At 69.5% G+C, this 55,868-nt stretch carries 58 protein-coding genes (2 of these 58 running past the window's edge); 11 read left to right on the top strand and 47 right to left on the bottom strand.

Features of this window, described 5'->3' with window-relative positions; all coding sequences use genetic code 11:
• Both MMF96_RS00570 and MMF96_RS00565 read right to left on the bottom strand, forming a co-directional pair.
• Positions 1-896, bottom strand: partial view of an FMN-binding glutamate synthase family protein gene (locus tag MMF96_RS00570; protein ID WP_176616304.1) — the 5' portion only. It extends 691 nt beyond the left edge of the window; the window shows 896 of its 1,587 coding nt (coding positions 1-896); its start codon is at positions 894-896; the stop codon falls past the left edge of the window.
• Between the two features lie 91 nt (positions 897-987).
• Positions 988-1,923, bottom strand: coding sequence for a cation diffusion facilitator family transporter (locus MMF96_RS00565; protein ID WP_176616303.1), 936 nt, complete (start codon positions 1,921-1,923; stop codon positions 988-990).
• A gap of 53 nt (positions 1,924-1,976) precedes the next feature.
• On the opposite strand from MMF96_RS00565, the gene MMF96_RS00560 reads away from it, so the two are divergent.
• Both MMF96_RS00560 and MMF96_RS00555 read left to right on the top strand, forming a co-directional pair.
• The gene (locus MMF96_RS00560; protein WP_113716468.1) at positions 1,977-2,288 is read left to right on the top strand and encodes a helix-turn-helix transcriptional regulator; all 312 of its coding nucleotides are present in this window, start codon (positions 1,977-1,979) and stop codon (positions 2,286-2,288) included.
• A 551-nt stretch (positions 2,289-2,839) separates the two neighbouring features.
• Positions 2,840-4,141: a uracil-xanthine permease family protein gene (locus MMF96_RS00555; protein ID WP_176616339.1), complete on the top strand. Its 1,302-nt coding sequence runs from the start codon at positions 2,840-2,842 to the stop codon at positions 4,139-4,141.
• Between the two features lie 94 nt (positions 4,142-4,235).
• Here MMF96_RS00555 and MMF96_RS00550 read toward each other — a convergent pair whose 3' ends face one another.
• From MMF96_RS00550 to MMF96_RS00530, 5 genes are all read right to left on the bottom strand, one after another.
• Complete coding sequence (locus tag MMF96_RS00550) at positions 4,236-5,351, bottom strand: glycerate kinase (RefSeq protein WP_176616302.1); 1,116 nt, start codon at positions 5,349-5,351, stop codon at positions 4,236-4,238.
• Between the two features lie 29 nt (positions 5,352-5,380).
• Entirely contained in the window at positions 5,381-6,205 is an 825-nt protein-coding gene (locus tag MMF96_RS00545) for a glycerophosphodiester phosphodiesterase (RefSeq protein WP_256882219.1), read from the bottom strand.
• Between the two features lie 9 nt (positions 6,206-6,214).
• Positions 6,215-7,024, bottom strand: a complete 810-nt coding sequence (locus MMF96_RS00540; protein ID WP_256882218.1) for an HAD family hydrolase — start codon at positions 7,022-7,024, stop codon at positions 6,215-6,217.
• Between the two features lie 168 nt (positions 7,025-7,192).
• Positions 7,193-7,708 carry a YbhB/YbcL family Raf kinase inhibitor-like protein gene (locus MMF96_RS00535; RefSeq protein ID WP_176616300.1) on the bottom strand — a complete coding sequence of 172 codons (516 nt, stop codon included), beginning with the start codon at positions 7,706-7,708 and terminating at the stop codon, positions 7,193-7,195.
• Positions 7,701-8,651, bottom strand: coding sequence for a carbohydrate kinase (locus MMF96_RS00530; protein WP_176616299.1), 951 nt, complete (start codon positions 8,649-8,651; stop codon positions 7,701-7,703). Before MMF96_RS00530 ends, MMF96_RS00535 begins: the two co-directional genes overlap by 8 nt.
• A 101-nt stretch (positions 8,652-8,752) precedes the next feature.
• On the opposite strand from MMF96_RS00530, the gene MMF96_RS00525 reads away from it, so the two are divergent.
• A complete protein-coding gene (locus MMF96_RS00525; protein ID WP_256882217.1) occupies positions 8,753-9,859 on the top strand; it encodes a GTP pyrophosphokinase family protein in 1,107 nt (368 codons plus the stop codon).
• Here MMF96_RS00525 and MMF96_RS00520 read toward each other — a convergent pair.
• Positions 9,856-10,461, bottom strand: a complete 606-nt coding sequence (locus MMF96_RS00520; RefSeq protein WP_176616297.1) for a TetR family transcriptional regulator — start codon at positions 10,459-10,461, stop codon at positions 9,856-9,858. The genes MMF96_RS00525 and MMF96_RS00520 overlap by 4 nt on opposite strands.
• Before the next feature lie 128 nt (positions 10,462-10,589).
• Between MMF96_RS00520 and MMF96_RS00515 the strand changes: the two genes are divergently transcribed.
• Both MMF96_RS00515 and MMF96_RS00510 read left to right on the top strand, forming a co-directional pair.
• The gene (locus MMF96_RS00515) at positions 10,590-11,324 is read left to right on the top strand and encodes a DUF981 family protein (protein ID WP_256882216.1); all 735 of its coding nucleotides are present in this window, start codon (positions 10,590-10,592) and stop codon (positions 11,322-11,324) included.
• Positions 11,325-11,502: 178 nt separating this feature from the next.
• On the top strand, positions 11,503-12,477 hold the full coding sequence (locus tag MMF96_RS00510; protein ID WP_256882215.1) for a bile acid:sodium symporter family protein: 975 nt from the start codon (positions 11,503-11,505) through the stop codon (positions 12,475-12,477).
• Positions 12,478-12,758: 281 nt separating this feature from the next.
• On the opposite strand, the gene MMF96_RS00505 is transcribed toward MMF96_RS00510, so the two are convergent.
• The 16 genes from MMF96_RS00505 to MMF96_RS00425 form a co-directional block, all read right to left on the bottom strand.
• The gene (locus MMF96_RS00505; RefSeq protein WP_256882214.1) at positions 12,759-14,213 is read right to left on the bottom strand and encodes an aldehyde dehydrogenase family protein; all 1,455 of its coding nucleotides are present in this window, start codon (positions 14,211-14,213) and stop codon (positions 12,759-12,761) included.
• Positions 14,210-15,739, bottom strand: a complete 1,530-nt coding sequence (locus tag MMF96_RS19515) for an NAD(P)/FAD-dependent oxidoreductase (RefSeq protein WP_306295612.1) — start codon at positions 15,737-15,739, stop codon at positions 14,210-14,212. Before MMF96_RS19515 ends, MMF96_RS00505 begins: the two co-directional genes overlap by 4 nt.
• Positions 15,732-16,007: a (2Fe-2S)-binding protein gene (locus tag MMF96_RS00490; RefSeq protein WP_176616292.1), complete on the bottom strand. Its 276-nt coding sequence runs from the start codon at positions 16,005-16,007 to the stop codon at positions 15,732-15,734. Before MMF96_RS00490 ends, MMF96_RS19515 begins: the two co-directional genes overlap by 8 nt.
• Positions 16,000-17,184 carry an FAD-binding oxidoreductase gene (locus MMF96_RS00485; protein WP_256882213.1) on the bottom strand — a complete coding sequence of 395 codons (1,185 nt, stop codon included), beginning with the start codon at positions 17,182-17,184 and terminating at the stop codon, positions 16,000-16,002. The genes MMF96_RS00490 and MMF96_RS00485 overlap by 8 nt, the downstream gene beginning before the upstream one ends.
• An 85-nt stretch (positions 17,185-17,269) precedes the next feature.
• Positions 17,270-17,941 carry a GntR family transcriptional regulator gene (locus MMF96_RS00480; RefSeq protein WP_256882212.1) on the bottom strand — a complete coding sequence of 224 codons (672 nt, stop codon included), beginning with the start codon at positions 17,939-17,941 and terminating at the stop codon, positions 17,270-17,272.
• A gap of 63 nt (positions 17,942-18,004) precedes the next feature.
• Positions 18,005-18,955 carry an ornithine cyclodeaminase family protein gene (locus MMF96_RS00475; protein WP_256882211.1) on the bottom strand — a complete coding sequence of 317 codons (951 nt, stop codon included), beginning with the start codon at positions 18,953-18,955 and terminating at the stop codon, positions 18,005-18,007.
• A complete protein-coding gene (locus tag MMF96_RS00470; protein ID WP_256882210.1) occupies positions 18,952-19,455 on the bottom strand; it encodes an aconitase X swivel domain-containing protein in 504 nt (167 codons plus the stop codon). Before MMF96_RS00470 ends, MMF96_RS00475 begins: the two co-directional genes overlap by 4 nt.
• Entirely contained in the window at positions 19,436-20,701 is a 1,266-nt protein-coding gene (locus tag MMF96_RS00465) for an aconitase X catalytic domain-containing protein (RefSeq protein WP_256882209.1), read from the bottom strand. The genes MMF96_RS00470 and MMF96_RS00465 overlap by 20 nt, the downstream gene beginning before the upstream one ends.
• Entirely contained in the window at positions 20,698-21,699 is a 1,002-nt protein-coding gene (locus MMF96_RS00460; protein WP_256882208.1) for a proline racemase family protein, read from the bottom strand. The genes MMF96_RS00465 and MMF96_RS00460 overlap by 4 nt, the downstream gene beginning before the upstream one ends.
• A 10-nt stretch (positions 21,700-21,709) precedes the next feature.
• Positions 21,710-22,615, bottom strand: a complete 906-nt coding sequence (locus tag MMF96_RS00455; RefSeq protein ID WP_256882207.1) for a dihydrodipicolinate synthase family protein — start codon at positions 22,613-22,615, stop codon at positions 21,710-21,712.
• Between the two features lie 107 nt (positions 22,616-22,722).
• Entirely contained in the window at positions 22,723-23,748 is a 1,026-nt protein-coding gene (locus tag MMF96_RS00450; protein ID WP_256882206.1) for a proline racemase family protein, read from the bottom strand.
• 29 nt (positions 23,749-23,777) lie between these two features.
• Complete coding sequence (locus MMF96_RS00445; protein ID WP_371130894.1) at positions 23,778-24,482, bottom strand: ABC transporter ATP-binding protein; 705 nt, start codon at positions 24,480-24,482, stop codon at positions 23,778-23,780.
• A gap of 5 nt (positions 24,483-24,487) precedes the next feature.
• On the bottom strand, positions 24,488-25,351 hold the full coding sequence (locus MMF96_RS00440) for an ABC transporter ATP-binding protein (protein WP_256882205.1): 864 nt from the start codon (positions 25,349-25,351) through the stop codon (positions 24,488-24,490).
• Positions 25,348-26,412 carry a branched-chain amino acid ABC transporter permease gene (locus MMF96_RS00435; RefSeq protein WP_176616284.1) on the bottom strand — a complete coding sequence of 355 codons (1,065 nt, stop codon included), beginning with the start codon at positions 26,410-26,412 and terminating at the stop codon, positions 25,348-25,350. The genes MMF96_RS00440 and MMF96_RS00435 overlap by 4 nt, the downstream gene beginning before the upstream one ends.
• Before the next feature lie 2 nt (positions 26,413-26,414).
• Positions 26,415-27,308: a branched-chain amino acid ABC transporter permease gene (locus tag MMF96_RS00430; RefSeq protein WP_176616283.1), complete on the bottom strand. Its 894-nt coding sequence runs from the start codon at positions 27,306-27,308 to the stop codon at positions 26,415-26,417.
• 93 nt (positions 27,309-27,401) lie between these two features.
• Positions 27,402-28,568, bottom strand: a complete 1,167-nt coding sequence (locus MMF96_RS00425) for a branched-chain amino acid ABC transporter substrate-binding protein (protein WP_176616282.1) — start codon at positions 28,566-28,568, stop codon at positions 27,402-27,404.
• 449 nt (positions 28,569-29,017) lie between these two features.
• On the opposite strand from MMF96_RS00425, the gene MMF96_RS00420 reads away from it, so the two are divergent.
• A complete protein-coding gene (locus MMF96_RS00420; RefSeq protein ID WP_256882204.1) occupies positions 29,018-30,022 on the top strand; it encodes an NADPH:quinone reductase in 1,005 nt (334 codons plus the stop codon).
• Between the two features lie 85 nt (positions 30,023-30,107).
• On the opposite strand, the gene MMF96_RS00415 is transcribed toward MMF96_RS00420, so the two are convergent.
• Positions 30,108-30,887, bottom strand: a complete 780-nt coding sequence (locus MMF96_RS00415; RefSeq protein ID WP_256882203.1) for a LysR family transcriptional regulator substrate-binding protein — start codon at positions 30,885-30,887, stop codon at positions 30,108-30,110.
• Between the two features lie 115 nt (positions 30,888-31,002).
• Between MMF96_RS00415 and MMF96_RS00410 the strand changes: the two genes are divergently transcribed.
• Positions 31,003-31,365: a DUF5997 family protein gene (locus MMF96_RS00410; protein WP_176616332.1), complete on the top strand. Its 363-nt coding sequence runs from the start codon at positions 31,003-31,005 to the stop codon at positions 31,363-31,365.
• Positions 31,366-31,454: 89 nt separating this feature from the next.
• On the opposite strand, the gene MMF96_RS00405 is transcribed toward MMF96_RS00410, so the two are convergent.
• Both MMF96_RS00405 and MMF96_RS00400 read right to left on the bottom strand, forming a co-directional pair.
• Complete coding sequence (locus MMF96_RS00405) at positions 31,455-33,011, bottom strand: APC family permease (protein WP_256882202.1); 1,557 nt, start codon at positions 33,009-33,011, stop codon at positions 31,455-31,457.
• A gap of 110 nt (positions 33,012-33,121) precedes the next feature.
• Positions 33,122-34,498 carry an NAD(P)/FAD-dependent oxidoreductase gene (locus tag MMF96_RS00400; RefSeq protein WP_256882201.1) on the bottom strand — a complete coding sequence of 459 codons (1,377 nt, stop codon included), beginning with the start codon at positions 34,496-34,498 and terminating at the stop codon, positions 33,122-33,124.
• Between the two features lie 128 nt (positions 34,499-34,626).
• Between MMF96_RS00400 and MMF96_RS00395 the strand changes: the two genes are divergently transcribed.
• The 4 genes from MMF96_RS00395 to MMF96_RS00380 all read left to right on the top strand — a co-directional run bounded on the left by MMF96_RS00395 (position 34,627) and on the right by MMF96_RS00380 (position 39,010).
• Positions 34,627-35,361, top strand: coding sequence for a TetR/AcrR family transcriptional regulator (locus MMF96_RS00395; RefSeq protein ID WP_306295611.1), 735 nt, complete (start codon positions 34,627-34,629; stop codon positions 35,359-35,361).
• Positions 35,362-35,485: 124 nt separating this feature from the next.
• Entirely contained in the window at positions 35,486-35,896 is a 411-nt protein-coding gene (locus MMF96_RS00390; RefSeq protein WP_176616278.1) for a DoxX family membrane protein, read from the top strand.
• 99 nt (positions 35,897-35,995) lie between these two features.
• The gene (locus MMF96_RS00385) at positions 35,996-37,381 is read left to right on the top strand and encodes an FAD-binding oxidoreductase (RefSeq protein WP_256882199.1); all 1,386 of its coding nucleotides are present in this window, start codon (positions 35,996-35,998) and stop codon (positions 37,379-37,381) included.
• Positions 37,382-37,516: 135 nt separating this feature from the next.
• Positions 37,517-39,010: a stealth conserved region 3 domain-containing protein gene (locus MMF96_RS00380; protein ID WP_306295635.1), complete on the top strand. Its 1,494-nt coding sequence runs from the start codon at positions 37,517-37,519 to the stop codon at positions 39,008-39,010.
• On the opposite strand, the gene csrA is transcribed toward MMF96_RS00380, so the two are convergent.
• The 20 genes from csrA to fliG form a co-directional block, all read right to left on the bottom strand.
• A complete protein-coding gene (gene csrA / locus MMF96_RS00375; protein ID WP_256882197.1) occupies positions 38,988-39,272 on the bottom strand; it encodes a carbon storage regulator CsrA in 285 nt (94 codons plus the stop codon). The genes MMF96_RS00380 and csrA overlap by 23 nt on opposite strands.
• A 40-nt stretch (positions 39,273-39,312) precedes the next feature.
• Positions 39,313-40,242 (bottom strand): hypothetical protein, encoded by a 930-nt coding sequence (locus tag MMF96_RS00370; RefSeq protein WP_256882196.1) that lies wholly within the window; start codon positions 40,240-40,242, stop codon positions 39,313-39,315.
• Entirely contained in the window at positions 40,220-42,229 is a 2,010-nt protein-coding gene (locus tag MMF96_RS00365; protein ID WP_306295634.1) for a flagellar biosynthesis protein FlhA, read from the bottom strand. The genes MMF96_RS00370 and MMF96_RS00365 overlap by 23 nt, the downstream gene beginning before the upstream one ends.
• Before the next feature lie 29 nt (positions 42,230-42,258).
• A complete protein-coding gene (locus MMF96_RS00360; RefSeq protein WP_256882194.1) occupies positions 42,259-43,413 on the bottom strand; it encodes an EscU/YscU/HrcU family type III secretion system export apparatus switch protein in 1,155 nt (384 codons plus the stop codon).
• Complete coding sequence (locus MMF96_RS00355) at positions 43,406-44,173, bottom strand: flagellar biosynthetic protein FliR (protein WP_256882193.1); 768 nt, start codon at positions 44,171-44,173, stop codon at positions 43,406-43,408. The genes MMF96_RS00360 and MMF96_RS00355 overlap by 8 nt, the downstream gene beginning before the upstream one ends.
• Positions 44,174-44,176: 3 nt before the next feature.
• Positions 44,177-44,449 carry a flagellar biosynthesis protein FliQ gene (fliQ, locus tag MMF96_RS00350; RefSeq protein ID WP_256882192.1) on the bottom strand — a complete coding sequence of 91 codons (273 nt, stop codon included), beginning with the start codon at positions 44,447-44,449 and terminating at the stop codon, positions 44,177-44,179.
• On the bottom strand, positions 44,446-45,255 hold the full coding sequence (gene fliP / locus MMF96_RS00345) for a flagellar type III secretion system pore protein FliP (RefSeq protein ID WP_375141391.1): 810 nt from the start codon (positions 45,253-45,255) through the stop codon (positions 44,446-44,448). Before fliP ends, fliQ begins: the two co-directional genes overlap by 4 nt.
• 44 nt (positions 45,256-45,299) lie before the next feature.
• Entirely contained in the window at positions 45,300-45,749 is a 450-nt protein-coding gene (gene fliO, locus MMF96_RS00340; protein WP_256882191.1) for a flagellar biosynthetic protein FliO, read from the bottom strand.
• Positions 45,750-46,460, bottom strand: coding sequence for a flagellar motor switch protein FliN (fliN, locus tag MMF96_RS00335; RefSeq protein ID WP_256882190.1), 711 nt, complete (start codon positions 46,458-46,460; stop codon positions 45,750-45,752). It abuts the gene before it with no gap.
• The gene (locus MMF96_RS00330) at positions 46,457-47,365 is read right to left on the bottom strand and encodes a flagellar motor switch protein FliM (RefSeq protein ID WP_256882189.1); all 909 of its coding nucleotides are present in this window, start codon (positions 47,363-47,365) and stop codon (positions 46,457-46,459) included. Before MMF96_RS00330 ends, fliN begins: the two co-directional genes overlap by 4 nt.
• 32 nt (positions 47,366-47,397) lie before the next feature.
• Positions 47,398-48,210 (bottom strand): flagellar motor protein MotB, encoded by an 813-nt coding sequence (locus MMF96_RS19715; protein ID WP_256882188.1) that lies wholly within the window; start codon positions 48,208-48,210, stop codon positions 47,398-47,400.
• Complete coding sequence (locus tag MMF96_RS00320; protein WP_256882187.1) at positions 48,207-49,016, bottom strand: motility protein A; 810 nt, start codon at positions 49,014-49,016, stop codon at positions 48,207-48,209. The genes MMF96_RS19715 and MMF96_RS00320 overlap by 4 nt, the downstream gene beginning before the upstream one ends.
• 3 nt (positions 49,017-49,019) lie before the next feature.
• The gene (locus MMF96_RS00315) at positions 49,020-49,316 is read right to left on the bottom strand and encodes a flagellar FlbD family protein (protein ID WP_256882186.1); all 297 of its coding nucleotides are present in this window, start codon (positions 49,314-49,316) and stop codon (positions 49,020-49,022) included.
• Positions 49,317-49,424: 108 nt separating this feature from the next.
• Positions 49,425-50,597, bottom strand: coding sequence for a flagellar hook protein FlgE (locus MMF96_RS00310; protein WP_256882185.1), 1,173 nt, complete (start codon positions 50,595-50,597; stop codon positions 49,425-49,427).
• Positions 50,598-50,626: 29 nt separating this feature from the next.
• The gene (locus MMF96_RS00305; protein ID WP_256882184.1) at positions 50,627-50,965 is read right to left on the bottom strand and encodes a flagellar hook assembly protein FlgD; all 339 of its coding nucleotides are present in this window, start codon (positions 50,963-50,965) and stop codon (positions 50,627-50,629) included.
• 95 nt (positions 50,966-51,060) lie between these two features.
• Positions 51,061-52,098 carry a flagellar hook-length control protein FliK gene (locus MMF96_RS00300; protein WP_256882183.1) on the bottom strand — a complete coding sequence of 346 codons (1,038 nt, stop codon included), beginning with the start codon at positions 52,096-52,098 and terminating at the stop codon, positions 51,061-51,063.
• Positions 52,099-52,538: 440 nt separating this feature from the next.
• Entirely contained in the window at positions 52,539-52,958 is a 420-nt protein-coding gene (locus MMF96_RS00295; RefSeq protein ID WP_256882182.1) for a flagellar export protein FliJ, read from the bottom strand.
• Complete coding sequence (locus tag MMF96_RS00290; protein WP_306295626.1) at positions 52,955-54,295, bottom strand: FliI/YscN family ATPase; 1,341 nt, start codon at positions 54,293-54,295, stop codon at positions 52,955-52,957. Before MMF96_RS00290 ends, MMF96_RS00295 begins: the two co-directional genes overlap by 4 nt.
• 5 nt (positions 54,296-54,300) lie before the next feature.
• On the bottom strand, positions 54,301-54,960 hold the full coding sequence (locus tag MMF96_RS00285) for a FliH/SctL family protein (protein WP_256882180.1): 660 nt from the start codon (positions 54,958-54,960) through the stop codon (positions 54,301-54,303).
• Positions 54,950-55,868, bottom strand: the 3' portion of a protein-coding gene (gene fliG / locus MMF96_RS00280; RefSeq protein ID WP_256882179.1) for a flagellar motor switch protein FliG. Its footprint extends 122 nt past the window's final position; 919 of the gene's 1,041 nt are visible here — the last part of the coding sequence; its start codon lies off the right edge, out of view — the gene reads right to left on this strand; the stop codon is at positions 54,950-54,952. The genes MMF96_RS00285 and fliG overlap by 11 nt, the downstream gene beginning before the upstream one ends.

Raw genomic sequence — 55,868 nt, 5'->3', positions numbered from 1 at the left:
AGGGTGCGCATCCTGGCCATGAACAGGACCAGCTCCCGCGGCGTGGAGAACACCTTGTGGGAGGCGGGGCTGACACATTTTTCGCCTTGGGGGACGCCGCGGGCCTGCGCAATTTCGGCGGTGACCTTCCCGGCCGGAAGCACCCCGCCGATGCCGGGCTTCGCGCCCTGGCTCAGCTTCAGGCTCAGGCACCGCACGGACGGGTGGGCCGCCTTGTCCGCATACATGTCCGGATCGAAGTCGCCCTGCCTGGTCCGTGCCCCAAAGTAGCCGCTGCCGATTTCCCACACCAGGTGCCCGCCGTGGCGCAGGTGGTAGTCGGTGAGGCCGCCTTCCCCGGTGTCGTGGGCGAAGCCGCCCATCGCGGCGCCCTTGTTCAAGGCCAGCAGCGCGTTGGCGGACAGCGCGCCAAAGCTCATGGCGGAAACGTTCAGCAGCGCCATGTCGTAGGGCTGCGTGCAGTCGGGCCCGCCGATCCGGACCCGGGGCTGGTGCTCCGGAGGCTCCAGCGGCGCCGTGCTGTGCACCAGATATTCATAGCCGACGGCGTTGACGTCCCGTTCCGTGCCGAACGCCTTCTCCTGGTTGGTGCCCTTGGCCCGCTCATAGATCAGGGAGCGGGTGTCCCTGTCATAAGGTCGGCCGTCAAAGTTGCGCTCGATGAAGTACTGCTGCATCTCGGGCCGGATGTATTCGAGCATGAAGCGCATGTGTCCCAGGACGGGGTAGTTGCGCAACACCGAATGCCGCTTCTGCACCACGTCGTGGATTGCCACCAGCAGCAGGAACAGCAGGACGGCCACCGCCACCCACCACCCCGCTCCCGTGAACCAGGCCAGCGCCACGGCGGCAAGCGTGAGGAAAGCCAGTGCACACAACATTGTGATCCGCAACATGGGGCCATGCTACTCCCCGGTTGCTCCCCCGCCTCGTACGTCGGCCGGGGACCCCTGCACCGTGGGCCCACCCGGCAACACCTTCCCTGCGTCAGTGGTGCGTGCCGGGCTCGTGTTCGGCGTGTCCCAGGGGCTCCAGCTGGAACGTGGAGTGCTCCACGCTGACGTCAAAGTGGCCGGCGACGCAGTGCTGGAGGGAATCGAGCATGGCGGCGGCGTGCCCGTCGTGGAAGCATTCGGGATCCACCACCACGTGGGCGGAGAGCACCGGCAGGCCCGTGGCGATCTGGCTGGCATGCAGGTCGTGGACCTCACGGACATGGTCCAGTTCCAGGATGTGTTCGCGCACCTTGGCCAGGTCCAGCCCGGCGGGGGTGGACTCGAGCAGGACGCCGATGGTTTCCAGCAGCAGCTTCACGGCGCGCGGCAGGATCAGCACGCCGATGAGCATGGCCACGACGGCGTCGGCCTGCATCCAGCCGGTGGCCGCGATGACAGCCGCCGCCACGATGACCGCCACCGAACCCAGTGCGTCGTTGAGCACCTCCAGGAACGCCGCCCGCATGTTGAAGTTCCGGCTGCGCCCGCCCAGCAGCACAAACAGCGAAATCAGGTTTCCCACCAGGCCGATCGCACCGAAAACCAGCATTTCCCGGGAGGCGATGTCCGCCGGATGGAACAGCCGCTGCACCCCTTCCACCAGCACCACCAGGCCGACGGCGAGCAACACCGCGGCCTGTGCCGTTGCGGCCAGCACTTCGGCACGGGCAAAGCCCCAGGTGCGCCGGTTCGTGGACGGCCTGGCCATCAGGCGGGCAGCCAGCAGCGCCATGGCCAGCCCGCCGGCGTCGGTCAGCACGTGGGCGGAGTCGAACAGCAGGGCCAGCGAACCCGTCAGCAGCGCACCGATGAGCTGCAAGGCAAAGACGGCCAAGGTCACGCCCAGCGCAACGGCGATGCGGCCCTGGTGGGTTTCCCCGGGGGCCCCGCCGTGGCTGTGTCCATGCGAATGGCTGTGTCCTGACATGCCACCATAGTACATCTTCCAATGAATCCATCAAAGGGTGTACCATAATGAGAATGAAGCCCATTAGCAACGCTGCCGTGCTGGCCAGGTTTGGCTATGCCATTTCCGACCCCACCAGGGCGCAGATCCTCATGGAGCTGGCCCACGCACCGAACTATCCGGCGGCCCTCGCGGACAAGCTGGAGGTCTCGCGCCAAAGCATGTCCAACCACCTCTCCTGCCTGCGCGACTGCGGCCTGGCCGTGGCCGTCCAGGAGGGGCGCCGGTCCCGCTACGAACTGGCCCACCCGGCGCTCGCCCATGCACTCAACGACCTGCTCGGCGTCGTGCTCCAAGCCAGCGAGGGCCACCTGCCCCACCCGTAGTTGCGGCGCCCGCTTCCGGGCCCGTGGTAGATCGGTACGGGCATGCACGCTCAGAGGATCAAGCCGCACGGGACGTCGTTGCCCCGGATGCAACCAGTCCCCGCAAGGGGAGGCTAAACACGACACTCAAAACCATGACCGGACTCTCCCAGTGGATACGCCCGAGCATCCACCCGTGACCAAGACCTCACAACTCAAAAGAAGGCCCTGACCGCCCCCGGGGTGCCACCGGAGGTGACTTTCACCGGCCATGGCCTCACCGGTGCGGGGATGCCCTGGCCGTCACCAAGCCCGACCGCCTGGCCCGGTCGTTGCGCAATGCAAAGGGCATCGTCGATGGGCCCACCCGCCGCGAGGCCAGGATCCGCATCGGCGGCCCTGTCAACGACCCCACCGTTCCCGTGGGCCTCCTCCTTTTCAACGTCCTTGGCGTCAATTTCCGCACCGATCCTGCCCGGACCCCATTTCCGGCAGGGGCGCCGGGGCCGATATCCTTGTCCGTGGCCGCGCACCTGTTCTGCGCACACACCACACACTGGGAAGGCACTGCCATGAGCCTATTGGGCACCAAATGGACCATCCACGGGGACGGCAGGACCGTCAAGCCGGGCCAGGTGGTGGCACCCCAGGAGCGGTTGGCCTGGCCGCTGACCATCGGGATCGGCCTGCAGCATGTGGTGGCCATGTTCGGCGCCACGTTCCTGGTGCCCATCCTTACAGGAATGCCGCCGGCCACGACCCTGTTTTTCTCCGGGATCGGCACCTTCTTCTTCCTGCTCCTCACCCGCGGCCGCGTCCCCAGCTACCTCGGTTCCAGCTTTGCCTTCATCGCCCCGATCATGGCGTCCCAAAAGGAGTTCGGCGTGGGAGGGGCGCTGGGCGGGGTGGTGATGGCCGGCGTCGTGCTGGCCCTGATCGGCGCGCTGGTGCAGAAGTTCGGCGCCACCTGGATCAACCGGCTCATGCCCGCGCCCGTGACAGGCACCATTGTGGCGCTGATCGGGCTGAACCTGGCGCCGTCCGCGAAAGACAACTTCCTCAAGGCCCCCGTCACCGCGTTCACCACACTGCTGGTGATCATCCTGGTCAGCGTGCTCTTCCGCGGCATCCTGGGCCGGCTGTCCATCCTGGTGGGCGTGGTGGTTGGCTACGTCGTGGCCGTGCTGCGCGGCGAGGTCGACTTCTCCGGCATCGACGGCGCTGCCTGGATCGGGCTGCCGCCGTTCCAGGCGCCCACGTTCCACGTCGCCGTGATCGGCCTGTTTGTGCCCGTGGTGCTGGTGCTGGTGGCGGAGAACATCGGCCACGTGAAGTCGGTGGCGCTGATGACCGGGGAGGACCTGGATCCCTACGCCGGGCGCGCCATCATGGCCGACGGCGTCGCCACCACCCTGGCCGGTCTCGGCGGCGGCTCCGGCACCACCACCTACGCGGAAAACATTGGCGTCATGGCGGCCACGAAGGTCTACTCCACGGCGGCCTACTATGTGGCGGCCTGCACGGCGCTGCTGCTGAGCTTCTTCCCGAAGTTCGGCGCCCTGATCGCCACCGTGCCCGTGGGCGTGCTGGGCGGCGCGGCCACACTGCTGTACGGCATGATCGGTGTGCTGGGAGTGCGGATCTGGGTGCAGAACAAGGTGGACTTTTCCAACACCATCAACCTGACCACCGCTGCCGTGGCGCTCATCGTGGGCGTGGCCGACTACACCTGGGCCGTGGGCGGCCTGCAGTTCGCCGGCATTGCGCTCGGCACGGCCGCGGCCCTGGTGGTCTACCACGGCATGCACGCGCTGGCGACGTGGCGCGGCACGGCGGCAGACCCCCTGGAGCCGGAAAAGGAACCCGCCCTCTGACCGAGGCCCGGTGACCCACCGCCCCGGGTGACCGGGCGTGTCGGGATCCGGGTTTCGACAGGCTCAACCGGCGGCAGGCTCAACCGGCGGCAGCTTAGATGCCGTTAAGGGCCTCCGAGGTGGCCCGCGTTGTGTGCCGGGCTGCGTCGGCCAGGGCGGCCTCCGGCGATCCGGCCACATCGGTGGCGCTCACTGCCGCCACCACGCCGTGCGCCGCCAACTCCTGGGGCGCCACGGCAATCCGGCCGGCCACCACGACGACGGGAATCCCCCTCGCGTGGGCGGCGTCGGCCACGCCGATGGGCGCCTTCCCCGACAGGGACTGCGCGTCCATGGAGCCCTCGCCCGTAATGACCAGGTCCGCGTCCGCCAGCGCCGCGTCCAGCCCCACCAGCTCCGCAACCAGGTCAAAACCACGCTCAATCGAGGCGTTGGCGTACGCCACAAACAGCGACGGAAAGCCGCCCGCCGCCCCGGCACCCGGAATGTCAATGTCCACGCCGGTGCTCTCCCGGACCAGCGACGCCAGGTGGCGCAGCCCGGCGTCGAGTTTCTCCACGGCGTCGTCGTCGGCACCCTTTTGCGGGCCGAAGATGTGGGCGGCGCCGTTGTAGCCGTACAGCGGGTTGTCCACGTCCACGGCCATGCGGATCCTGGCCGTGGCCAGGCGCGGGTCCAGCCCGGACGCGTCGACGGCGGCCACGTCCAGCAGCGAGCCGCCGCCCAGCGGCACCAGGTTGCCGTGGGCGTCCAGCAGCTTCAGGCCCAGCGCGCGCAGGGCGCCGGAACCGGCGTCGGTCATGGCCGAGCCGCCCAGGCCGATGATGATCTCGGTGGCACCGGCCTCCAGGGCGGCGGCAATGAGCTGCCCGGAACCGTAGGAATGGGCCCGCAAGGCGTTCTCCACGGTGGGCTCGGAAAGCAGGTAGCCACTGGCCTGGGCGGTTTCAATGACGGCCACATGGGTGTCCGGGTGGATGGCCCAGGCTGCGCCCACCGGCTTGATGATGGGGCCCACCACGGGGTTGAGGTGCTCCTCGAAGCCGGCTGCGACGGCCGCCTCAAGGGTGCCCTCGCCGCCGTCGGCCACGGGCAGGGTGGTCACCACGGCGTCGGGGTAGACCCGGAGGGCGCCTTCGCTCATGGCGGCGGCCGCTTCGACGCCGGTCAGGGTGCCCTTGAACTTGTCGGGCGCAATCAGGATTCGCATGGCTCCATCCTGCCAGCCCGGCCGGCATGTTACGCAGTCGGGGCGGGCGCCGTGGAGCCCGGCGCCGCGGGGTTCCCCTCCGCGGGCCAGTACCCCCGCTCCCGCATGACGCCGGCCAGCAGCTCCGCACGGTCCGTCATGATGCCGTCCACGCCCAGGTCCAGCAGCCGGTGCATCTGCGCAGGGTCGTTGATGGTCCACACGTGCACCTTCAGCCCCAGCCGGTGGGCCTTCGCGACGGACCGCCGCGTCACGAGCCTCATGGACTTGTAGTGCGTCGGGACCTGCAGCACGTCCACGGTGCGCATCATGGCCGCCAGGACCGGCACGGGCATCCATGACTGCAGCGCAAAATAGGCGGCCAGCAGCGTCTTGCCGGGTGAACAGGCCACCGGCCGGCCCAGCCGCGCGAGCACGTCCTTCCGCCGCCGGTCTGAAAACGACGCCACGCAGACCCGGTCATGCAGGCCGAATTCCCCAATGAGCGCGGCGAGGTTGGCCGCGGACCGGCCATCCTTGACGTCGATGTTGAAATTGGCGTCCGGCAAGGAGGCAAAGAGTTCCCGCAGCGTTGGGAGGGGTTCCCGCCCGGCCACGCGTGCCTGCCGGACGACGGCGTAGGGCAGTTCCGCGATGGCCCCGCCCTTGTCGGTGACGCGGTCCAGGGTGGGGTCGTGGAAGACCATGGTGACGCCGTCACTGGTGGTGTTGATGTCGGTTTCCAGGTAGAGGTAGCCCAGGTCCAGGGCTGCCCGGAAGGCGGGAAGCGTGTTTTCGCCTCCGGCGGGGGCGAATCCGCGGTGGGCGATGGCCAGCGGGACGGGCGATGCCAGGTAGGGCTTGGCGCGCTTCACGTCCGCCGCCTACGTCCGGTGCAGTGCGGCGAGGCGCTGCTCGATGATTTGGGCCACGCCGTCGTCCACCATGCGTGGGGCCTGCATGGCCGCGGCGGCGAGCGCATCCGGGTGGCCGCTGGCCATGGCGTAGCCGGCGCCGGCCCAGCCGAGCATTTCGATGTCGTTGGGCATGTCGCCAAACGCCAGTACGTCCGCGGCCTCGATGCCCTTGGAGGCGGCGTACTCGGCGAGGGTGACGGCCTTGTTGACGCCCAGCGGCCCCATTTCCAGCAGGGCCATATCCGGCGCGGAGTGCGTGACGGCGATCAGCCTGCCAATGCTCGGGCGGACCAGCTCCAGAAATTCATCCGCCGTGCCGGAGTGGAGGATGGAGAGCATCTTGATGATGCCGCCGTCCTCCATCGACGGGGCCAAGGGCGCGGGCACCACGTCCCTGACATTGGCCGGGCGGTCCCTGGCAAGGAAGCCGGGTTCCACGTGGAAGCCGTCGAGGCTTTCCAAGGCAAAATACGGCTCCGGGACCAGGTCCGTGATCCTGGCGCGGACCTCGGCCAGCGTCTCCCACGAAAGCAGGTGCGAGGCCACCACCGACTCGCTTTCCAGGCTGTAGGTGACGGCGCCGTTGGAGCAGATCACGGTTCCGGTGTGGCCGATTTGTTCCCGGATGGGGTCCAGCCAGCGCGGCGGGCGGCCGGTGACGAACACGATGTCGATCCCGGCGTCGGCGGCATCGCGGAAGGCGGCCACGGTGCGGGGGCTGATCCGTCCGTCGTGCCCCAGAATGGTTCCGTCGATGTCACTGGCAATTAAGCGCATACCCAAGGCTATCCAACTTCACGGGAAAGGGTGCACGGGGCCGCCCAGCATGCCTTATCGCCGATGAAGGGGCCAACCCGCGAGGAAGGTGTCAGTTGACACCTCTTTGGCGGGTTGGCCCCTTCATCGATGTGCGACGGCGAAAAGCGTGCGGGTTGGGGGCAGCCCTTACTGCACCTCGAAAATTCCCGTGATCCGGGCGCGGGCCAGGGTGTGGAAGGCCAGGTTGAAGCCCAGCACGGCCGGGGTGGCGTTCGGGTCCACGTCCAGCGCGGGGACGTCGACGGCGTGGACCACCACCATGTAGCGGTGCGGGCCGTGCCCGGCGGGAGGTGCGGCGCCCATGTAGCCGGGGAACCCGCCGTCGTTCTTCAGGGCCAGGGCGCCGTCGGGCAAAGGGGCACCCTCCGCCAGGGACGCCACGGACGCCGGGATGTTGGCCACGGCCCAGTGCCAGAAGCCGCTGGCCGTGGGCGCGTCGGGGTCGTACATGGTGACGGCGAAGCTGCGCGTGCCCTCCGGGAACCCGGACCAGGACAGCTGCGGGGACAGGTCCTGCCCGTCCGGGTGGCCGCCGGGATTGACTTGGCGCAGCGGCAGGGTGGCCCCGTCGGCAAAGGAAGTGCTGGTGAGCGTGAAGTCCGGGACGGGGGCAAGGAATGAGTAAGGGTCGAAATCATACATGGGGCTGGCCTTCCTGCAGTTCTTTTCGGGTGGGAGGGTTGGCGCCCGCGCGGGACACCGTGATGGCCGCGGCACGGGAGGCGTAACGGAGGATTTCCTCCAGTTGTTCACGGGTCATGGCACGCAGGGCGTCGCGGCGCTGGGCGCCGTCGAGTTCGCGGTCCACGAGGGCCCCCAGCAGCGCGGCCATGAAGGAATCCCCGGCGCCCACCGTGTCCACCACGGCCGTGGGCGGGACGGCGCACGCGGCCTCGCCGGCGGCGCACACGGCCCAGGGGCCGGCCGCGCCCTGCGTGACCACCACGACGGCGGGCCCTTCCGTGCCGCCCATGGCGAGCCAGCGGCGGGCCGAATCCTTCGGACGCGTGCCGGGGTAGAGCCACAGCAGGTCCTCGTCGGAGGCCTTGACGACGTCCGCGAGCGCCACGAACTTTTCGGCCTGCGCCCTCGCGTAGCCGGCGTCCGTGATGATGCTGGGGCGGGCGTTGGGGTCGTAGGAAATGGTGGCGGAGGGGTGGGCGGCAACGACGGCGTCGAAGACCTGCCCGGCTCCCGGGGCCAGCATGGCGGCGATGGAACCGGTGTGGAGCAGCGTGGTGGCGGCCGGCATGAAGCTGGGGACGCCCTGGCCGTCCGCGGACGGCAGTTCCCAGTCCAGCGCGAACTCGTATTCGGCGGCGCCGTCCGCACCGACGACGGCACGGGCAACGGAGGTGGGGAGCCCGTCCGGGGCCACGGGCACCAGGACGTCGTTGTCTTTGAGATGCCCGGCGATCATGTCACCGTAGGCGTCCCTGCCGAAGCGGCCCAGGAACTGCGCGGGGTGGCCCAGCCGGGCCAGCCCCACGGCCACGTTCAGGGGGCTGCCGCCCACGTGCGGCACCGGTTTCCGCCCCGGGCGCACCACTTCGTCGATCAGGGCTTCACCGATTACCGTCAGCATGCCACCAGCCTACGGCCATGGCCGGAAAAGGGTGGAACGCGGCGAAATTTCCCCCGCGGCATGTTCGCCTTCCACCGGCCGCTGCACATAGGCTCGAAGGCATGAGCAGCCATTGGGAACGCCTTGACGAATCACTGCGTCCCTCCGTCGCCGCCTCCGTCGCCACCTATGAACGTGCCCGCCCGCAGCTGCTGGCCGTGACGGCGGAAATGGAGGCGCTGGTGCGCGAGGTCATGGAAGACGCGGACGAGCGGCCGTTGTTTGTCACCAGCCGCACCAAGACGGTGGAGTCGTTCCGGGAAAAGGCATCGCGGATGGTGGCCGCCGAACCCGGCGCCGCCCCCGTGCTGGCATTTCCGGAGCCGCTGCGCAATCTTACCGACATGGTGGGGGTGCGGGTCATCACCACGCTCCCCGGGGAAAATGCCAACGTGGCGAACCTGAACAAGCGGCGCCGGAACATCTTTGACTGCCGCGGGGACCGGGAGAAGGACATTGGCTCCATCGAATCCGGCACCTACGGCTATTCCAGCCGGCACCTGATCCTGCGCAGCATCCACAATGACGTGGTGCGGGCGTACCAGGAGGTGCTGGATCCGGAGGCCAAGGCCAACGGCAGCTACTTTTTTGAGTGCCAGATCCGCACCATTTTTGCCCATGCCTGGAGCGAGATTGAGCACGACATCCGTTTCAAGGCTCAGGACCCGCGTGCCTGGAGCCCGTACTTTGACCGCCAGTTCACGGCCACGGCGGCCATGTTGGAGACCGTGGAATCGGCCTTCTCGGAGCTGCACGAACGCTACGAGACCGTGACGAGCTTTTGGGACGCGGAAGGCGAAGGTGCGGAGTCGCTGACCCCGAACCGGATCAAGGCCGTGTGGCAGACCCTGCTCCCGCATGTGGACCGGAAGGCCGACGACGACTGGGGCTGGGCCGCCGAGCTGGTCGCCGCGCACGGGCTCACCAGGACCATCGACCTGGCCGCGCTGCTACAGCCGGAAATCATCTCCAACGTCCGCAAGGCCCTGGACCACCGCTACTCCCCGGGCCCGGACAGGCTGCTGGACGACCTGCTGCTGTGGCAGTTTGGCCAGAGCCACATCGACTTGACGGCCGAGGACGCCGACGCCGGGCAGACGCCGCGGCGCGACAGCCTGCAGCGCCGCCACCAGCAGATGCAGCGCTACCGCAAGGCCATGGGCTTTTAGACGGCCGGAATCCGTATGCCCAGCAGTTCCAGCAGCCTCGCCGTCGAGCGGGTGGAATAGGACAGCGGGTCCTCCTCCCCGAGGGCAAAGCCGTACAGCAGCGACGCCGCGATGTTCTGCACCAGCATCTCCATGTCGCCGTCCGCCAGCATCCGGCCCGTCATGCGTTCCAGCCCGAGGTTCAGGGCCTGCGCCAACAGCGGCCGGTGGCTGCGGATGATCTCCTGCAGTTCCGGGTCGTGGCCGGCCTCCAGGATCGGGTTGAGCCGCATGGTGACCACGTCCGGGCCCAGCCTGGGGGCAAAATAGATGCCCGTCAGCCGCAGTGCCACCGACACGAGGCTGGATTCACCGCGCCGGCAGTCCAGGGCGGCCTTAAGGGCGCTTTCGGCGCGCAGGTCCTCGGCCCCTGCAACGGCAGTCCGGAACAGGTCCTTCTTGGACGGAAAATAGTAGTTCCCGGAGCCGGCGGCCAGCCCGGCGGCCTCGGCCACGCGTCGGTGCGTGACGGCGGAGGGGCCCTCGTCAATGAGCAATTGCGCGGCTGCCACGGCCATCAGCTCCCGTTTGGCCTGGCTACGACGTTGCTTGACTGTTCCCACCCCCGCTCGACTGGACTGCCGGAATATTTCCACCGCTTCCGGCGCTACACCAAAAGCCATACAACAGTATGGGTTTTGGGATGGGCCAGACCGGCCCACGCAACAGGGAAAGCGATTGCATCATGAGCATGGCAGCGGAAGCTCTCAAGATTGACTGGGCGACTATGCCTACGTACAACACCATCATGTCACTGGCCGCGGGGGCCGGGTTGCTGGCAGTGGTCATTTTTGGCCGTGACCTCCTCCGGCTCCGCCGCAACAAGGACGCCGCCGTCAGCACCGACGGCTGGTCCATGGCCTTTGGCGTGCTGGGCCTGATCCTCACCGCCACCGGCCTGCACATGACCTTGACGTGGCCGATGGCCGCAGGCGGCTTCCCGTTTGACAACATCATTTTCGGTGAGACCAGCCTGGGCTTTGGCGTGCTGTTGCTTGGCGCGGCCTTCTACCTGTGGCGCCGCGGCGGGGCCCTCACCTCGGCCCCCGACCCGGTTGCCTTCGCGGCCACGACGGCCCGCCCGCTGTCCCTCTTCATTGGCGGACTGGGCCTGAGCCTGTTCGCGATCGCCGCAGCCGGCATCAGCTACCAGCTTTTTGCCGCGCCGGCCGAGGAGCCTATTTCCGGAACCTTCGCCGCCTACCCCATGATTGAGGCCACGTTCATGTCCGGGCTGTTCGCCCTCGTCGGCGTCGGCGCAGTGCTGTTCCCCGTCGCCGTTGCCAAGCTCCGCACGTCCGGCGCTGCCGCGGCCGGGCTGGTCAAGGTGATCGGCGTGGTGTGGTTCCTGACCGGGCTGGCGTTCCTGCTCTTCGGTGCCATGAACTACTTCACGCACATCGGCCTCATCGTCCACACCATGTAGCTCGCGGGCCCGGCCTGGGTGCCGGGCCGGGTGCCGGGCCGGGGGCGGCCCCGGGCGGTCCCCGGGCCGCCGGGGCCGCCGGGGCCGCCGGGGCCGCCGGGGCCGTTGCACCCCATCCCATCACGTCCACATAATGGGATGACTTGTTCACGGGCTGGACCCGGCGGAAAATATAAAGGTGCCCCAGTCAACCAAATCCAGCCCGACATCCACCACGCCCGCCCAGGCGGACCGCACCGCGAGGATCGCCGTGACGGTCTTTCCGCTGCTCGTCGTCGTGGCCGGCGTCCTCGGCTTCCTGCTCCCCGGCTCCTTCAAGCCGATGGCCCCGTCCGTGCCGTACCTGCTGGGCATCATCATGTTCTGCATGGGCCTGACGCTGACGCTGCCCGACTTCGCCGCCGTCGCCAAGCGCCCGTGGGCCGTGGCACTGGGGCTCGCCGCCCACTACGTCATCATGCCCGGCGCGGGCTGGCTCATTGCAATGGGCCTGCACCTGAGCCCGGAGCTGGCGGCCGGCGTGATCCTGGTGGGCTGCGCACCCAGCGGGACGTCGTCGAACGTCATGGCCTTTCTGGCCAAGGGCGATGTTGCCCTGTCCGTGGCCGTTGCCACCGTCTCCACGCTCGTGGCCCCCATCGTCATGCCCGCCCTGACGCTCTTTTTGGCCGGTTCCTTCCTGAACGTCGACGCCGGCGCCATGATGCTGGACATCCTCAAGACCGTGCTGCTGCCGGTCATCGCGGGCCTGGTGGTGCGATTGTTCCTCAACCGTGTGGTGGACTTTGTGCTGCCGGTGCTGCCGTGGATTTCCGCCGTGGTCATCTCCCTGATCGTGGCCATTGTGGTGGCGGGGTCCGCGTCCAAGATCGTGGCCGCCGGCGGCATCGTGTTCCTGGCCGTGGTCCTGCACAACGGCTTTGGCCTGGGCCTGGGCTACCTGGCCGGCAAGGCCGGCCGCCTGGACGCCCGCGCCCGGCGTGCCCTGGCCTTCGAGGTGGGCATGCAGAACTCGGGCCTGGCGGCCACCCTGGCCACCGCCCACTTCTCCCCGCTGGCCGCCCTGCCCTCCGCAGTGTTCTCGGTCTGGCACAACATCTCCGGCGCGGTCGTGGCCGCCTGGCTGGCCCGCAAGCCGCTCGCCGCCAGGTAGCGGCACCCCTGTCCAGCCGGCCTGTCTACCCCGTCCCGTTCACTCCGCCTGGACCCGCTTCATCGACGCCTCGATGCCGGGGACCATGGGGGCGCCTGGTGGCGTTCATGGCTGGACTGGCCGCAGCCGTTGGGCCCGGTGGCAATGGCCTCCATGCAGGCGGTGTCGCTGGAAGCCATGGCGCCAATTTTCCCACGGCCAATTGATGGTTCAGCTTGCGCGGGTTGGGCGGGTTTCAGCCCGCACAAGCTGCACCGCCGGATCGTGGTGCCTGGACCGGCTCAGCCCAATTTCCCGTTGATCCGTTGCGGCACGCCGAGCGGGTTGTCGTCGCGAAGCGCCGCGGGCAGCAGGTGCGCGGGCAGGCCCTGGTAGGCCACCGGGCGCAGGAACCGTGTGATCCCGGCCGTGCCCACCGACGTCGTCGTGGGTGCCGTGGTGGCCGGGTACGGCCCGCCGTGCTGCTGCGCGTAGGTCACCGACACGCCCGTGGGCCACTCGTTCCACAGCACGCGCCCGGCCTTTTTTGCCAGCAGCCGCACCAGCTCCGGTGCCACGTCTTCCGTCCCCTCCCCCTGGATCGACGCCGTCAGCTGCCCGTCCAGGACCCGGGCCACGGCCAACAGCTCCTGCTCGGAGTGGTACGTCGCCACCAGGGCGGACGGGCCAAAGCATTCGGTGACCAGGCCGTCCGGGTCGGCCAACAGGGCGGACGCCGTGGTCACGGTCAGCGCCGGGGCCGGCGGAACGTCAAAGGTGCCTTCCACGGCACCCAGGGCGTCAACGGCGTCGTGCTCCAACAGCGCGGACAGGGACGCCGTGTAGCCGGACTGGATGTGGCCGTTGAGCAGTGGCGCCGCCTCCGGGCGCGCCGCGGCGGACAGTTCGCCCGGCATCGACGAGGCGGCCGGGACCAGCAGGATCCCCGGCTTGGTGCAGAACTGCCCCGCGCCCAGGGTGTACGAGGCCACGAATTCGGCCACGATGTCCGCCCCGCGCGCCGCCGCGGCCGCCTCCGTCACGAACACGGGGTTCACGCTGCCCAGCTCGCCGTAAAACGGGATGGGCTCGGGCCGGGAGGCGGCCAGGTCAAACAGGGCGCGCCCGCCGGCAAGGGAACCGGTGAATGCCCCGGCCTTGATCCGCGGGTCCAGCAGCGCGTCCCTCCCCACCTGGGTTCCGTAGACAAGTTGCAGCAGCCCGTCCGGCGCCCCGGCCGCGCGCAGGGCAGCGGCGGCAACGCGTCCGACGGCGGCCGAGAGCCTGGGGTGCCCCGGGTGCGCCTTGAGCACCACGGGACACCCGGCGGCGAGTGCCGAGCAGCTGTCGCCGCCCATGACGCTGAACGCAAAGGGAAAGTTGCTGGCGGCAAAGACCAGCACCGGGCCAAGGGGTTCAAGCACGCGGCGCAGGTCCGGCCGGGCTCCCATGGGCCAGCCGGCGTCGGCATGGTCGATCCGCGCGTCAAGGTAGCCGCCGTCGGTGAGGAGTTCGGCGAAGAGGCGCAGCTGGAAGGTGGTCCGCTTCAGCTCCCCGGACAGGCGCCCGGCGGTGAGGGAGGTTTCCTCCTGTGCGAGCGGGACCAGTTCCGGCGCGGCCGCGTCCAGCGCGTCCGCCACGGCGGTGAGGGCGGCGGCCCGGCCGGCAGCCGGCGCCGCCGCCCACATTGTGGCGGCAGCGTCCGCGGCCGCCACAATGCGTTCAAGTTCCGCGGGGGTGGTGTCGGCAATGCTCATGTCGGGTCTCCTTTGGCAGCGGGTGTTTCCAGGGGTGGCAAGGCCGGTTCCGGTTGCCCGGGGGCCATGGCCGCCAGCTGCCCCAGCGGCACCGGCGCGGCCAGTGCGCGCTTGGCCATGGCGCGCAGGTCGGCGGCAGCCGCCGGCCCTCCGAACGGGCGGCCGGCCAGGTTGGCGGCGATGGACGCGGCGGCGTAGCCGCACACGCGCCCCTGGCACCAGCCCATGCCGGGCCGGGCAAATGATTTCAGGCTGCGCGCGTCCCGGGCGCCGAGTTCCACGTGGGCGCGGCACAGCTCGCCGTAGCTGACTTCCTCGCAGCGGCACACCACGGTTTCGGGCACCAGCCAGCCCTGCCAGCGTTCCGGGACGGGGTTGGCACGGTGCATGGCCACGGCAAAGCCACGCAGCCTGGCCCGTTCGCGCTGCAGCCGGGCAATCCGGGCGCCGAGCCCGGCGGCGCCGGCCCGTGCCCCGCCGGATTCCGCCGCGACGCACAGCGCTGCCAGCTCGCCCTCGACGACGGCCATCGAGGCGCCGCCGACGCCGGCCGCCTCGCCGGCCACGCTGATGCCGGGGACGCCGGTAGCCAACCTGTCGTCCACCACGGCCACGAGCGAGCCGTCCACGTCCATCGTGGTTGCGGCGCCGGCGGCGAGCACCAGTTCCAACTGGGGGGTGAAGCCCCAGCCGAGCGCCACGACGTCGCAGCTGACCCGCCTGCCGGTTCCTGGCACAACCATGCCATCACGGGCCAGGTGTGACATGGTGACGGCCTCCACCCTGTCCGTGCCGTGGATTTCGGTGACGGCCGTGCGCACCCGGTACGGGATGCGGTGCCGGGCCAGCGCGGCCGCGTAGGCGGCGCCCTCCACGGCCTTCTCCGGCGCCTGCACCGCGCCGCGCAGGTTCCGCAGCCAGCCGGCCGGGCTGTTGGCCTCACAAATCGCGGCCACCCTGACTCCTGCCCCCGCCAGCCCGGTCGCCACAGGGAGCAGGAACGGGCCGGTCCCGGCTACAACGGCAACCTTGCCGGCGGCGGTGCCGCTGCCTTTCAGGAGCGCCTGGACACCGCCCGCGGCCATGACGCCCGGCAGGTCCCACCCGGGAACGGGCAGCTGGCGGTCGTAGCCGCCGGGGCAAAGGATGAGGCGGCGGGCGCGGACCGTGGCGGGCAGCGCGTCCGGCGCACCGCCCGGAACGTCCAGGGCGGGTGCCAGGTGCAGCACGCCCGCCGCCGGACCGGCCGCCAGCAGCCACACCTGGGCGTTGCGCCAATACGTGATGCGGCCGGCGGATTCATGGGCGTACAGCCGGGCGCGAAGCACCGCGAATTGCTGCCAGCCGTGGTGGCCGGCGGGCTCCGGGGCGCCGGCCGACGCCTCCCCCTCCACCGGGTGCCGCCAAAACTGCCCGCCCGGCTGCGCCCCGGCGTCCACGAGCGCCACGGACAGCCCGGCACCGGCGGCATGCACGGCGGCGGCCAGCCCGGCCGGCCCGGCGCCCACCACGGCCACGTCAAACATCGCGCCCCTCCCCCGCATCTTCGGACTCCGTGCGCAGTTCCATGCCGTCCCGTGCGGGGGTGAGGCAGGCGCGCTGGTTGGGGACGCCGTCGACCGTCAACAGGCAGTCAAAGCAGACGCCGATGCCACAGAACAGCCCGCGCGGGCGCCCTGCGTGGCGGGTGGTGCGCCACGAGGCGATGCCCGCACCGGCCAGGGCGGCGCCGACCGTTTGGCCCGGCCGGGCGGACAGCGGGGCGCCGTCCAGGGACAGCTGAAGCTCAGGCATGGGCGGCCTCCGTCTCGGGGTCCGGGGAGTGCAGGTCGAAGCGTTCGGGGGCAAACGGCGCCAGGTCCATGGCGGGTGTGGCGCCGGCCAGGGACGCGGCAATCAGTGCCCCGGTCCCCACGGCGAGGCCGATTCCCGCGCCTTCGTGCCCGCAGGCGTGCCACAACCCGGGGGCCCGCGGGTCGGGGCCGATCACGGGCAGGTGGTCGGGGCAGTAAGGCCGGAATCCGGAGTAGCTGCGCAACGCCTTCACGCCGGCCAGGAACGGGAACAGCGCGATGGCCTTGCCTGCCATTTCGGCCAGGACACGGGGGTTGAACTGCTTGTCAAAGCCCACGCGTTCGCGGCTGGAGCCGATCAGGATGGTGCCGCCGCGGGTGCCCTCCACCACGGGGGACGTCTGCAGGCCTGCGTCGGAGCTGGCCACGTTGTCCACGTATTCGGCCGCGTAGACCTTGTGCCGCACCATGGGGGGAAGCGGTTCGGTGACCATCACGTAGCCCTTGCGCGGCAGCACGGGGACGTTGACGCCGGCCAGCTGCGCGACGGCCCCGCCCCAGGTGCCGGCGGCGTTGACCACGGCGTTCGCGGAAATGGCGCCGCGGCCGGTGGCCACGCCCGTCACCCTGCCGCCGGACCGCGTGAACCCGGTGACGCCCGTGTCCGGGTGGACGGTGGCGCCCAGCGTGCGTGCCAGCCGCAGCAGGTGGGCGGCGGCGAGCATGGGCTGCACCTGCGCGTCCTGGGGGTAGTACGCGCCGCCCGCCAGGCCGGGGGCCAGCTGCGGCTCATGGTCAGCCAGGTCCTGCGCGTCCACCAGTTCGACGTCGATACCCGCCTCCCGCTGCCTGCCCGCCAGCCGCTCGAGGTTGGCCTGGGTGCCGGGCCTGGCGGACACCACCAGGCCGCCCTTGGATTCAAATTCCCAAAGGTGGCCGAATTCGGCCAGCTCTCCGCGCCACAGGGATTGGGAATACTGCGCCAGCTCGAGTTCGGGGCCGGCCTCCTTGTCGGAGACCAGGAGGTTTCCCTCGCAGGCGCTGGAGGTGCCGCCGGCAACGGCGCCCTGGTCCACGACGGCCACGCGGAACCCAGCACGCGCGGCAGCGTACGCACACGCGGCGCCCACGGCGCCGGCGCCGATGACTACGACGTCAGCAGAGCGGGGCAGCAACATTTCAGTAGTATGTCACATGTCACAGCTGGCGAACACCCCCTGTCCGACCGGTGTGCCGTGACGGCTTCCGCGGATGCGGGAGGCCCTACGGCCTGGCCCATTCGCCGCGGACGTGGCCGATGTGCCGGGTCATCAGCGCCTGCGCCTCGGCGGCCTTGCCGTCAGCCATCAGCTCCACCAGGTCCAGGTGCTCCACGGCCATCCCGCGCAGCTCCCCGGAAGCGGCCAGGGGCGCCAGGCCCAGCAGCCGGGTGTGCGCCCGTAGCTCGGTGATGAGCGTGACGAGGCGTTTGTTGCCGCTGTACTCCAGGATGGCGATGTGGAAGGCGCGGTCCGCCTCGGTATAGGAAATCAGCTCACCCTGGCCGGCAAAGTCAACGATGGCGGCGGCCATCCCGCGCAGCCGTTCCAGCCCGTCCGCATCGATCAACGGCGTCACGGCGGCAACCGTGGGCGGTTCGATGAGCAGGCGCAGGGCCGTGATTTCATCAAGGTCGGCGTCGGAGACCTCGGTGACGCGGAAGCCCTTGTTGGGCAGCGAGACCACCAGCCCCTCCTTGACAAGGTCCAGCATGGCCTCGCGGACCGGCGTGGGTGAAACGCCAAAACGCTTCCCCAGGGTCGGCGCCGAATACACCTCCCCGGGCTTCATCTCCCCGGAAATGACGGCAGCCCGCAGGGCCTGGGCCACCGTTTCGCGCAGGCTCACACTCTTCTTGACGGCAGCGAGGTGCGTCGTCGTCTCCATGGAGCCCATGGCCCCTCCGTTCCCCAGCCCTGCATTGAATGTGGGACGGCCGTCCCTGTGCAATATGATATTTTAGTCCATCGCGGGATGGCCCGCGAAGCGTTCATGGGCCAGTCCGGCCACCACGATGTCCTCCCACGACATTCCAACCCCCGTGTACAGCAGCGGCGTTCCGTCCTCCGGCACAAAACGGCCGCCCACCAGCTCGGCCAGCGTGCCGAGCCCGCCCTCCGCCCACTCCTGCGCGGAACGGGCCGGGATCAGGTCCCCGGCCTCGCGCAGCGCCGAGGCCCGGCCCTCCACCACCACCGAGGCACGCCGCGCCAGCACCGGGTCGATTTCGCGGGCCTCCAGGCCGTGCGAGCCAATCGCGGCCACGATGGCCGAGTCCCGCACCAGGGCGCCGTCAAACACGGGCTCCGGGGAGGAGGTGGCACACACCACGACGTCGGCGCCTTCGACCTCCGAGGGGGATCCGGCCCGTGCCGCCACGCCCCGCGAGGCCCACCTGGCCGCCAGTTCCTGCGCCGCACCGGCCCTCCGGCCCACCACCACGAGGGACGCCAGGCCGCACACCGCCTGCAGCGCCCCAATGTGCCGGTCGGCCTGCAGCGAGGTGCCAAACACCACCACGGCGCCGGCGGAGGCGGCACCCCGCAGCGCCAGCAGGTGCTTGAGCGCCATGGCCGTCACGGCCGGCGTGCGGACGAGCGTCAGCTCGGCCCCGTCCATGGCGCACAACGGTGTTAAATACGTGCCGTCGAGTAGCAGGTAGGTGCCCTGGATCTTCGGGTGCCCCTTGGCGGGATTCCCGGGCGCCACCGTGGCCACCTTGACCCCGGCGTAGCGGGCGGACTGCGCCGGCATGAGCAGGAACTCGCCGGCGGCCAGCGGGGCGAACAGCCGCGGGGGATCCAGCTCCGGGTCCTGGCCGCCGCGCAGGGCGTCCTCCAGCGCGGCCACGGCGGCGGCCGGCGGCACCAGCGCCCGCAGGGCGGCTGCATCGATGTATGGCAGGGTCATGGGGCTCCTTCGGCGGGGTTCCCTCGCGGTCTGTCTGGAAGTTCGACGCCGGCCCGTCCGTCCGCGCCGGCACCCACCCGCGCGACTGCTCCGGTGCACTGCCCCAGCCGGCCGGCGTCGGCGGCGCCCAGCAGCACCACCGGCACTCGTGTGCCATAAAGTTCCGCGGCGGCCAGGGCCCCCAGCGCCACGATGGCGTCCCGGGCCGTCAGCAGGATGGCCGCGGGGCCCACGCCGGCGCGGATTTGCTCGGCCAGCACCGACGAGGAGGAACTGGAGCCGCGCGAGGCGTCCATCAACAGCACCCGGCCCGCCAGGGAGGAGCCGTGTTGTGGATGGTGGGCGTCGATGACCAGGCCCGTCCCGCGGTCCGTGCCGCCCCAAAACGAGAGCGGCTCGGTGAGCACCAGCAGGGGCCCGCTTCCCTCGCCGGGGCACAGCGTCCGCCCCGTGAGCCGGGCGGGGCCGCCCGCCTCCGCCTCAACCCCACAGCCCGTCATCGCGCACCACCTTTCCGGCGCAGGCCGAGTCGAGGCATTCGGACAGCGTGCCAAACACCACGTCCACCCCGAGGTTCATCGGCGCATACCAGGCCCACTTGCCCGAGGGCGTCATGACGGTGCGTTCCTGCGGGCCCAGGATGGGCGTGATGTAGGTGCAGGTGTCCACCACAATGCGGGCCCCGCGCTCCTCGGCGGCCTGCACCAGCCCGGCTTCCCGGGCCTGCCCCAACACTTCGCGGGAGGTGTTGATCCACACGGTGCAGCCGGGGTGGAAGGCGGGCCGGCCCTCCAGCGCGGCGGCCAGCTTGCCAAACTCGTGCACGGAAAAGTGCGGGGTGCCCAGGGCCACGGCGTCCAGCGGGGCAGCGGCGTCCGCGGTGGTCAGCTCGTCCCGGGCCGCCCGCAGCATGCCCGTGGTGACGGTTACGGCGGGCAGCCCCGCCCAGGCGCGGCCGGCGGCCACTGCCTCGGGCGTCACGCCGGCCACGTGGAAAAGGGCCACGCCGCCGGCGGACGCCGAGGTGGCCCCCAGCGCCTTGAGCTTGTCCTCGTCCGCCAGCGCCGGGTCGATCCCGGTCAGCAGCGGCACCCCGGTGCCGGACTGCCGCCCCACCACGTCCCCCAGGGCGGCCCAGACCGCCTCCTCCGCCAGCATGGACGCGGGCAGCGCGGAGCAGTCAAGCTCCAGCGTGGGCACGCGGTTGGCGTCCAGGTGCAGCCCGGCCTGCGGCACGCGGCCGGTGACGGCGGCGCAGATGTCGATGAAATCGCCATACCGCTCGGTCCGGGCGCCCAGCACGGAATTGGCAAAGACAATCGCGTTGGATTCCGCCCACGCCACGTCCTCGCCAAAGGCGGGCCGGTCCAGGGACTGGTACGGCGCACAGGTCCAGGTGGCGCGCGCCCCGAGGGTCCGGTAGGCGTCCATGAGCGCCCGGGCGGGGGCGGCCTCCCCGGGCGGCAGCCGCACCAGGCCCGGATGCATCAGGTCCAGCGAGCCCACGTTCAAGGTGGTGGGGACGGCCACCCTGGCGCCCAGCCCGGCCAGTTTTTGGGCGAAGTCGAGCCCGGCCTGCCCGTGGTACAGGCAGCTGTCAATGTGCGCCCCCCTGACGGGGATGAGCCGTTCGGCGCCCAGCACGCCCGCCAGGGCGGCCACCAGGCGCATGGCCATGGCGGCACCGGGGCCGCGGCCGCCGTCGAGCATGGCCTTTTCCTCCCCGCTGAGCGCCAGGGCGGTCACAGCAAAAACCCTGCCGGGAAGGGGTCCTCGGGGTCCAGGTGGTACTGGGCGGTGCCCGTCACCCAGGCCCGCCCCGTGATGGTGGGGACGACGGCGGGCAGCCCGCCCACTGTCGCCGTCTCCACGAGCCGGCCGGTGAACTGGGTGCCGATGAACGATTCGTTCACGAAGTCCGTGTTGAGGGCCAGCTCGCCCCGGGCGTGCAACTGGGCCATGCGGGCGCTGGTGCCGGTGCCGCAGGGAGAGCGGTCAAACCAGCCCGGATGGATGGCCATGGCGTGGCGGGAGTGCTGCGCCGTGGAGCCGGGCGCCTTCAGGTAAACGTGGTGGCAGCCGGTGATGTCGGCCCGTTCGGGGTGTACGGGCGGGTTGTGGCCGTTGATGGCGGCCATGATTTTCAGGCCCGCGTCCAGCAGGCGGTCCTTGGCAGCACGCTCAAACGGCAGGTCCAGCGATTCGAGGTCCACGATGGCGTAAAAGTTCCCGCCGAACGCCATGTCGTAGCGGACTTCGCCGATGCCGTCCACGCCCACCCGCTGGTCCAGGGCGAGCGAAAACGAGGGCACGTTGCGGATGGTGACGGACCGTGCCGCGCCGCCTTCCACGGCCACCTCGGCCACCACCAGCCCGGCGGGGGTGTCCAGCCGGATGGTGGTCACCGGTTCCACCACCGGCACCATGCCGGTTTCCACCAGCACGGTGGCCACGCCGATGGTGCCGTGGCCGCACATGGGCAGCAGTCCGGAGACCTCGATGAACAGCACGCCGTAGTCGGCGTCGGGCCGGGTGGGCGGCTGCAGGATGGCCCCGCTCATGGAGGCGTGGCCGCGGGGTTCGTACATGAGCAGGGTGCGCACGTCGTCGCTGTGGTCCATGAACCACTGCCGCCGCTGCGCCATGGTGTCCCCGGGGATGGTGCCCACGCCGCCGGTGACGACGCGGGTGGGCATTCCCTCGGTGTGGGATTCCACGGTGTGGATGACCCGCTTGGAGCGCATGGATGGGCCTTTACTTGTAGCCCTTGGCCAGCACGGCCTCGGTGTCGGCGGTGATCCGGGCGGCGACGTCCGCGGGCAGCGGCAGGCGCGGCTGGCGGCAGGCGCCGCCCTTGCGCCCGGCAAGGTCCATGGAGAGCTTGATGGACTGGACGAACTCCGGCTTGGAGTCCCAGCGCAGCAGCGGATGCAGGTCCCGGTAGATGGGCAGCGCCGCCTTGATGTCCTCCGCGGCCCCGCTGGTGGCGAGGTTGTAAAGTTCCACGGTGCTTTGCGGGATGGCGTTGGGGTAGCCGGCAATCCAGCCCACGGCCCCGGCCAGGCCCAGTTCCAGCAGGACGTCATCGGAGCCCACCAGCAGGTCCAGCTCCGGTGCCAGTTCGGCAATCTCGTAGGCGCGGCGCACGTCCCCGGTGAATTCCTTCACGGCCACGATGAGCCCCTCGCCATGGAGGCGCGCCAGCAGCGCGGGCACCAGGTCCACCTTGGTGTCGTAGGGGTTGTTGTAGGCCACCACGGGCAGGCCGGCCTTCGCCACTTCCCGGTAGTGGGCCAGGACGGCGTCGTCGTCGGCCTTGAAGGTGTTGGGCGGCAGCGCCAGCACGGACGCGGCTCCGGCATCCCGTGCCTGCTCGGCCCAGCGGCGGGATTCGTCGGCGCCGTAGGCGGCCACGCCGGGCATCACCGTGAAGCCCTCCGGGGAGGCGGCGACGGCGGTCTGAACCACCTTGCCCCGTTCCTCCGCCGTCAGGGTCTGGTACTCGCCCAGCGAGCCGTTGGGGCAGGCGCCGTCACAGCCGTTGGCGGCCAGCCAGGCCACGTGCTCCGCGTAGGCCGCGAAGTCCACGCTGCCGTCGGCATTGAACGGCAGGGCGGTGGCCACATGGATGCCGTGCCAGGGCCGGGTTCGGGTTGTCATGAGGGGCTCCTTTGCGTTGGAAGGACGGTTGTCGGCCTCCCCGGCACGGGGAGTGATGGTTCTCACACTATCAGTACAATGTCACATAATACTAGGGCCGGAGGGTGCTACCGCAGCACGAACCCCAGGCCCAGTTCGTCGTCGGCCTCCAGGGTGAACTTCCCCTCCCCCACCGGGAACGCCTGCCCCAGGACCTCCACCACCACGCCCGCCTCGGAGTGGTCCGCCACCCGGGCGGTGAAGTGGGAGTCGATGATGGAAAAGTGGTCCAGCACGTCGCCGTAGGCCAGTTCGCCGGAATCCGTCAGCGCGGCCACGCGTGCCGCCGTGCCCGAGCCGCACGGCGAGCGGTCCACCTGCCCGTCGGCAAAGACCGCCACGTTGCGCTGCGCCAGCGCCCCGCGCAGCTCCAGCCCGCTGTCCGGGCCCACCGGTTCGTGGAAGATGGTGCCGTAAATGCCATCCAGCCGGGTGTCGGAGGGGTGGTGCGCGGCGGGATGGCCGGCGAGCGCGGCCTTCACCTGCCGGCCGGCGTCGATGAGCCGGTGCAGGTTCGACGGCGTGACGTCCAGTCCCGCCGCCTGCGCCGGCAGCGCGGCGTACAGCGCCCCGCCCCACAGCACATCCACGCGCAGCCGGCCAAAGTCGGGGGTCTTCACCTCCACGTCCCGGTCCACCACGTAGGACGGGACGTTGCGGAAGGTGACCCCGGTGACCCGCCCGGCCGCCACGCCCACCCGGGCGGTGACCCGCCCGGAGGGGACGTCGATGACCACGTCGGTGTCGCCGTCGTCCGCGGCGCGCACCAGGCCGCTGCGCACGGCCCATGCGCCCAAGGCGATGGTCCCGTGCCCGCAGGCCGTGGAGAAGCCGTCCTTGTGCCAGAACAGCACGCCAAAGTGGGCGCCGGCGTCGTTCGGCGGGACGATGAAGCCGCCGTACATGTCGGCATGACCGCGGGGTTCGTTGACCAGCAGGCGGCGCAGCTTGTCCGCGTCCCCCGTCATGGCGCTTTCGCGGCGTTCCAGCACGGTTTCGCCCGCGATCAGGAAGGGCGGGGCCGGCACTATCCGGAACGGCTCACCCGCCGTGTGGTAGTCCACGGTGCCAATGTCCCACGTTTCCGCCTTCATCCCGTCCCCTTTTTAGACCAGCTGGGATCCTACGACCCCAGGTATGCCTCAACAATGCGTGAATCCGCCATCAGTTCCGCGCCGGTGCCGGTCATGGTGGTGGCCCCGTTTTCAATGACGTAGCCGCGGCTGGTGATCTTCAGGGCGGCCCGCGCGTTTTGTTCCACGAGCAGCACGGTGGTGCCGTTGGCGTTGACTTCCCTGATCACGTCCATGACCTGGGCCACGATGAGCGGCGCCAGCCCCATGGACGGCTCGTCCAGCATCAGCATGCGCGGCCCGGCAATGAGCGCCCGGCCAATCGCCAGCATCTGCTGCTCGCCGCCGGACAGCGTGCCGCCCTGCTGCGTGCGCCGCTGCGCCAGCAGCGGGAGCAGTTCAAGGACGTCCTTGAGCCGCCTTTGCACGGCCGCGCGGTCCTTGACCAGGTACCCGCCCAGCTGCAGGTTTTCCAGCACGGAGAGGGTGGAGAAGATCCGCCGGCCCTCCGGGACGTGGATCAGGCCGGCGCCCACCACCTCCCACGGCTTGGCGCGGGTGATGTCCTTGCCGTCAAAGCTGATCCGCCCGGAGTGCGCCTTCACAATGGCCGACGCCGTGGACAGCGTGGTGGTCTTGCCGGCGCCGTTGTTGCCCAGCAGCGCGACGATCTCGCCCTCCTCGACCCGGACGTTGATGCCGCGCAGCGCCTGGATCTTGCCGTAGAACACTTCCACGTTCTCAAATTCGAGCATGGCCATCAGCCCCGGCCCCCTTCGCTTCCGTCGGGTCCGGCCGCCTCGTTGGCGGCCGCTTCGGCGTCGTGCACGGCCGCGGCGGTCGGCGGCGGGACCGGTTCGTCGTCGGCCTTGCCGAGGTAGGCCTCGATGACGGCCGGGTTCGCCTTCACCTGATCGGGGGTCCCGTCCGCGATCTCCTTGCCAAAGTTCATCACCACCACCCGTTCGCTGACCTCCATGACCACGCCCATGTCGTGCTCAATGAGCACGACGGCGGCGCCGAGGTCCCGGATCTTGCGGCACAGTTCCAGCAGTTCCTGTTTTTCCGAGTGGTTCAGCCCGGCGCCGGGCTCGTCCAGCAGCACCAGCTTGGCCTTGCGGGCCATGGCGCGGGCCATTTCCACCTGGCGCTGCTGGCCATAGGCAAGGTTGCGCACCGGGATGCCGCGCCCGCCCTTGTAGCCCACAAAGTCCAGCCAGCGGTGCGCCTCGCGGGTGTAGGCCCGTTCGCTTTTGCGGTACCGGGGCGTGTGGAACAGGGCGTCCACAAAATTCTGCCCGCCGTACAGGTGCATGCCGCCGCGCACGTTGTCCAGCACCGTCAGGTCCGGGAACAGGCGCAGGTTCTGGAAGGTGCGGGTCACCCCGGTGGCCGCAATCACGGCCGGGCGCTTGCCGGTGATGTCCGCTCCGTCCAGCACCACCTTCCCGCCAACCGGCTTGTAAAACCCGGTGATGCAGTTGAAGGCGCTGGTCTTCCCGGCACCGTTGGGCCCGATCACCGAGACGATCTCCCCGGCGTCGGCCGAGAAGGAGAGTCCGTTGACGGCCTTCACCCCGCCAAAGGCAATCTGCAAATCGCGCACTTCCAGCAGCGGGCTCACGGGGTCCCTTCCTTTGCGGTGGCGACGGGGGCACCCGGGCCGGGGCCGGCGTCGTCCTTGACGTCCTTGGGCTGTTCAGGTTCATAGGCGCGCGACGGCCAGAAGCCCTGGGGCCGGAGCACCATGACGGCCACCAGCACGACGCCGAAGATCACGTAGCGCAGGTTGCCCAGGTCCCGCAGGAATTCCGGCAGCAGGGAAATGACGACGGCGCCCACCACCACCCCGCGCGTGTTCCCCATGCCGCCGAGCACCACGGCCATCAGCACCAGGGCCGACTGCAGGAACACAAAGCTTTGCGGGGAGATGGCGGAGAGGTGGGAGGCAAACAGCACCCCGCCGATCCCGCCCCAGATGGCCCCGAAGATGTAGGCGGCCAGCTTCACCTTGTAGGTGTGGATGCCCATGGCCTCCGCGGCGTCCTCGTCCTCGCGCACAAACCGCCAGGCCCGGCCCAGCCGGGACTTGCCCAGCCGGGCGGAGCCGAGGACCATCAACGCCACGACCACCACGCAGAAGTAGTAGAAGGGGACCGGGGCGGAGAGGTCCAGGCCAAACAATTCCACACCCGGGATGCCGTAGATGCCGGACGGGCCGCCGGTGACGGACAGGTTGTTGGCCGTCAGGCGGATGATTTCGCCGAAGCCGAGGGTCACGATGGCCAGGTAGTCGCTGCGCAGGCGCAGCGTGGGCCCGCCGATGATCAGCCCGGCCAGGATGCACATCCCCACGACGGCCGGGATGGTGAAGAGGATGGGCAGTTCCCACGCCTTGGAGAGGATGCCGGCGGTGTAGGCGCCCACCGCCATGAAGGCGATGTAGCCCAGGTCCAGCAGTCCGCAGTAGCCCACCACAATGTTCAGGCCGGAGGCGAGAAGGATGAAGATCACGGCCGTGGTGCCGATGCTCATGGCGTAGTTGCTGGCCAGCACAAAGGGGAAGAGCACGGCGATGGCGAAGGCCGCCCAGCCCAGCTGCCGGCTTTCAAACAGGCGGGAGACGCGGCTGGCGGGCTTGCCGATGCGGCGCGGGGCGCGGGAGGTGTCGACGTTGTCGCTCATGGCTACACCCTCTCCGTCACGCGTTCGCCCAGCAGGCCGGTGGGCTTGAGGGTCAGGAAGGCTATGAGGACGCCAAAGGTGAAGACGTCGCGCCATTGGCCGCCCAGCCACTGGGACCCGAAGGCCTCCAGCAGGCCCAGCAGCAGGCCGCCGAGCATGGCACCCTTGATGTTGCCGATGCCGCCGATGACGGCCGCGGTGAACGCCTTCAGGCCGATGATGAAGCCCATGAGGAAGTCGATCTTGCCGTAGTAGGCCCCAGCCATGACGCCCGCCGCGCCGGCGAGCGCGGAGCCGATGAAGAACGTCCAGGTGATGACCTTGTTGACGTTGATGCCCATGAGCAGCGAGCCCTTGGTGTCCAGGGCGATGGCGCGCATGGCACGGCCCATCGAGGTGCGCTGGATGTAGGAGTTCAGCCCCACCATCAGCAGCACGGCAATGACCATGAGCACGATCTGCGGGACGGAGATGCGGGCGCCGAGCACGGTGAAGCTGTCCCCCTCCAGCCGAACCGGGAAAACCTTGGGGTTGGGGCCGGCCACGGCGCTGACGCCGTATTCCAGGGTGAATGACGCGCCGACGGCGGTGATCAGCACGGCGAGCCGGGGCGAGTTCCGCAGCGGCCGGTAGGCCAGGTATTCAATGCCGACGCCGATCCCGCCGGTCACGAGCATGCACAGCAGCAGCACGATCAGCAGTGCCGTGATGGACATGGACGCCGGGATCACCCCGACGGAGCTCAGCATGGCGAAGCCGACAAACGCGCCGAGCATGTAGATGTCGCCGTGGGCGAAGTTCAGCAGCTTGATGATGCCGTAGACCATGGAATAGCCCAGGGCAATGAGTGCGTAAAAGGAACCGACGAAGAGGCCGTTCCAGATGAGTTGGGTCATGCGTGACCTGCCTAAAGCCGTGCAAGCGGTGTTCGGGACGGGAGGTGCCAGGCAGGCGGGCCCGGGAGGCCGCGCCCGCCTGCCTGGCCCGGGCTAGCTCAGGGCATCCTTGAGGACAAACTTCCCGCCCTGGATGACCAGGATCTGGAAGCCGCCGCTGCTCAGCGTGTGCTCCGGGGTGAACTTCAGCGGGCCGGAGAAGATCTTGAAGCCGTTGATGGCCTCCAGCGACTTGTTGACCGCTGCGCCGTCGGTCCCCTTGGCCTGGGTGATGGCCTCGGCCGCCACGCGCACGGCGTCGTAGGACTGGGTGGAGTAGGGGCCCGGGGCCGTGCCGAACTTCTTCGTGTAGTCGGAGATCCAGGTCTCGGCGCCCTTGATGGTGTCGGGGGTCTGGGTCATCGTGGCGAACACTCCCTCGGCATTGGCCGCGCCGGCAATCTTCACCAGGGACGGGTCAACGCTGCCGTCCGCCACCATGATCTTGCCCTTGTAGCCGGCGGACTTGAGCTGGTTGATGATCAGCCCGCCTTCCTGGTAGTAGCCGGTCCAGTAGAGCATGTCCGGGTTGGCGCCCATGATGTCATGCACGGCCGAGGAGTAGTCGCTTTCGCCGGCCGTCACGGACGTGGCCAGGGCCACCTTCACGGTGCCGTCCGCCTGCAGGTCCTTCTTGGTCTCGGTGGCAATGTCCTTGGAGTAGCTGGTGTTGTCGTCCATCAGGGCAACGCTCTTCACGCCGTCCTTGGCCATGAACTTGACGGCAGCGGCTGCCTGTTGCGTGCCGGTGCCGTTGATCATGAACACATTGGGCAGTTTCTGGTTGACCAGGTCCTGGGAGTTGGCGGCTGGGATGATCATGGGGATGTTGGCCTTGGCAAAGATCGGCAGCGTGGGCAAGGTGGCGCCGGAGCAGTAGCCGCCCACGGAGACCACGGCCCCGTTGGACACTGCCTTGTTGGCCGCGGCGGCCGCCTGGGTGGGATCGCAGGCGCCGTCTTCCAGGTCAAGGGACAGCTGGCGTCCGAGCACACCTCCCTTGGCGTTGATCTCATCGACCGCCATCTGCATGCCGTTCTTCATGTACACGCCCGTGGGGGCGCTGGAACCGGACATCGGAATGACAGCGGCCAGCTTGATCGGGCCTGAATCGGCCGATTTGCCGCCCCCGCCGCTGAGAATTCCGCTGCATCCGCTGGTGGCCAGCATGGCCACGGCCACGGCCCCGACGGCAACTGCCCTGGGAAGTCGAAGTTTCATTGCCTGCATCTCCTTTGACGTGACAACATGCCGAATACGGGCCAGCTGTGCGCACCCCGGCTTCGGGAATTGTTAGCTGAATCACACTGCACAAGTGAGTAAAATATGACATGCTACGGCCCGCGTGTCAACGGTTTTAATGCCCGCCCGGACAATCGAGACACGAGCGAGACATTCCCTCCTGCGCCGCGCTGCATGCGGCCCTGCCGGCGCGCCGGAACCGGGCATGGGTAGTTCTCCCCATCGACGCCGCCGCACGGGCCGGGTAGCTTTATCGAGGGCCGCCGAGGACGGGGATCCTCCGGACGGAACGGCCCCAGCAGGAACAAAGAGCCACCACTTCCGCGCATCAACCGCGGACTTGGATGAAAGGCCCGGCGCACACCCCCCCCGCGCCGGGTCGGTCCTGTTTTAAGGCTAAAAAAAATTTGGGGCATAAAATGCCGTCCATGGCCCAAGACATGATGGACGCGGCGTATTTCCGGCACACCGGCGGCAGCGACGTGATTGAATTTGGCCCGCTGCCTGTGCCGCAGCTGCCGGACCATGCCGTGCTGGTCCGCGTGGCGGCCACCACCGTGAACCACGTGGACACCTTTGTGCGCAGCGGCGGCTACGCCACCGCACTGTCCTTTCCGCAGGCGATCGGGCGCGACGCCACCGGCACCGTGGAGCGCGTGGGCGCCGCGGTTGATGCCCCCTTCCGGCCCGGAGACCCGGTGTGGTCCAACTCGCTGGGATTCGGCGGCAGGAGCGGCGCCGGTGCGGCGTTCACAGTGGTGCCCGCGGACCGGCTGTACCCGCTTCCGGCCGGCGTGGACCCGGTGGAGGCGGCAGCCGTCCTGCATGCCGGGGCCACGGCCTGGCTGGCGCTGCACCGCCACGCCGGCGTGCAGCCGGGCGATACGGTGTTTGTGGGAGGCGGCGCCGGGCAGGTGGGATCGGCCCTGGTGGTCCAGGCCGTCCGTGCCGGGGCCCGCGTCATCACCTCCTCAAGCGCGGACGACGCCGGCCACTGCCGCAGCCTGGGCGCCACGGCCACGCTGGACTACCGTTCCCCCGCACTCATGGACGAACTGGCGGCGGCGGCCCGTTCAGTGTCCGGCGGCCGTGGCCTGGATGTCCACATTGAAACGTCGGGCCGGCACCAGCTGGAGGCCGCTGTGGAGATGCTGGCGCTGCGCGGGCGGATCATTGCCTTGTCCGGCATGGCCGCCACCAACGCGCTGCCGCTGGGCAGGCTCTACACGCGCGACGGCAGCGTCCGCGGATTTGCCATCAGCAACGCCACCGTCGGGGAACTCGCCGACGCTGCCCGCGCCGTCAACGAACTGCTGGCCGACGGCAGCCTGCGTGCCCGCCACATCACCCGGCTGCCCCTGAGCGGCGCCGCCGGCGCCCACGCTGCCATGGAAGCCGGCACGGCCCGCGGGAAACTGGTGCTCATTCCCTGAGGCAGGGGATCCCGAAATGGACTGTTGGGCCCGACAGGCCCGGACCACCGGTCCATCCTCCCCAACCGCCGGCGGCCGGCTGCAGCTAGCGCCGGCCGCGCTTTTGGGCCCGGGCCTTGCCGCCGGGCCGGCCGCCCCCGCGAAGGTTGGGACGGCCACCCTTGCCCTCGCCCTTGCCGGCGCCGCCCTTGCCGGCGCCGCCCTTGCCGCCGGCTGCCTTGGCGCCCTTCTTGGGTGCGGCGTCCTGCCTGGCCTGCACGGACGGCTGGCGTGAACTGTTGGCGCTGCGGCCGCGCACCACGCCGATGAATTCCTCGATGACGGCGTCAAAGCCGTCCGCCAGCGGCACATCGGAATGCAGCCAGGCCAGGCCGATCCCCGATTCCGGCACGCCCGTCACCACCCGGGCCCGCAGCGCCGTCCGGTTGAAGTGGCGGGCCACAGACATTGGCAGGATCAGGATGCCCAGGCCCGCCTCGACGAGGTCCAGGGCGTCCTCGACGGAGGCCATGGGCGGCAGGGGCTTTCGGGTTCCGGCCCGGATTTCGCTGGAGATCCCGCGCCAGGCCGGGAAATCGTCGGGGTCGGCCAGCAGGTATTCGTCAGCCAGTTCCGCGACGTCGATTTCCTCAAACGCCGCGATCGGGTGGTCCTTGGGCGCCACCACCACGGACAGCTCCGTATAGAGCGGTATGACGTTCAGCCCGGCCTTGTCCACCGGCAGGCGCACAAACGCCATGTCCGCGGTGCCGGCCCGGACGGCGTCGAGCTGGCCGGATTCGGGCACCGGCCGGGACACCAACGCCACGTCCGGCATGCGTTCGTTCCAGCGGTGGATCCACTTTCCGGGAGTCACGCCAGGCACAAAGGTCACTGTAAGTTCACGGGGTTCCGGCACCTGTTCACCCTAACCCACTGCGGTGCCGGGCGGCGGCGGCCGGTACCCTTGATCCATGACCATTGAACCGTCGCCCCAGGCCATGAAGTCCGCCACCGCGGCCAGGAAGCTGGGCATCCACCTGCCTGCCGCACCTGCGGAATTCCAAGAGAACGCAATCAGCCGGGAGGAATTCAAGGTTTTGCAGGAGAATCCGCCGGCGTGGCTGGTGGAACTGCGCCGCAGCGGCCCGCACCCGCGCCAGGTGGTGGCCCAGAAGCTGAACATCTCCATTGGCGGCCTGAACCGCTCCGACATCACCGAGCCGCTGACGACGGCGGAAATCACCGCCCTGCTGAAGGCTCCCCCCGCCTGGCTGGTGGAGGAACGCGCCGTGTTCGCCAAGGCCCGGGCCGAGGCCAAGCTGGCCAAGGAACGCGAGGCGGCCCGCCGCCCGAAGAGCTGAGCCCGGACAACCGGCGGCGTGCCAAAGCGACCGGGGCGTGTGAAATTTCACCCGCCCCGGATAGCATGGCACGCCGCCGGCGTTTAAGGTCAGGGGTTGTAGACCTTGCTGCTGCGGCTGAGCACCCGGCCCTTGAAGAACTCCGGGTGCCGCCGGTACATGAAGAACATCAGCACCGCCCCCAGCGCGATCACGCCGCAGCCGAGGATGAACACCAGGCCCAGCCCGCCAATGTTGGAGCCGGAACCGTAGGACGGGTCCATGGAGTCGTAGGCGGTCTTGACGAACATGACCAACAGGATCACCCCGCCCACCAGCGGCGCCAGGAACTTGCACAGGAAGTTCCGCACCCCGTGGAAGGCTTCGGCGCGGAAGTACCACACGCAGGCCAGGGCCGTGATGCCGTAGTAGAAGCAGATCATCATGCCCAGCGCGGTGATGGTGTCCCACAGGGCGTTCTCGGACAGGGTCCGGGTGATGACATAGAAGCCGGCCGCGGCGATGGCGGCCGCGACGGTGGCGTAGCCGGGCGACTTGTGCGCGGGGCTGATCCTGCCAAAGCCCTTCGGCAGGGCGCGGTAGTGGCCCATGGCCAGCAGGGTCCTGGCCGGGGAGACAAAGGTCGACTGCAGGGACGCGGCAGAGGAGCTGAGGATGGCCAGCGACATCAGGATGGCGAACGGGCCCATGACGGGCCCGGCCAGCACGGCGAAGATGCTGCCCTGGTTGGCCGGGTTGCCGGCGCCCAGTCCCGTGGTGCCGACGCCGGCGAAGGACAGCGTGGCCAGCGAGACCACCATGTAGATCAGCACGATGACCACCACCGTCACGGTCGCCGCGCGGCCCGGGGTCTTTTCGGGGTTCTTCGTCTCCTCGTTCATGGTCAGCGTGACGTCCCAGCCCCAGAAGATGAAGATGGACAGCGAGACGCCGGCCGCGAATGCGGAGAAGGAACCCACGGCGAAGGGGTTGAACCAGTCGGCCGAGATCTCCGTCGCGTCGAAGGCCGTTCCGTTGGCCACGTGTGCAAAGGCCGCAACGGCAAACCAGCCCAGCACCAGGAGCTGGAACGCCACCAGGATGTACTGGAAGGCCTTGGTGGTTTCCATGCCGCGGTAGGAAATCCAACATGCCCCGGCAATGAATACCAGCGTGGTGGCGATGTTCAGCGGCAGCACGCGGGTCAGCTCCGCCAAGGATGGGTTGGCGAAGATCTGTGCGAGCATCAGGTAGAAAAAGTCCACCGCCACCGCCGCCAGATTGGACAGGACGATGATCGTGGCCGCGATCAGGCCCCACCCGCCCATCCAGCCCAGCCACGGACCAAAAGCCCGTGTGGCCCATGTGAAGGAGGTCCCGGCGTCGGGCATGGCATTGTTCAGCTCGCGGTAGCCAAGCGCCACCAGCAGCATCGGGATGAAGCCGACCAGGAATATCGCCGGCAGGTGGACGCCGACCTCTGACACCGTGGGGCCCAGGGCGGCCGTGAGCGTGTAGGCCGGGGCAATGCAGGAAATGCCGATCACGACGGCACCGATCAGGCCCACCGAGCCGGCCTTCAGGCCCTTTTCACTCAGGCCCTTTTCACTCAGGCCCAATTCGCCCGGGCCGCCGGCAGGCTTCGTAACAGCGTCTTGGGTGGTCATGATGCCATCCCCCCGCCGCGGGTGCAGGCAATTACGTAATGCATAAGGTCCTCCTGGACGTCATTGTCACTGGACATTCAACTGTTGTCGGGGGCCGGTCGAAGGGCCGGTTATGCCAGTTCGTCGACCAGCTTCTTGGCCGTGAACCGGCCCATGCGGACGGCGCCATCCACATGCTGGTAGCCCTCGGCCGCCAGGTCGGAGCAGGACCAGTGGATGGGGCCCACCGGCGTCAGCTGGTCCGGGCCGTAGCGGTGGAGGCCACCAAGGTCGTAGCTGGCAGCGTAGGCGCCGCGGGTCCATTCCTCGGTGCCCCAGTCGGACTCGTAGTACACCACGGGCTCGGCGCCGGCGTCTCCGAGGAACTCGGCCAGCGCTGCCGTGACTTCCTTCCGTCGTTGTCCTGGCGGGAGGGTGAACGCGTAGTCGGCTTTTTCGTCGGAGATGAACCCCACGAGGGTGCCGCGTGCATCGCCATGGTTGGTGTTGTCGTACACCTCCTGGACCAGTGAGGAAGCGCTGAAACCGGTGCCGGAGAGCCCATCCTCGCGCCAGAAGGGGGTCTCATAGACTGCATGGACCTTGATGACGAAACCCAGGGACTGGTGCTGGTGCATCTGGTGCTGGCGGCGCGGCAGCGGCGGCTCGAACGAGACGCGGCTGTACAGGTTCGGCGGGACGGCCATGACCACGCGCCGGGCGGTGACGGTGGCGTTGTCGCTGACCACGGTGGCGAGGTATCCGCCGTCGGCCTCCTCCCAGCGGACGCTGCGCACCGGGGAATTGAGGATGACGTCGCCACCCAGCTTCGCGGCGATGGCCTGGGAAACGCCCTGCATGCCGCCCACCACGCGTTTGTCAAGGATGAAGTTGTCGTCCACCAGGTTCGTGAAGGATCCTGCCGAGGCGGCCATGAACACGGCCTGCAGGGCCGAGAATGCATGGGCGGGCTTGGTGAGCATGCCGCCGGCGATGAACAGGCCGATGTTGTTGCAGGCCTCCTCGTCGCCTGACTGGGTGCGCAGCCAGTGGTGGAAGGAGATGGTGTCCAGCTCGCGGGCCTGGGGGTGGTCCCACGGCGCGGCCGGGTCCATGGCGGCGGCGAGCGCGTCCAGGGTGTCGATGAGCGTGGTCATCTCCGCCTCGGTTCCCGCCGCGACCGGGAACATCCCGCCGGTGTAGCGGGTGCGCGTGCCGTCCGGGGCTATGTAGACGCTGTCGCCGTCGCGGTAGCGGGAGTAGGTGTCCAGGCCCAGTTCTTCAAGGAGCCCGATGAGCGCCGTCTGGTCCGGGGAAACCCACTGGCCGCCAATTTCCAGCCAGGCGCCGTCGATGGAGTTCGACCACGTGCGTCCGCCCACGCGGTCCCGCGCCTCGAGGACGGCCACTGTCAGGCCGGCCTTTTTCAGCTCATGTGCCGCTGTCAGGCCGGACGGGCCCGCTCCAATGATGGCAACGTCCCGATCAATGATGTTTGTTGTGGCCATGTTTCCCTCTCCCGTGAGCCGCGGCTACCCGCGTCACTAAATGAATGACGTTCATTTCCATTAGACTGTAACCGACGTCACCCGGCAAGGTAAAGGGGTGGCCGGGAAATGTTTGCGCCAACCGGTGCATGGGCATCGAGGGGGAGCGTGTTGTGACGGACAGTGCATTAGCAGGCCGCGGGCCGGCGGGGACGGGTGCCGGTGCCAAGCCGGCACGCCGCAGGGCAGGGCGCCCACCGCACGCGCTCCTGGGCCAGGGGCAAATCACCCGGGCGGCGCTGAAGCTGGTGGCCCGCGACGGTTACAAGGCCCTCACCATGGCAGGACTGGCCAGGGCGCTGAACGTGGCGCCGTCGGCCCTGTACAACCATGTTGCCTCCAAGCAGGATGTGTTGCTGCTGGTTGAAGATGCCCTCATGGGCCGCGTGGACGTGTCTGCCTTTGCCCGGCGGCCCTGGGGCGAGGCCGTCAGGCTCTGGGCCCACTCGTACCGGCAGGTCTTTTCAGCGCACCTTCCCCTTATCCCCGTCATTGCGCTGCTGCCCGTGACCAATGCGCCGCAGACCATCAGGATGTACGAGGCCGTGACGGAGGGATTCCTGCGGGCCGGCTGGCCGCCGGAAGGGATTGTCAACGCGATTGTGGCACTTGAATCCTTCATCTTCGGCTCCGCCTACGACGCCAACGCACCCGCGGACATTTTTGCCACCGGCGAACTGGCCGACCGCGCGCCCCGCTTCAGCGACGCCGTCGCCCGCCGCCGGAATCCGGAAGGGCTCAACGACGCCGACGCCGCCTTCGCGCTGGGCCTGGACGCCCTTGTGGCCGGGCTGGCGGCGTGCCAAAGCGACCGGGGCGTGTGAAATTTCACCCGCCCCGGACAGCTTGGCACGCCGCCGGCGTCCCGGGGCCGCGACTAGCCAGGCCGGGCCCAAATCCCTAGGCTGAACTTGCACGCCTTACCGGCACGACCACAGGGAGAACACCATGGGTTTCAGCATCAGCAACGCCGCACTCCGCCTGGTGTCGGGCGCGTTCATCCTCAATTCCGGCCTGGGCAAGCTCAGCCTCTCGCCCGAGCACGCCGCCGGGCTGCAGGCCTCCGCCGCCCGCGTGATCCCGCAGGCGGCCACCCTGGAACCTGAACAGTTTGGCCGCTACCTGAGCTTCGCGGAGATCGGCATCGGCACCACGCTCCTGCTGCCGTTCGTCCCCTCCCGCCTGGCCGGCCTGGTGCTGGCCGCCTTCTCCACCGGCCTTTTCGCCAATTACCTCAAGTCTCCCGGCTTGACCGAGGCCGACGGCATCCGCCCCACGCCCGCGGGCGTCGCACTGTCCAAGGACATCTGGCTGGTGGGGATTGCGACGGCGTTGGTCTTCCACCGCCGCCGGCGCTAAAACGCGCACTGGCCACCCCGGCGGTTCAATGCCATCCTTGGCATAGGCCGCCCAGGGTCTCATCCAATGCGTCGCGCGGCCGCGTCTTGGAGGAGAGCCATGGAACCACGTGAAAAACCGTCGGGCCGCACCGCCACGTTTGACGCGCTGCGCCGCACCGTGGACGGCGGCCTGTTCGAGCCGGGCGAACCCGGCTACGGCGAACTCGCCACCCCGTGGAACCTTGCCGTGCTGACCAGCCCGGCCGCGGTCCTGGAAGCCGCCACCCCCGCCGATGTGGTCCGGGCCGTCCGCTTCGCCGCCGCCAACGGGCTCCCGGTTGCGGTCCAGGCCACCGGCCACGGCATCGCCAGCGACCTCGACGGCGCCCTGCTCATCCACACCCGCCGGCTGGACGGGTGCACGGTCAGCGCGGAGGGCTGGGCCCGCACCGGGGCCGGCGTCACCTGGAAAACCGTTCTCGCGGCCTGCGCGGAGCACGGCCTCGCCGGGCTGTGCGGCTCGGCGCCCGGCGTCAGCGTGGCCGGGTACACCAGTGGCGGGGGGATCGGCCCCATGGCACGGACGTTCGGCGCCGCCTCCGACCGGGTGCGCGCGTTCGACGTCGTCACCGGCGACGGCCGCCTGCGCCATGTCACCGCGGAAACCGAGCCGGACCTTTTCTGGGGCCTGCGCGGCGGAAAATCCTCCCTGGGCATCATCACCGCCACCGAATTCGATCTCCTGCCCCTGCCCGTCATATACGCCGGCGCACTGTTCTTCGGCGCGGAATCGGTCGCTGCGGCAACGCTCGCCTGGTCGGACTGGTGCCCCACCCTGCCACCCGGGGCCACCACGTCCCTTGCGCTCATGCAGCTGCCGCCCATGCCAAGGGTCCCCGAGGTGCTGGCCGGCAAGTTCACCGCGGCGGTCCGCTATGTTTACATCGGCAACCCGGACGACGGCGCCCGCTGGCTTGCGCCGATGCGCGCGGTGGGCGCGCCCCTCATCGATGCGGTGCGGGCAATGCCTTATTCCATGATCGGGCTGGTGCACTCGGACCCCGAGGACGCGCTGCCCGCGACCGAGGCGTCCTGCCTGTTGGCGGACTTTTCACCGGCGGCCGCCCAAACCCTGCTGGAGGCGGTGGGCCCGGGCACCAACTCCCCGCAGCTGCTCGTGGAAATCCGGCAGTTTGGCGGGGCCCTGTCCGAGGAGCCCCAGATCGCCAGTGCCCTGTGCCACCGGGGCGCCGCCTTTGGCCTGCACAGCGTGGGCGTCGCAGCCCCGCCGGAGCTGTCGGCCATCGCGGGCCACGCAGCGGGCATGAACGCCTCGATGGGCCGGTGGCACTTCGGGGCCAGCCTGCCGAACTTTTCGGCCTCAGGCGGTACGGCGGGGTTTGCCGACAGCTACACGCCCGAGGTGTTCGAACGGCTGACCCGGCTCGCCCGCCACTACGACCCCGATGCCCTGTTCCGGCTGGGCCAGGTGCCAGCGCGGTAAACTCGCACCAGGTACGCCCGGCGCCTCCGCCGGCACCATTGTCCCCAGGAGCGCCCGCTGTCCACGCCATCCACCCCGCCCCACGGGCCCGCACAACGTCCGGGCGGCGGCCGGCCCACGCCGGCCGCCGCCCGCCTGCTGGCCCGGGGCGGGGTGGTGGTCCACAAGGGACGGCTGGCGCTGCCCAACACGACCCTGACTCAGGAACAGGCCACGGTGGCGGACCTGCTGGCCGTCCGCGCCGCCCTGGACACCCACGGAATCCCCTACCTGCTGGTCCGGGGGAACGGGCAGGTTCCGGTGCTCGCCGTCGACAACGCCTTCCGCGGGGCCCTGAAGGACGCCCTGGTCCGGCACTTCGCCGATGAGCCGTTTTATGCGCGCAGCAAGGGCACGGTGAAATCTACCCTCCTGGTGGCGGATGGCGAGCTTTACGGCGACGGCAGGGCCCGGATCCTGCGCCTGTTCCGGCCGCGGCTGGAACCCGCGGGCGGGCTGTATTTCGGTGCGTCCGCCGGCGTCCAGCTGGAGCTGTGGACGTTCGGAAAGGGACAACTCAAGCTCCCCCGGGAGAACTCCCTGACCCGGCGGGTGGTCCGGACCGGGGACGTCCGGCGGGGCACGGTGGAGCTCCACGGCAAGTCCTGGCCCACCATCGAGGACATGTTTGCCAGCCACGCCTTTGACGTGCCCTTCCCGGTGGACATGGTCTTCAGCTGGGTGGACGGCAGCTCGGCGGAATATCAGTTGGCGCGGCGCGCGCAGGAGGCCGGTGCCGTGCTGGGTGAGGGCGACGCCCACGAAGCACGCTTCCGGCACGTCGACGAACTCAAATATGCGCTGCGCTCCATATACATGTTTGCGCCCTGGATCCGCACCATCCACATTGCCACGGACTCCCCCGCCCCTGCCTGGCTGGCCAGCCACCACCCCAGGGTCCGGCTGGTGCCCAGTGCCGAGCACTTTGCGGACCCGTCGGTGCTGCCCACCCACAATTCCATGGCCGTGGAATCCCAGCTGCACAACATCAAGGGACTTTCCGAATACTTCCTATATTCCAATGACGACATGTTTTTTGGCCGCCCCGTGGGCCCGGAGATGTTCTTCACCCCGGGCGGCATCACCCGGTTCATGCTCTCCCCGAACAGGATCGGGCTGGGCGGGAGCAGCCTTGAACGCAGCGGCTTTGAGAATTCCGCCAGGGTCAACAGGAAACTGCTGCGGGAGCGGTTTGGCCGGGTGGCCACGCGGCACCTGGAACATTCGGCGGCCCCGTTCCGCAAGTCGGTGATGGCGGAACTGGAGGCTGCCTTCCCCGAGGAATTTTCAGCCACGGCCGCCAGCCGCTTCCGCGCGGCGGGGAACGTTTCGGTGACCAATTCGCTGTACCACTACTACGCCCTGCTGACCGGCCGGGCCGTCATGCACGCCGATGGCAAAGGCAAGTACGTCGACACCACCACCCGCAAGGGCCTGGATTCCCTGGATCGTATCCTGGCGAAGCGCAACGCGGACTTCCTGTGCCTGAACGACGGCAGTTTTCCCGAGGTGGGCGAGGCAGAACGCCGGGCACGGCTCACCGATTTCCTGGAAAGGTATTTCCCGCTCAAGGCCCCTTGGGAAAGGTAGCCGCGCCTGCCAGCCCGAGCGCGGCCAGGATGAGCTGCTCGGGGCTTTCCGCGCCGGAGGCACCTGAACCGGCAGAGCCTTCAACGGCCTCCCTGTTGTTGGCGGAGACGGCCTCCACCACCTCGCTGCGGTGGATGGAGACATCGCGCGGGGCATCGATCCCGATGCGCACCCCTTCGCCGCGCCCGCCGTCGAGGACGGTCACCGTGATATTCCCGCCGATGACGATTTTCTCGCCGATCTTTCGTGTCAGTACCAGCATGCAGTTCCTTCCATGGATGTGCTGATGGGGGGGTGCAAAGCTATAGTTCGGGCGACGTGGCCGGGTACCCGTCAACCCAGCCCACCGGGTAGCCAAGTGCGTTCACGGTCTCCGGCGTGGCTGTCTCCGTCGAGCCGACCACGGCCAGCGCGTCCGGGGACGCATGCCAGGCTGCCTGCCGGACCCAGGCCTCGGTGTCCTCGGGCTTGTGCGCCGCATCCACCACCAGCCACAGCTGGTTGGGCCGGAGCGAGGAGAGGGCCTGCGGACTCGAGGCACCCCGCGCCCCGATACTGAATGCTATCAACAGCGGCTTGCCGTCCACCGCCGCGAGGGCCTGCACCTTCTGCACTTCCGCACTGTCAATGAGCACATGGCCCACACCGTTCGAGCGCACGTTCCCGGAGGTACGCAGCTCGGCCTGGCCGTCGAGCGCGCCGGCCATGCTCCAGGCTGTGCGCAGCGGCTGGTCGCGCAGCCCCACCAGCACCACCAGGTCCCCGGCCGCCGCAGCAAGCCGGGGCACGGCGGGCCGGGCCGGCGCAGGCTCCGGCCCCTCCACGGACCCGGCGGGCGACAGCTCCAGGGAGGTGCCGATCCGTTCGGTCAGCCGCCCCAGGATCGCATCGAAGCCGGGCTTTTCGGTGGAGACCTGCGTGCGCCGGACAGGGCCGCCGGGCCCGGCACTGTCCGCATCGTCCGCATCCGCCAACAGCTCCGCCAAGCCCCGCCGGCGGGCGTCCGGCCGTGGCCCGGCGGCCCTCCGCCGCGTATGCGCCGGTTTGTTCGACGCCGGACCGCCGTCCACCTCGACCGTCACCTCAAAGGAGGTGGTTGCGCCGAGCCCAAACAGCCCGCCGGTCTGGATGCGTTCGGCCCGGATGATCCGCGCCCGGTGCCCGTACGTGTCAAAGAGCTGCCAGCGCAGGGCCTCCAGGCTGTGGCCCCTAAGCTGAAATCGACTGGGCACCGCGTACCACTCCTACCGTCTCGATGGTGGGATTCCCGGCGGTTGCCTCGGTGTAGGACAGCACGGGAAGGCCCTTGATGCGTCCGGACACGAGCCGCCAGACGGCCGGGCGCAGGGCCGGTGCGCAGACCATGACCGGGTTGTGGCCGGCGGACTCCGCAGCGCCAAAGGTTTCCGTCGCGGACCCGAGGAACGACTCCAGGCGTGAGGGGTCCACCACGACCTGCGTGCCGAGCTCGGACGGGCGCAGCCCTTCAAGCAGCGACTGTTCCACGGTGGGGTCGATCATCAGCACGGCCAGCCGGCCGCCCTCAAGGTACTTGTCCGCGATGACGGGGCCAAGTCCGGCCCGGGCCGCCTCGATGAGCGTTTCGGGTTCCGTGCCCTTCTTCGCCTGCAGCGACAGGGCCTCGTAGATGCGGGGAAGGTCATTGATGGGCACCTGCTCCGCCAGCAGCCCCTGCAGCACGCGCTGCACCTCGCCCAGGGACAGCTGTCCGGGGACCAGCTCCTCCACGATCGACGGCGAGATGTCCTTGACGCCCTCGGTCAGCACACGCACGTCCTCGCGGCTGAGCAGGCGGGCCGCGTTGGCATTGACGATGGCGGAGAGGTGGGTGATGAGCACGGAGACTCGGTCAATCACGGTGGCGCCGGACATTTCGGCGCTGTGGCGCATTTCCGCCGGAATCCACTTGCCGGCCAGCCCGAACACCGGATCCACGGTGGGTGTGCCGGGCAGCGAGCCGAGCTGCTCGCCCAGGGCCAGGACCCGGCCGGCCGGTGCGGTGCCCCGCCCGGCCTCGACCCCGGCGATCCGGATCACATAGGTCGATGGCGGCAGCTCCACGTGGTCCCGGGTGCGCACCGGAGGCACCACCATGCCCAGCTCCATGGCCACCTTGTGCCGCAGCGCCTTGATCCGCGCCAGGAGGTCGTCCGCGGAGCCGGAGACCAGGTCCACCAGGTCGGTGGACAGCTGGATTTCCAGCGCCTGGACCCGCATCCGGCCAATGATGTCCTCCGTGGTTTCGGCCGGGGGCCCCGCCACCGCCTCAAGCTCCTTCGCTGCGGCTGCCTTCTGCTCTCCGGCCTTGACGCGCTGGCCGATGAACAGCAGCAGGGCGCCGACGGCCAGGAACAGGAGCACCGGCATGCCCGGAATCACGGACATGATGATCGCCGCGGTCCCGGACACGAGCAGGGCCGGGCGTGACTGCGTCAGCTGCAGGGCCGCCGTTGTGCCCATGTCGGATGAGGCGTTGGAGCGGGTGACGATCATGCCGGTGGCCACGGCCATGAGCAGTGCAGGGATCTGGGAGACCAGCCCGTCGCCCACGGACAGCAGCGAATACGTGTTGACGGCATCGCTGATGTCCAGGCCGCGCTGGAGCATGCCGATGGCGATGCCGCCGATCAGGTTGATGATGATAATGATGATGCCGACGATGGCGTCGCCCTTGACGAACTTGGAGGCGCCGTCCATCGCCCCGTAGAAGTCGGCCTCGGCGGAGACCTCCACACGGCGTTCCTTGGCCTCGACGTCGGTGATCAGGCCCGCGTTCAGGTCCGCGTCGATGGCCATCTGCTTGCCGGGCATGGCGTCGAGGGTGAAGCGGGCCCCCACCTCGGCCACGCGCTCGGCACCCTTGGTGACCACCACAAACTGGATGACCACCAGGATCAGGAAGATCACCCCGCCGATGATCAGGTTCCCCCCGACGGTGACCTGCCCGAACGCCTGGATCACCGCCCCGGCGTGGGCCTGCCCGAGCACCAGGCGGGTGGAGGCGACGTTGAGGCCCAGCCGGAACAGGGTGGCCACCAACAGCAGCGACGGGAACACCGAGAAGTCCAGCGGCTTCTTCACGAACATGCTGTTCATGAGCACCAGCAGCGCAAAGACAATGTTGATGATGATCAGGACGTCCAGCAGCACGGCCGGGATCGGGACCACCAGGAGCAGCACAATTCCCACCACCCCCATGGGGACGGCCAGCTTGGAGAAGTTGCGGTTCACGCGGGAATTCCTTTGCTCAGCTTGGTGGTGTCCAGTGCGTGTCCGGCCAGCGCGGGGCCAGGCGGGATGGCGGAACCGGCGGGCAGGATCTGGTGCATCCCGGCCGCCGAACCCCGCTTCTTCAGGGCCATGACAAACGCCAGGACGGCGGCCACCTGGTTGTACAGTTCCACCGGGATCTCCGCCCCCAGTTCGCAGGCGCCGTGCAGGGCCCGGGCCAGCGGAATGTCCCGGACCATGGGCACCTTCTTCGCCTCGGCCTCGGCCCTGATGCGCGCCGCCACCCGGTCCGCACCCTTGGCCACCACCCGCGGGGCGGACCTGCCCGGTTCGTACCGCAGCGCCACCGCCACATGCACGGGGTTGACGAGGACGACGTCGGCTCCCGCCACCGCACTCATCATGCGGCTGCGTGCCATGGCCAGCTGGCGCTGGCGCCGGGCGGACTTGATCATGGGATCCCCGTCGCTGGACTTGTTTTCATCCTTGACTTCCTTCTTGGTCATCCGCGTCTTTTTGCGGTTGCGCCGGGAGATGACGAACACGTCGGCGAGGGCCAGCAGCATGCCGGCAGCCACGGCGTACTGCACCAGCCGGGCCACGCCGCCGCCCGCTGCGCCCAGCAGCTCGGAAACCTGCAGCCCGCCCGCCTGCAACAGGGCCGGGACCAGGCCCTGGACCACCGTGTACAGGACCAGCCCGACGACGGCCGTCTTCAGCAGTGCCTTGGCCCCGTTCCACAGCGCCTGCGCGCCCGCAACGTTCTTGAGGCCCTTGAACACATCGAACTGCTCAAACCTGGGCTTGAACTTCTTGAAGCGGATCCCGCCCTGGACGGCGGCCGCGGCCGCCACCGCCGCGGCCACGGCAATCAGCAGGGGGCCAAGGATGCCGGCCAGCGTGCCCAGGGCATTTTCCAGGGCGCCCAACGCCACCAGCGGATCGGGATTCGCGGCCATCGTGGCAGCGGTGAACATTTGGTCCGCCAACGCGTTGGAGGCCCGGGCGATCACGCCGGGCAGCATGATGACGGCCGCGCCGACCCCCACCCAGGCGGTCAGGTCCTGGGAGCGGGACAGCTGCCCTTTTTCCCGGACCTCCTTCATCCGCCGCTCGGTGGCCTTTTCGGTCCGCTCCCCGCTCTCAGCCACGGGCGCCCGCCTTTGCAAGAAGGCCCAGGACGGTGGTGGCCAGGGACGGGACCACATGGCCCAGGCCCGTCACCAGCAGCCCGCCCAGTGCCAATGTGAGCATGATTTTCAGGGGGAAACCCATCGCGAAGGCGTTCAGGGCCGGTGCCACGCGGGTCAGCAGGCCCAGCCCGGCGTCGGCCAGGAACAGGACCACCAGCAGCGGGCCGGCGATCTGGACGGCCGCCAGGAACATGCCGGTGGTGGCGGTTGCGATGAGCTGGGCGGGGTGCGAGAGGTCCATGGCGGCGCCCACGGGGATCGCGTCAAAGGAACGGGCCAGCCCCCCAATGATCAGCTGGTAGCCGTCCGAGGCAAACAGCAGTGCCAGGGACGTGAGCTCGAACAGCCGGGTGAACTGGGCGCCGTTGACCATGGCCTGCGGGTCAAAGGCCTGGGCCATGGCAAAGCCGCCAAAGGTGTCCACCATGGCGCCGGCCGTCTGCACGGCCGCGAACACGAGGTACACCAGGAACCCCAGTGCCGCACCGGTCACCACTTCCAGCACCAGCGCCAGGATGAACGGGCCGGTGCCGCTGACGGCAGCCGCCACGGGCAGCCTGGCGGCCATCGCGACGGCCAGGCCCAGGGCCAGCATGCCCTTGATGCGCAGCGGGATGGCGTTGTAGGAGAACGGCGGGGCAATGGCAATGAAGGCCGTGATGCGCACTGCCGCAAGGAGGCAGCTTTCCAGCCAGGCGGGGTCAATCGGGATGTTCACGCCTCAGCCGCCCAGCAGCAGGGGGATTTTGTCGAAGAGGTCATGCGTGAACGTGACGATCTCCGTGATCATCCAGTGGCCGGCGACCACCAGGGCCAGCGCCACGCCCACCGCCTTCGGCACGAAGGAAAGCGTGGCCTCCTGGACCTGGGTGATGGACTGGAGCAGGGAGACGGCAAAGCCGATCACCAGGGCGGTCAGCAGGATCGGCGCGCACAGCTTGGCGGCCACCCACAGCGCCTGGACGGCAATGTTGAGGATCTCGGCGGTGTTCACGGCCCGCCCCCGTAGCTTTTGACCAGGGCGGTGATGATCAGGCCCCAGCCGTCCACCAGGATGAACAGCAGGATCTTGAACGGCAGGGAAATCATGACGGGCGGGAGCATCATCATGCCCATGGACATCAGGGCGGAGGCCACCACGATGTCGATGATCAGGAACGGGATGAAGATGACAAAGCCGATGATGAAGGCGCTGCGCAGCTCGGAGATCATGAACGCCGGGATCAGGGTCAGCATGGGCACCGCGTCCGGGCCGGCCGGGTTGTCCCGGCCGGCCGAGCGGGTCATCAGGGCAATGTCCGCCTCGCGGGTTTGCGGCAGCATGAAGTGCCGCAGCGGCCCGGAGGCGGCGTTGAAGGCGCCATTGACGTCAAGGTGGCCGTTCAGGTAGGGCTGCACGGCGGCGGTGTTGATGTCCACGAGTGTCGGGGACATGATGAACAGCGACAAAAAGAGGGCCAGCCCGGCCAGCACCTGGTTGGGCGGGATCGACGGCAGCCCCAGCGCGTTGCGGGCCATGGCCAAAACCACAAAGATCTTGGTGAATGACGTCATCATCAACAGCAGCGCCGGGGCCACGGACAGCAGCGTAATCCCGAGCAGGGTCACGATGGCCGAGCTGGGCTGCCCGTCGAGGCCGTTGACCGTGACGTTGACGCCGCCCGGGGTGGCAGGGGCCGTGGGATCGGTGGGAGGCACGGGGGCCGCCGGGTCGCCGGGCGCCATGACGGCCACCGCGTGGGCCGCGGCGGAAAATACCAGTTGGAAGGCAAAAAGGGCGCCCAGGAGGAGTCCGAGCATCACCGCCGCCCTGCCCCAGCGGCGCAGGGTGACGGAGTGGGTGTTCACAGATTCAGGCCCTTGCGCACGGCCGCCCCTGCCTGCTGCCAGGTCCCGGGCGAGAGGATGGAACCGGCCAGCGGGTCCGGCCGCGGCCGATGGTGACGGGCGCGCAAGGGGAAGGGCCCGGCGTCGTCCATCCCGGCCCGGCGGCTGACGGCGGCGCGCAGCGGGCGCTCAAAATCCGGCACGTCCACGGGTGCGGGTTCCGGCGCGGGACCTTCGTGCAGGACGCTGACGGCCTGTTCGGTCACGCCGAGCAGGAAGCGCCGGCCGCCGGCGTCCACCACCACCACGGATGCCTTTTGGCCCACACTGCGCCGGCTGACCACGGAGAGGTCCGTTTCCGCGGCGGAGCGCCCGCCCTTGGAGAGGCGTTTTTGGGCCAGCCACAGCAGCACCACCACCACGGCCAGGGACAGTCCCACCCGCAGGACCAGCAGGAGCGTCTCCACTTAGCCGACCGTCTCCGGCGCGTCCAGGATCTTCGTGACGCGTACGCCGTACTCCTGGTCCACCACCACGACTTCACCGTGCGCTATGAGGCGCCCGTTGAGCAGGATGTCGGCCGGGGCGCCGGCCGAGCGGTCCAGGTCCACCACGTCGCCCGGTTCCAGGGAAAGCAGCTCGGCCACGGTCATGCGGGTGCGGCCGATGACCACGGAAAGGGCCATTTCGACGTCGTGGATGCGGCCCAGCTTCCCGGCGCCCACCTCGGCCACGCCAGTCGATGGCCGGCCACCGGCGTCCCTGATCCGCAGGGCGAACCAGGCGAAGGGCTCGCCGGCGCCCCGTTCGGCGAGCCGGTACACGGCTGTTTCGGCGTCGGCGAACAGCGCAGCGCGGCCGTTGTTGGCCACGTCGCCCAGCACCCCCGTACCGAGGGATTCGGCCGCCGCTTCCAGGGCCGGACGCAGCACATCGGCCAGGGAAACGGCGGCCGGACCGCCGGCGGCCCGGACGGTGTCCGCCGTGGCGGACGGCAGGGCGAGGGCCAGTTCAGCGGACACGGCACCGAGGTAGTCGGCGGCCACAATGGCCAGCCCGGCCACCGGGGCTTCCCCGGAGGCCGCAGGCCACAGCATGCATTCAAGGGGGGCGCCGGCGGGCAGCAGCGCCGCGAGGGCGTCCACGGCCGCGGCCTGCAGCCTAAGGGTGGGTGTCACGGGGCGTTCTCCTCGGTAGTCACAATTTTTCCTGCCTGCCTGGATCCATGCGTTACCCCCACGGCCCGGGCCACCGTCTTCCCATCCAGGGTCAGGCTGAACGGCCGCCCCACGGGATGGGGCAGCGGCAGCAGCTCCCCCACGGCCAGGTTGAGGACCGCGCGGGCTGTCACCTGCACCGGCGCCAGCTCCATGGCCACATCCACCGGCACCTGGGACACCTGGCGGCGCAGCAGGGACGCCGCGCCCGGCGCATCCGCTTCCGTGTTGTCGGCATCGAGTTGGGACAGGACGGCCCGGGCGGGGAGGGCAACGGAAACGCGCCAGGAACTGCCACCGCTTGTCAGCATGAATCCGGCCACAATCATCAAGGTGCCGGTGGCTGCCGCCTGGGCCGTCCGGGCGTTGAAATGCATCCCTTCCACCTGTAGCCGGGAGGCCAGCAGCGTTCCGAAGGAGTAGGCCAGTGCGTCGAGGGCGTCCACGGTGATCCGCCGGACCAGCTCCTGCTCCATGTCGGTCAGCTTCCGGAACGCCGGCGCGCCACCACCGGTTCCGCCAAGCATGCACGCCACCCAGGACAGGGCCGCCTCGGCGGGAAACTGCAAGACACCCTTCGCCTCGTCCCCGTCCAGCGCCACCAACACCATGGCTGTGTCCTCCGGCAGGGATGCGGCGTAGTCGTCATAGGCGGCCATTGTGAGGCGGTCGGCGGCCAGGGAACACGGTGACCCGGTCCGGGCAGCCAGCTGCGTGGCCCACTGGCGGGCAAAGGTTTCAAACACCAGTTCCAGCCGGCGTGCATGCCCGCGCTGCAACGTGGCCGGGCGGCGGAAGTCGTAGGGTTCCACGGCGCGTTCCAGCCCGGATCCGGACAGGGCTGGGCGAAGGGTCAGTGCGGGCACATCCGGCACTATCGGCAGCACCCGCCCGGACGTTAGGGCCGGTTCGCCCTGACTTTCAGGGCGTCCGGAATCAAGGCGCGGACATCTTCCGCCTGGTTGGACAGCACCACGATGTCCACCCGCCGGTTGAGTTCGCGCAGCGCCTCGGTGGAGTCGTCGTTGACCTGCCGGGCGGAGCCGTACCCCACGGCTCCCACATGTCCGCCGGGGATGCCGCCGTGTTCCACGAGGTTGCGCAGGACCGCCACGGCGCGTTCGGCGGACAGCTCCCAGACGGACGGGAAGCCGGTGATGGCGTTGGCGGCATGGCCCTCCACGGAGATTTCCAGCCTGGCTTCGCGCAGCTCGGGTGAGATGGCGGCCAGGACCCGCTGCGCCGTCGTCGTCAGGTCCGGGCTGTCGGCAAGAAAGAAGGTCTGGGAGCCCACCAGCTTGACGGTCAGCCCGCGCTGGTCGATGGAGAAGTCAACATTCCCTGCCAGGCCCTTGCCGGCCAGGCTGGACTGCATGGACCGGCGCAGGGCGTCCAGCTTGTCCACCTCGCCCAGGGCAAGAACCAGCTTGTCCTTGCTGAGCGTGCCGTCCTTGCCGACGTCCTGGGGCGGGACCACCACACCCTTGGCGGTGTCGACCTTGCCGACATTGACCTGGCCGAATCCGGTGGCGAGCGAGTCCTTGAGCTGGGTGAACTTTTCGCTGTCCACGGAGGACATGGCGTACAGGACGATGAACATGCACATCAGCACGGTGACCATGTCCATGTAGGAAGCCATCCAGCGTTCATCGTTGTGGCTGCCTGGCTGCCCGCCACGGCGCCTGCCACGCCGGCCACGGCCGGTGCTCACGCGGCGGACTTCAGACGGTCGTTGTCCCCCGGCTTGGCCGCAGCCTTCGGTGATCGCCTCCGGTGTTCCGGGACCATGGCGGTGAGTCGTTCGCGCAAAAGGGTCGGCTGGGAGCCTGCCTGGACGGCCAGGACCCCTTCCATGACCAGGTTCATCCTGTCCCCTTCCAGTTCGGAGAGCCTCGCGAGCCGCGCCGCGATGGGCAGCCACATGAAGTTGGCGGTCAGCAGGCCCCACAGTGTGGCCACGAAGGCGCTGGCGATCATCGGGCCCAGCGTGCTGGGCGTGGACAGGTTTTCAAGCACGTGTGTCAGCGATACCACCGTGCCAATGATCCCGACCGTCGGGGCATAGCCGCCCAGCGACTGGAAGAACCGCGACGCAATGCTGTCTGTCTTCATCTTGGTGTCGATGGCGTCGTCGAGCAGGTCCCGCAGTTCATCGCCGTCGGTGCCGTCGGCAATGTTTTGCAGGGCATCGCGGAGAAAGGCGTCGCCGGTCTTGGCGGCATCCTCTTCCAGGGACAGCAGGCCTTGCCGCCGTGCCTTCTCAGCGAGGCGGACCACTGTCTCAATGCTGTCCATCGGCTTCACCGGCTTGGCAGTGAAGGCCTTGGGCAGCGACTTGAAGGAGTGCAGGAAGTCCTTGAAGGTGGACCCGGCCATGCCGACGGCGGTGGTGCCGACAATGACGAGCAGCATCGGCGGCAGCAACAGGATGCTGCCCACCGTGGAGCCCTCGAGGTTGATCATGGCCACGAGTGAGCCGAAGGCGATGATTATGCCGATGAGTGTTGCCGGATCCATGGTCTACTGCCTGCCAGTGGTGGTTCCGCCGGCCGGGCCTGCGGGATGAATGACGCTCAGCCTGGACGAGGTTCGCCCGCCGGCGGGGGAATCTTCGTCGCCCGGGTCGTTGTAGGCGGTCGAAATGACGTGTGCGCGGAAACGGACAATCTTTTCAATGACCTCTTCCATGCTTTCGGTGACGATGAACCGTGCGCCGTCGGCCATGACAAGCGTGGTGTCCGGGGCTTCGAAGATGCGCTCGACGAGGTCCGGGTTCACCGCAAAGTGGCACCCGTCCAGCCGGGTCACTACTATCATCGGCGCATCCTTTTCCCGTAACGCCATGGCATCAACCATGTACAGCCCCCACTGTCGGCCGCCCCGCCCCGGCCGTTAGGGGCAGGGCGGGGCGTGGCAGGACGGGGGTCAACGCTTGAGCTGCGTGAGTTCCTGCAACACCTCGTCGGAAGTGGTGATGATGCGTGCGTTGGCCTGGAAGCCGCGCTGGGCCACGATCAGGTTGGTGAACTCCTGGGACAGGTCCACATTGGACATTTCCACGTAGCCGCTGGTGAGCTCGCCGAAGCCGCCCTGTCCGGCCACACCGATGGTGGCTGTCCCGGAGGCCGCGGTGGCCCGGTAGCCGGAGGAGCCGGTTTTTTCCAGGCCTTCGGGATTGGTGAAGTTCGCCAGGGCAACCTGGCCTATGACCATGTTTTCCCCATTCGTGAAGGTCCCCGTCAGGGTGCCGTCGGTGCCCATGGCAAACGATTCCAGGGTGCCGGCCGCGTTGCCGTCGTGGCTCGTCACGGCGGCCGTGGTGGACCCGGCGTTCCCCGTCAGCGCAGACATGTCCACGGCGATGCCGCCAACGGTGAGCGCGCCGCCGCCGGTGAGCCTGCCGTTGGCAAAGGTGAGGTTGCCGGCACCCGTCGCACCGTTGTCGTCCGCCGCGGCCACGTCCCAGCCGGCCGCGGTCTTGGTGAAGCTCAGGGCCAGGTTGCGCGCCGCGCCGGTGGTGTCGAAGGCCCGGACGTCCCGTACCACCGTGGCGCCCGCCGCAGCATCACTGGGCAGGTTTCCGCCCAGCACGGCCTTGGTGGTGGCGGCGGCGGGCGCCACCATGTCCTTGGAGATCCGGATCGCTCCGAGGGCGCCGCCGGAGTTGACCTGGCCGTTGGTGGCTGCCCAGCCCTGCAGCAGGGCCCCGTCCGGGGACACGAGACGGCCGCGCGAGTCAAGGTCGAAGGCGCCGGCCCGGGCATAGGACTGCTGGCCGCGCTTGCTGGTGATGAAGAAGCCGTCGCCGGAGATCATCATGTCCGTGGACCGGCCCGTGGCCTGCGAAGAGCCCTGGGCGAAGTTTGTTGACACGGCGGCAACCTGGACGCCCAGGCCCACCTGCGCGGCGTTGCTGCCGCCGGTGGCCTCCTGCGCCGCGGAGCCGGAGCGGGTCAGCTGGGACAGCGTGTCCTGGAATTGCACGCTGGAACCCTTGAACCCGGCCGTGTTGACGTTGGCGATGTTGTTGCCGGTGACGTCGAGCATGGTCTGGTGTGCGCGGAGGCCGGAAATGCCCGAATACAGTGAGCGAAGCATGGGTGAAGCCTTTCTAGGCGGGTAATGGATTAGGGTGCGGTGATGCCGGAGAGGGTGTCCAGCGGGATGCTGAATCCACCCACGTTGACCTGTGGGACGCCCTGCGCGAAGGAAACGGAGCTGGCGACGCCGGTGTGGGGCGTGCCGTCCTTGTCCGCCCAGGAAACGCGGGTCCCGAGCAGTGCGGCCGCAGCGGTGCGCATCTGCAGCGAAAAATTCTCCGTGGCCGTCTTGTCCAGGCTGGTCAGCTTTTCCATGGTGGCCAGCTGGGTGGTTTGGGAGATCATCTGGTTGGTGTCCATGGGCGAGGACGGGTCCTGGTTGCGCAGCTGGGTCACGAGCAGGTTCATGAACACTTCCTGGTCCATTTCCTGCTTCGGCGCGCGCACCGGGGTGGTGCTGAAGACGGCCTCGGCCGCAGCGGCCGGGGCAAGGGGTTCGATGCTGATGGTGTGCTCCTGTTCTAAACCGTGATGTCCAGGTTTCCGGCGTACGACGCCGTGATGTCCGGCCGGGCGGCCGCCCTGCCCCTGCCTTCTGCCGCGGGGGCGGCGGGCTCCCCTGCCGTCCCCGGCCTGCCCGCCGTGGTGCCCGGCGGTGCGGCACCGTGCCCGCTGAAGGCATGCTGGCCCGTCGAGCTGCCCAGTGAACTGGAAAGCTGGAGCGAGGCCGTCACCCCCTGGCCGGCCAGGTCGCGCCGAAGGTCCGGGAGGATCTGCCGCAGCCCGTCCCGTCCGGCGTCGGTGGCGGCAAGCAGCTCAATCCGGACGCCGTCAACGCCCAGGTGGGCCAGCACCGTGACCGGGCCCAGGGAATCGGGCGCCACCTGCACCGTCATGACGTTGGTGCCGGCCTGCCCCGTGGCCAGCTGGAACAACGGCCGTGCGAGCTGCCCGGCCAGCGGCGGGTGCACCGCAGGCGCCTGCAGCGCCGCGGCGGGCGCCGCCACCGCCCCGGCCGCGGCCGCGGGCCGTGGGGGAGCCGGCGGGGCCACGCCCTGGCTGCCCGCCTGCGCCGTATCCTGCGCCGTTTTCCGCACTGCGGGAGGAACTGCAGCGTCGCCGTCCTTGTGTCCCGGTCCCGTGGCCGGGACAATCACGTCAGGTGCCGCAGAAGGGACTCCGGAAGGGATTGCCGCTGGCAAGGCGGGCATGGGGCGCGCAACGGAAACGGCATTCGAGGGCAGGCCGCCCGCCGGGCTGCCGGGCACCCGGCCGCCCGCGGCAAGGCCGCCGGCTGTGGAGGCCCCGGTTGCCGCGGCAGCCACACCTGCCTGCCGTTCCGGCGCCGCACCTTCACGGCGGCCCGCGGCCGCGGCGGCAGGTCCCGCACCGGTCGCCGTGGCCGCGGCAGCACCCGCTGCAGCCGCCCCGCCGGTGCCCGCGGTTCCGGTACCAGAAATTCCGGGCCGGGCAGTTTCCGGGCCGGGCGGTGCCTGGGCCGGCAGGCCTGCGGCCGCGCCTCCCGGCAGGGTGTCCGAGCCAGGCAAACACGTGGCCACGGAGGCATCCACTGCGGAAGACGGCCCGACAGTTCCGGCGGCGGTACCGCCACCAGCGCCAGCACCTGCTCCAGCACCTGCTCCAGCGGCCGCTGCCACCGAGCAAGCCACTGCGGCAGCCAGGGTGGGCGGCGGCATGGCGCCCAACCCTGCAGCCCCGGGACCGGGCGTGCCCAAACCCGCTGGGTCCGGACCGGCAGCCCCAGTACCGGCAGCCCCAGTACCGACAGCCACGGACCGGGGTGCCGGCCGCCGCCGCAGTGCAGCAGTGCCGGCGGTGCCTGTGGCGTCTTTGGCGCCTGTGGCGCCTGTGGCGTCTTTCAGGCTTGCCAGGAAGGCCTGGCCGCCACCCCGGTTGCCCGCGCCGCGGTTCGCCCTTCCCCCAGCCGCCAGGTCAGCCGAAGGAGCCAGGTCGATGCGCACGCCGGCTACGGCCGCGGTCACTGCGGCCCCGTCCGGCGGGCGGTGGCCAGCTCGTCCAGGAAGTGCTGTTCGGCTGCCAAATCTGCCCGGCTGCCAGCCTGCCGGTGGCGTTCGGCCAGCTTTTCCAGGGTGCTGGCGGCGGTCTTGGCCGCGACGAGCTCAGCCTCGGCGGTTTCCGCCTCGGCCGCCATGGCCGTGCCGAGGCCCTGGAGCTCCAGCAGAATGCTGCGCGAGGCCGCGCGGGATGCCGCTGCAGCGGTGAGTGCCGTGGCGGAGCCGGCCTCCGCCGTCGTCTGCGCCAATTCACCCCAGGCGGCGGCCGTCCGCGAGGCATGCGTGCGGCGGTTGGCGTTGGCGCGGGCCAGGCCGGCGGCGGCCTGGTCCTCCTGCAACTTGCGGAAACGCAGCAGGGCGGCGAGCCGGAACGTCTTGGTCATGGAAGTCCTCCAAACATCTCAACGAGGCCACGCAGTTCCGCCCAGGCATCGCCGGCCGGGACCTGCCGGCCAAGGTCCTGCCGAAGAAAGCCGTTGATGGCCGTCTCACGCAGCAAGGCAGCATCCACCAGCGGGTTGGAGCCGGGGTGGTAGGCCCCGACGTCAATCAGGTCCTGGGCGCCCCGGCGTGCGGCCAGGACGCGGCGCAGGACGCCGGCGTCGTACTTTTGTTCAGGGGTGCACACCTTGGAAGCCACCCGGGAGATCGATGCGAGCGCGTCCACGGAGGGAAAATGCCCGGCCACCGCAAGCCTGCGCTCCAGCACAATGTGCCCGTCCAGGATGGAACGCACGGCGTCGGCAATGGGCTCGTTGTGGTCGTCGCCGTCCACCAGGACCGTGTATATGCCCGTCACCGAACCGGCCTTGCCGGTGCCGGCGCGCTCCAGCAGCCTGGCCAGCATGGAAAAGGTCGACGGCGGGTAGCCGCGGGTGGCGGGCGGCTCACCGACGGACAGGCCAATCTCCCGCTGGGCCATGGCCACGCGGGTCAGCGAGTCCATCATCAGCATGACGTCGGCGCCCGAGTCGCGGAAGGACTCGGCAATCCGGGTGGCGGTGAAGGCGGCGCGCATCCTCACCAGGGCCGGTTCATCGCCCGTCGCCACCACCACGATGGACCGGGCCAGGCCCTCGGGGCCGAGGTCGTCCTCGAGGAATTCGCGCACTTCCCGGCCGCGCTCCCCCACCAGCGCAATCACGGACACTTCGGCCTCGGTGCCGCGGGCGATCATGGACAGCAGTGAGGACTTGCCGACGCCGGAACCGGCAAACAGTCCCATGCGCTGCCCGCGGCCGATCGTGGCCAGCGTGTCCATGACCTTTACTCCGGTGCCCAGCGGCTCCTGGATCCGGGCCCGTTCCATGGAGTTGGGGGCGTTGTTGTCCAAGGGGACGCCGGTGCCGGAATCCAGCGGGCCCTTGCCGTCAATGGGCCGCCCCAGCCCGTCCAGGACCCGCCCCAGCAGGCCGCGGCCGGTGGGCACCAGCAGCGGCTCGGGCCGGGCGCGCACCAAGGCGCCCCGGGCCAGGCCGGCCATGGGTCCCAGCGGCATGATGGACAGGCCGTCACGGCCCACGGCCACCACCTCCGCGTCCATCGACGGTTCCCCGGCCCGTCCGGAAATGCGCACCAGGTCGCCGACGGCGCAGCGCAGCCCGCTGACCTGTGCCGTCAGGCCGACGACGGCGGTCACTGTGCCCACCCGTTGGGGTGCGGCGGCGCGCAGCGCGGCGGCGAACCGGCCGGCGCCGGGTTCGGTGAGGGTGGCTGGCAGAGTGGTCACCCGCCGCCCCCCAACAATTCCTGGCGGGCGCGTTCCAGGGCCGTCGTGATGCGGGCGTCCAGGAAGCCGTCCGGAAACTCGGCCACGGCGTCGCCGCGGGACAGCGACGGATCCGCCACGAGGCCCGGCAGGGCAGGTGTGGCTGCCCCCGGCGCCGACGCCCTGCTGTAGGCGGCCTGAAGGACCGCCACATCCTGCGGATTCATCCGGATGTTGGCCGGTGCCGCCGCGTCAGGCCCGGCCAGCGCCCGGGCCAGGGCGGCACGGGAGGCGGCTCCGGCGTCGGCCACTTCCCGGCCAAGAACGGCCGCGGCCAGTGCCAGGGCGCACTCGAGGAGGGTTTGCTCGGCGTCGGCCAGCAATGGCAGCGGCGCCCTCGAGAATGCTTCCGCTGCGGCCCGCATGGCGGCCAGCTGCGACGCCGATTCAGTGCGCAGGCCCTCAGCCAGGGCGGCATGGTCCGCCGTGAGGCGCGCGCGCAGCCGCGCGGTTTCCTCGGCCGCGTGCCGGAGTCCGGCCGTGTACCCGGCCGCGTGGCCCTCCGTAAATCCGCGGACGTGCTCCCGGTGTTGGGCGGGCCCCGCAGCGCCGGTTAGCACCGGGTAGACCACGGGCACGGCACTGTCCGCCCGGCCGCCGGCGGCCTTACCGGGCAAGGGAGACCTCATCTTCCTCGCGGATGGTGATCTCCCCGGCAGCGTACAGCCCGCGGAGGGAGCGCACGATGCCGGCCTGGGCACCTTCCACCTCGGCGGTGCGCACGGGGCCGAGCGCCTCGATCTCCGATTCCAGCAGCTCCCGGTTGCGTTCGGAGATGTTGGCGCGGATCGCTTCCTCCACCTCGGCAGCCATCCCGCGCATGGCCATGGCCAAGGTGGTGGGTTCAATGCCGCGCAGCACCTTTTGGACGTCGTGGTTTTCAAACCTGGCCAGGTCGGCCAGGCCCAGCATCTTTTCGCGCAGCTCGGCCGCCAGAGCCGGGCTCCTTGCCGCCAGGTCCTCCATGAGTGTCTTCTCCGTGGCTGTGTCCGAACGGTTGATGATGTCCACGAGCGGCTGGACGCCGCCAATGGCCGCACGCCTGCCGCGCGGGGCCACCATGGCCACGGCCTTGCGTTTGAGCGAACCGGCCACAATGTCCATGGCTTCGGGGACGGCCGGACCCATGGTCGCGATGGCCTGGGCCACATCGGTCCGCATGGCCGGCAGCATGACGGCGAGCACCGCGGAGGCGGTCTCCGGAGTCAGGTGTGCCAGGACCATGGCGATGGTCTGGGGCAGTTCGCCCTCCAGCAGCGACATCACCTGGGCAGGTCCGGCGCCGTCAAGAAATTCAAAACGTTTCCCGTCCACGTCCGACGCCAGCCGTTCCATGAGCCCTGCCGCCCGCTCGGAGCCAAAGGAAGCCTCGAGCAGGCCGGCGGCGAACTCCTTGCCGCCCGTCGCGGCCATGCGCCCGCGGACGGCGAGCTCGTGGATTTCCTCGATCACGGCGTCGGCCACTTGCGGCTGCACCCGCCGCATGCGCACAATTTCGGCGGCAATCGCTTCGGCCTCCTCGTCG

This window comes from Arthrobacter sp. STN4 (assembly GCF_024539665.1).
Taxonomy (GTDB): Bacteria; Actinomycetota; Actinomycetes; order Actinomycetales; family Micrococcaceae; genus Specibacter.
The sequence above is the reverse complement of the archived record's forward strand: the minus strand, read 5'-3'. Positions and strand labels throughout refer to the sequence as shown.

What these genes read in the sequence shown, in the direction of transcription:
- MMF96_RS00365 (WP_306295634.1), bottom strand. Translation starts at nt 42,229, where the DNA reads ATGGGGGTGGTGGGAATTGTGCTGCTCCTGGTGGTCCCGATCCCGGCC.
- MMF96_RS00550 (WP_176616302.1), bottom strand. Translation starts at nt 5,351, where the DNA reads ATGCGAATCCTGATTGCGCCCGACAAGTTCAAGGGCACCCTGACCGGC.
- MMF96_RS00450 (WP_256882206.1), bottom strand. Translation starts at nt 23,748, where the DNA reads ATGAAGGCGGAAACGTGGGACATTGGCACCGTGGACTACCACACGGCG.
- MMF96_RS00435 (WP_176616284.1), bottom strand. Translation starts at nt 26,412, where the DNA reads ATGAGCGACAACGTCGACACCTCCCGCGCCCCGCGCCGCATCGGCAAG.
- MMF96_RS00555 (WP_176616339.1), top strand. Translation starts at nt 2,840, where the DNA reads ATGAGCCTATTGGGCACCAAATGGACCATCCACGGGGACGGCAGGACC.
- MMF96_RS00455 (WP_256882207.1), bottom strand. Translation starts at nt 22,615, where the DNA reads ATGACAACCCGAACCCGGCCCTGGCACGGCATCCATGTGGCCACCGCC.
- csrA (WP_256882197.1), bottom strand. Translation starts at nt 39,272, where the DNA reads ATGCTGGTACTGACACGAAAGATCGGCGAGAAAATCGTCATCGGCGGG.
- fliP (WP_375141391.1), bottom strand. Translation starts at nt 45,255, where the DNA reads ATGCTCGGACTCCTCCTGGGCGCCCTTTTTGCCTTCCAACTGGTATTT.
- MMF96_RS00445 (WP_371130894.1), bottom strand. Translation starts at nt 24,482, where the DNA reads ATGCTCGAATTTGAGAACGTGGAAGTGTTCTACGGCAAGATCCAGGCG.
- MMF96_RS00505 (WP_256882214.1), bottom strand. Translation starts at nt 14,213, where the DNA reads ATGAGCATTGCCGACACCACCCCCGCGGAACTTGAACGCATTGTGGCG.
- MMF96_RS00525 (WP_256882217.1), top strand. Translation starts at nt 8,753, where the DNA reads ATGAGCAGCCATTGGGAACGCCTTGACGAATCACTGCGTCCCTCCGTC.
- MMF96_RS00385 (WP_256882199.1), top strand. Translation starts at nt 35,996, where the DNA reads ATGGAACCACGTGAAAAACCGTCGGGCCGCACCGCCACGTTTGACGCG.
- MMF96_RS00515 (WP_256882216.1), top strand. Translation starts at nt 10,590, where the DNA reads ATGGCAGCGGAAGCTCTCAAGATTGACTGGGCGACTATGCCTACGTAC.
- MMF96_RS00405 (WP_256882202.1), bottom strand. Translation starts at nt 33,011, where the DNA reads ATGACCACCCAAGACGCTGTTACGAAGCCTGCCGGCGGCCCGGGCGAA.
- MMF96_RS00475 (WP_256882211.1), bottom strand. Translation starts at nt 18,955, where the DNA reads ATGACCCTGCCATACATCGATGCAGCCGCCCTGCGGGCGCTGGTGCCG.
- MMF96_RS00295 (WP_256882182.1), bottom strand. Translation starts at nt 52,958, where the DNA reads ATGACCAAGACGTTCCGGCTCGCCGCCCTGCTGCGTTTCCGCAAGTTG.
- MMF96_RS00540 (WP_256882218.1), bottom strand. Translation starts at nt 7,024, where the DNA reads ATGCGCTTAATTGCCAGTGACATCGACGGAACCATTCTGGGGCACGAC.
- MMF96_RS00535 (WP_176616300.1), bottom strand. Translation starts at nt 7,708, where the DNA reads ATGTATGATTTCGACCCTTACTCATTCCTTGCCCCCGTCCCGGACTTC.
- MMF96_RS00490 (WP_176616292.1), bottom strand. Translation starts at nt 16,007, where the DNA reads ATGCCTGAGCTTCAGCTGTCCCTGGACGGCGCCCCGCTGTCCGCCCGG.
- MMF96_RS00425 (WP_176616282.1), bottom strand. Translation starts at nt 28,568, where the DNA reads ATGAAACTTCGACTTCCCAGGGCAGTTGCCGTCGGGGCCGTGGCCGTG.
- MMF96_RS00410 (WP_176616332.1), top strand. Translation starts at nt 31,003, where the DNA reads ATGAAGTCCGCCACCGCGGCCAGGAAGCTGGGCATCCACCTGCCTGCC.
- MMF96_RS19515 (WP_306295612.1), bottom strand. Translation starts at nt 15,739, where the DNA reads ATGTTTGACGTGGCCGTGGTGGGCGCCGGGCCGGCCGGGCTGGCCGCC.
- MMF96_RS00470 (WP_256882210.1), bottom strand. Translation starts at nt 19,455, where the DNA reads ATGACGGGCTGTGGGGTTGAGGCGGAGGCGGGCGGCCCCGCCCGGCTC.
- MMF96_RS00400 (WP_256882201.1), bottom strand. Translation starts at nt 34,498, where the DNA reads ATGGCCACAACAAACATCATTGATCGGGACGTTGCCATCATTGGAGCG.
- MMF96_RS00430 (WP_176616283.1), bottom strand. Translation starts at nt 27,308, where the DNA reads ATGACCCAACTCATCTGGAACGGCCTCTTCGTCGGTTCCTTTTACGCA.
- MMF96_RS00395 (WP_306295611.1), top strand. Translation starts at nt 34,627, where the DNA reads ATGGGCATCGAGGGGGAGCGTGTTGTGACGGACAGTGCATTAGCAGGC.
- MMF96_RS00320 (WP_256882187.1), bottom strand. Translation starts at nt 49,016, where the DNA reads ATGGATCCGGCAACACTCATCGGCATAATCATCGCCTTCGGCTCACTC.
- MMF96_RS00390 (WP_176616278.1), top strand. Translation starts at nt 35,486, where the DNA reads ATGGGTTTCAGCATCAGCAACGCCGCACTCCGCCTGGTGTCGGGCGCG.
- MMF96_RS00530 (WP_176616299.1), bottom strand. Translation starts at nt 8,651, where the DNA reads ATGCTGACGGTAATCGGTGAAGCCCTGATCGACGAAGTGGTGCGCCCG.
- MMF96_RS00485 (WP_256882213.1), bottom strand. Translation starts at nt 17,184, where the DNA reads ATGTTGCTGCCCCGCTCTGCTGACGTCGTAGTCATCGGCGCCGGCGCC.
- MMF96_RS00480 (WP_256882212.1), bottom strand. Translation starts at nt 17,941, where the DNA reads ATGGGCTCCATGGAGACGACGACGCACCTCGCTGCCGTCAAGAAGAGT.
- MMF96_RS00560 (WP_113716468.1), top strand. Translation starts at nt 1,977, where the DNA reads ATGAAGCCCATTAGCAACGCTGCCGTGCTGGCCAGGTTTGGCTATGCC.
- MMF96_RS00420 (WP_256882204.1), top strand. Translation starts at nt 29,018, where the DNA reads ATGGCCCAAGACATGATGGACGCGGCGTATTTCCGGCACACCGGCGGC.
- MMF96_RS00310 (WP_256882185.1), bottom strand. Translation starts at nt 50,597, where the DNA reads ATGCTTCGCTCACTGTATTCGGGCATTTCCGGCCTCCGCGCACACCAG.
- MMF96_RS00305 (WP_256882184.1), bottom strand. Translation starts at nt 50,965, where the DNA reads ATGGACCAGGAAGTGTTCATGAACCTGCTCGTGACCCAGCTGCGCAAC.
- MMF96_RS00460 (WP_256882208.1), bottom strand. Translation starts at nt 21,699, where the DNA reads ATGCGCTCCAAGCGGGTCATCCACACCGTGGAATCCCACACCGAGGGA.
- MMF96_RS00315 (WP_256882186.1), bottom strand. Translation starts at nt 49,316, where the DNA reads ATGATAGTAGTGACCCGGCTGGACGGGTGCCACTTTGCGGTGAACCCG.
- MMF96_RS00565 (WP_176616303.1), bottom strand. Translation starts at nt 1,923, where the DNA reads ATGTCAGGACACAGCCATTCGCATGGACACAGCCACGGCGGGGCCCCC.